At 66.9% G+C, this 55,821-nt stretch carries 50 protein-coding genes, 2 rRNA genes and 1 pseudogene (2 of these 53 running past the window's edge); 29 read left to right on the top strand and 24 right to left on the bottom strand.

The features are described from left to right. A 23S ribosomal RNA gene (locus J2X06_RS01545) occupies positions 1-567 on the top strand (it extends 2,313 nt beyond the left edge of the window). Positions 568-728: 161 nt separating this feature from the next. Continuing rightward, positions 729-843, top strand: a 5S ribosomal RNA gene (gene rrf, locus J2X06_RS01550). 251 nt (positions 844-1,094) lie between these two features. On the opposite strand, the gene J2X06_RS01555 is transcribed toward rrf, so the two are convergent. The 4 genes from J2X06_RS01555 to J2X06_RS01570 form a co-directional block, all read right to left on the bottom strand. After that, positions 1,095-1,754, bottom strand: coding sequence for a 2OG-Fe dioxygenase family protein (locus J2X06_RS01555; RefSeq protein ID WP_310057352.1), 660 nt, complete (start codon positions 1,752-1,754; stop codon positions 1,095-1,097). Positions 1,755-1,865: 111 nt separating this feature from the next. Further along, positions 1,866-2,270 carry an MAPEG family protein gene (locus tag J2X06_RS01560; RefSeq protein WP_310057355.1) on the bottom strand — a complete coding sequence of 135 codons (405 nt, stop codon included), beginning with the start codon at positions 2,268-2,270 and terminating at the stop codon, positions 1,866-1,868. Positions 2,271-2,359: 89 nt separating this feature from the next. After that, entirely contained in the window at positions 2,360-4,102 is a 1,743-nt protein-coding gene (locus J2X06_RS01565) for a M28 family metallopeptidase (protein WP_310057358.1), read from the bottom strand. A 96-nt stretch (positions 4,103-4,198) separates the two neighbouring features. Continuing rightward, positions 4,199-4,864 (bottom strand): hypothetical protein, encoded by a 666-nt coding sequence (locus J2X06_RS01570; protein ID WP_310057361.1) that lies wholly within the window; start codon positions 4,862-4,864, stop codon positions 4,199-4,201. A gap of 235 nt (positions 4,865-5,099) precedes the next feature. Here J2X06_RS01570 and gpmI point away from each other — a divergent pair, with 235 nt between their 5' ends. The 4 genes and pseudogenes from gpmI (at position 5,100) to J2X06_RS01590 (ending at position 9,748) form a co-directional block, all read left to right on the top strand. After that, the gene (gene gpmI / locus J2X06_RS01575) at positions 5,100-6,668 is read left to right on the top strand and encodes a 2,3-bisphosphoglycerate-independent phosphoglycerate mutase (protein ID WP_310057364.1); all 1,569 of its coding nucleotides are present in this window, start codon (positions 5,100-5,102) and stop codon (positions 6,666-6,668) included. Then, positions 6,668-7,900, top strand: coding sequence for a murein hydrolase activator EnvC family protein (locus J2X06_RS01580; protein WP_310057367.1), 1,233 nt, complete (start codon positions 6,668-6,670; stop codon positions 7,898-7,900). Before gpmI ends, J2X06_RS01580 begins: the two co-directional genes overlap by 1 nt. A 154-nt stretch (positions 7,901-8,054) precedes the next feature. After that, positions 8,055-9,377 (top strand): annotated as a pseudogene (locus tag J2X06_RS01585) (S41 family peptidase); the annotation flags it as partial. Between the two features lie 29 nt (positions 9,378-9,406). Further along, positions 9,407-9,748 (top strand): hypothetical protein, encoded by a 342-nt coding sequence (locus J2X06_RS01590; RefSeq protein ID WP_310057370.1) that lies wholly within the window; start codon positions 9,407-9,409, stop codon positions 9,746-9,748. Positions 9,749-9,808: 60 nt separating this feature from the next. On the opposite strand, the gene J2X06_RS01595 is transcribed toward J2X06_RS01590, so the two are convergent. Together J2X06_RS01595 and J2X06_RS01600 are read right to left on the bottom strand one after the other, a co-directional pair. Next, the gene (locus tag J2X06_RS01595) at positions 9,809-10,129 is read right to left on the bottom strand and encodes a DUF1820 family protein (RefSeq protein WP_310057371.1); all 321 of its coding nucleotides are present in this window, start codon (positions 10,127-10,129) and stop codon (positions 9,809-9,811) included. A 70-nt stretch (positions 10,130-10,199) separates the two neighbouring features. Next, a complete protein-coding gene (locus J2X06_RS01600; RefSeq protein WP_310057373.1) occupies positions 10,200-10,892 on the bottom strand; it encodes a rhomboid family intramembrane serine protease in 693 nt (230 codons plus the stop codon). 247 nt (positions 10,893-11,139) lie between these two features. On the opposite strand from J2X06_RS01600, the gene J2X06_RS01605 reads away from it, so the two are divergent. Further along, positions 11,140-12,483: an OmpP1/FadL family transporter gene (locus J2X06_RS01605; protein WP_310057376.1), complete on the top strand. Its 1,344-nt coding sequence runs from the start codon at positions 11,140-11,142 to the stop codon at positions 12,481-12,483. 287 nt (positions 12,484-12,770) lie between these two features. Here the strand turns inward: J2X06_RS01605 and putA are convergent, their stop codons facing one another. Beyond that, complete coding sequence (gene putA, locus J2X06_RS01610; RefSeq protein ID WP_310057378.1) at positions 12,771-15,986, bottom strand: bifunctional proline dehydrogenase/L-glutamate gamma-semialdehyde dehydrogenase PutA; 3,216 nt, start codon at positions 15,984-15,986, stop codon at positions 12,771-12,773. Between the two features lie 461 nt (positions 15,987-16,447). On the opposite strand from putA, the gene coxB reads away from it, so the two are divergent. Genes coxB through J2X06_RS01635 form a run of 5 tightly spaced genes read left to right on the top strand, consistent with a single transcriptional unit; the run spans position 16,448 to position 20,657 of the window. Continuing rightward, on the top strand, positions 16,448-17,338 hold the full coding sequence (gene coxB / locus J2X06_RS01615; protein ID WP_310061149.1) for a cytochrome c oxidase subunit II: 891 nt from the start codon (positions 16,448-16,450) through the stop codon (positions 17,336-17,338). A gap of 25 nt (positions 17,339-17,363) precedes the next feature. Further along, complete coding sequence (gene ctaD, locus J2X06_RS01620; RefSeq protein WP_310057383.1) at positions 17,364-18,989, top strand: cytochrome c oxidase subunit I; 1,626 nt, start codon at positions 17,364-17,366, stop codon at positions 18,987-18,989. Between the two features lie 19 nt (positions 18,990-19,008). Next, positions 19,009-19,143 carry a hypothetical protein gene (locus J2X06_RS01625; RefSeq protein ID WP_310057385.1) on the top strand — a complete coding sequence of 45 codons (135 nt, stop codon included), beginning with the start codon at positions 19,009-19,011 and terminating at the stop codon, positions 19,141-19,143. Beyond that, on the top strand, positions 19,140-19,733 hold the full coding sequence (locus J2X06_RS01630) for a cytochrome c oxidase assembly protein (RefSeq protein WP_310057388.1): 594 nt from the start codon (positions 19,140-19,142) through the stop codon (positions 19,731-19,733). Before J2X06_RS01625 ends, J2X06_RS01630 begins: the two co-directional genes overlap by 4 nt. 45 nt (positions 19,734-19,778) lie before the next feature. Continuing rightward, positions 19,779-20,657 (top strand): cytochrome c oxidase subunit 3, encoded by an 879-nt coding sequence (locus tag J2X06_RS01635; protein WP_310057390.1) that lies wholly within the window; start codon positions 19,779-19,781, stop codon positions 20,655-20,657. 105 nt (positions 20,658-20,762) lie between these two features. Here the strand turns inward: J2X06_RS01635 and J2X06_RS01640 are convergent, their stop codons facing one another. Next, positions 20,763-20,990 (bottom strand): twin transmembrane helix small protein, encoded by a 228-nt coding sequence (locus tag J2X06_RS01640; RefSeq protein ID WP_310057393.1) that lies wholly within the window; start codon positions 20,988-20,990, stop codon positions 20,763-20,765. A gap of 30 nt (positions 20,991-21,020) precedes the next feature. On the opposite strand from J2X06_RS01640, the gene J2X06_RS01645 reads away from it, so the two are divergent. From J2X06_RS01645 to J2X06_RS01665, 5 genes are all read left to right on the top strand, one after another. Beyond that, positions 21,021-21,794, top strand: a complete 774-nt coding sequence (locus tag J2X06_RS01645; RefSeq protein ID WP_310057396.1) for an SURF1 family protein — start codon at positions 21,021-21,023, stop codon at positions 21,792-21,794. Further along, positions 21,791-22,387 (top strand): hypothetical protein, encoded by a 597-nt coding sequence (locus J2X06_RS01650; protein WP_310057399.1) that lies wholly within the window; start codon positions 21,791-21,793, stop codon positions 22,385-22,387. The genes J2X06_RS01645 and J2X06_RS01650 overlap by 4 nt, the downstream gene beginning before the upstream one ends. A gap of 52 nt (positions 22,388-22,439) precedes the next feature. After that, positions 22,440-23,594 carry a COX15/CtaA family protein gene (locus J2X06_RS01655; protein ID WP_310061151.1) on the top strand — a complete coding sequence of 385 codons (1,155 nt, stop codon included), beginning with the start codon at positions 22,440-22,442 and terminating at the stop codon, positions 23,592-23,594. Continuing rightward, positions 23,594-24,538 carry a heme o synthase gene (gene cyoE, locus J2X06_RS01660; protein WP_310057402.1) on the top strand — a complete coding sequence of 315 codons (945 nt, stop codon included), beginning with the start codon at positions 23,594-23,596 and terminating at the stop codon, positions 24,536-24,538. The genes J2X06_RS01655 and cyoE overlap by 1 nt, the downstream gene beginning before the upstream one ends. Positions 24,539-24,797: 259 nt before the next feature. Beyond that, positions 24,798-26,102: a metal-dependent hydrolase family protein gene (locus J2X06_RS01665; protein ID WP_310057406.1), complete on the top strand. Its 1,305-nt coding sequence runs from the start codon at positions 24,798-24,800 to the stop codon at positions 26,100-26,102. Between the two features lie 27 nt (positions 26,103-26,129). Here J2X06_RS01665 and J2X06_RS01670 read toward each other — a convergent pair whose 3' ends face one another. The 5 genes from J2X06_RS01670 to rpsU all read right to left on the bottom strand — a co-directional run bounded on the left by J2X06_RS01670 (position 26,130) and on the right by rpsU (position 31,753). Further along, positions 26,130-26,813, bottom strand: a complete 684-nt coding sequence (locus J2X06_RS01670) for a GNAT family N-acetyltransferase (protein WP_310057411.1) — start codon at positions 26,811-26,813, stop codon at positions 26,130-26,132. Positions 26,814-26,838: 25 nt separating this feature from the next. Continuing rightward, positions 26,839-28,836, bottom strand: coding sequence for a S9 family peptidase (locus tag J2X06_RS01675; RefSeq protein WP_310057413.1), 1,998 nt, complete (start codon positions 28,834-28,836; stop codon positions 26,839-26,841). A gap of 244 nt (positions 28,837-29,080) precedes the next feature. Continuing rightward, positions 29,081-30,853, bottom strand: a complete 1,773-nt coding sequence (dnaG, locus tag J2X06_RS01680; protein WP_310057416.1) for a DNA primase — start codon at positions 30,851-30,853, stop codon at positions 29,081-29,083. A 72-nt stretch (positions 30,854-30,925) separates the two neighbouring features. Next, the gene (locus tag J2X06_RS01685) at positions 30,926-31,372 is read right to left on the bottom strand and encodes a GatB/YqeY domain-containing protein (RefSeq protein WP_310057418.1); all 447 of its coding nucleotides are present in this window, start codon (positions 31,370-31,372) and stop codon (positions 30,926-30,928) included. A 165-nt stretch (positions 31,373-31,537) separates the two neighbouring features. Beyond that, positions 31,538-31,753, bottom strand: a complete 216-nt coding sequence (rpsU, locus tag J2X06_RS01690; protein ID WP_031371286.1) for a 30S ribosomal protein S21 — start codon at positions 31,751-31,753, stop codon at positions 31,538-31,540. A 175-nt stretch (positions 31,754-31,928) separates the two neighbouring features. Here rpsU and tsaD point away from each other — a divergent pair, with 175 nt between their 5' ends. From tsaD to J2X06_RS01710, 4 genes are all read left to right on the top strand, one after another. Further along, the gene (tsaD, locus tag J2X06_RS01695; RefSeq protein ID WP_310057448.1) at positions 31,929-32,954 is read left to right on the top strand and encodes a tRNA (adenosine(37)-N6)-threonylcarbamoyltransferase complex transferase subunit TsaD; all 1,026 of its coding nucleotides are present in this window, start codon (positions 31,929-31,931) and stop codon (positions 32,952-32,954) included. 205 nt (positions 32,955-33,159) lie between these two features. Continuing rightward, positions 33,160-33,528: a dihydroneopterin aldolase gene (folB, locus tag J2X06_RS01700; RefSeq protein WP_310057451.1), complete on the top strand. Its 369-nt coding sequence runs from the start codon at positions 33,160-33,162 to the stop codon at positions 33,526-33,528. A gap of 22 nt (positions 33,529-33,550) precedes the next feature. Beyond that, complete coding sequence (gene folK / locus J2X06_RS01705) at positions 33,551-34,033, top strand: 2-amino-4-hydroxy-6-hydroxymethyldihydropteridine diphosphokinase (protein WP_310057454.1); 483 nt, start codon at positions 33,551-33,553, stop codon at positions 34,031-34,033. Between the two features lie 142 nt (positions 34,034-34,175). Continuing rightward, on the top strand, positions 34,176-35,003 hold the full coding sequence (locus J2X06_RS01710) for a DUF6159 family protein (protein WP_310057457.1): 828 nt from the start codon (positions 34,176-34,178) through the stop codon (positions 35,001-35,003). A gap of 110 nt (positions 35,004-35,113) precedes the next feature. Here the strand turns inward: J2X06_RS01710 and J2X06_RS01715 are convergent, their stop codons facing one another. Beyond that, entirely contained in the window at positions 35,114-35,860 is a 747-nt protein-coding gene (locus J2X06_RS01715; protein WP_310057460.1) for a pteridine reductase, read from the bottom strand. 127 nt (positions 35,861-35,987) lie between these two features. Between J2X06_RS01715 and J2X06_RS01720 the strand changes: the two genes are divergently transcribed. From J2X06_RS01720 to J2X06_RS01730, 3 genes are all read left to right on the top strand, one after another. Further along, positions 35,988-37,151, top strand: a complete 1,164-nt coding sequence (locus J2X06_RS01720) for a class I SAM-dependent methyltransferase (RefSeq protein WP_310061152.1) — start codon at positions 35,988-35,990, stop codon at positions 37,149-37,151. Next, entirely contained in the window at positions 37,148-37,594 is a 447-nt protein-coding gene (locus tag J2X06_RS01725) for a VanZ family protein (protein ID WP_310057463.1), read from the top strand. Before J2X06_RS01720 ends, J2X06_RS01725 begins: the two co-directional genes overlap by 4 nt. Positions 37,595-37,707: 113 nt before the next feature. Next, entirely contained in the window at positions 37,708-40,365 is a 2,658-nt protein-coding gene (locus tag J2X06_RS01730) for a TonB-dependent receptor plug domain-containing protein (RefSeq protein WP_310057465.1), read from the top strand. A 306-nt stretch (positions 40,366-40,671) separates the two neighbouring features. Here the strand turns inward: J2X06_RS01730 and J2X06_RS01735 are convergent, their stop codons facing one another. From J2X06_RS01735 to J2X06_RS01750, 4 genes are all read right to left on the bottom strand, one after another. Continuing rightward, complete coding sequence (locus J2X06_RS01735; RefSeq protein ID WP_310057468.1) at positions 40,672-41,913, bottom strand: multifunctional CCA addition/repair protein; 1,242 nt, start codon at positions 41,911-41,913, stop codon at positions 40,672-40,674. A 343-nt stretch (positions 41,914-42,256) separates the two neighbouring features. Beyond that, a complete protein-coding gene (locus tag J2X06_RS01740) occupies positions 42,257-42,583 on the bottom strand; it encodes a hypothetical protein (protein ID WP_310057470.1) in 327 nt (108 codons plus the stop codon). A gap of 115 nt (positions 42,584-42,698) precedes the next feature. Further along, entirely contained in the window at positions 42,699-43,616 is a 918-nt protein-coding gene (locus tag J2X06_RS01745; protein ID WP_310057473.1) for a complex I NDUFA9 subunit family protein, read from the bottom strand. 27 nt (positions 43,617-43,643) lie between these two features. Further along, positions 43,644-45,734, bottom strand: a complete 2,091-nt coding sequence (locus J2X06_RS01750; protein WP_310057475.1) for a lytic transglycosylase domain-containing protein — start codon at positions 45,732-45,734, stop codon at positions 43,644-43,646. A gap of 158 nt (positions 45,735-45,892) precedes the next feature. Between J2X06_RS01750 and J2X06_RS01755 the strand changes: the two genes are divergently transcribed. From J2X06_RS01755 to J2X06_RS01765, 3 genes are all read left to right on the top strand, one after another. Further along, positions 45,893-46,696, top strand: a complete 804-nt coding sequence (locus J2X06_RS01755) for a sulfite exporter TauE/SafE family protein (protein ID WP_310057477.1) — start codon at positions 45,893-45,895, stop codon at positions 46,694-46,696. Positions 46,697-46,918: 222 nt separating this feature from the next. Then, positions 46,919-49,843, top strand: coding sequence for a TonB-dependent receptor plug domain-containing protein (locus J2X06_RS01760; RefSeq protein ID WP_310057479.1), 2,925 nt, complete (start codon positions 46,919-46,921; stop codon positions 49,841-49,843). 208 nt (positions 49,844-50,051) lie between these two features. Beyond that, on the top strand, positions 50,052-50,495 hold the full coding sequence (locus J2X06_RS01765) for a hypothetical protein (RefSeq protein ID WP_310057481.1): 444 nt from the start codon (positions 50,052-50,054) through the stop codon (positions 50,493-50,495). Positions 50,496-50,502: 7 nt separating this feature from the next. Here the strand turns inward: J2X06_RS01765 and J2X06_RS01770 are convergent, their stop codons facing one another. The 3 genes from J2X06_RS01770 to kduI form a co-directional block, all read right to left on the bottom strand. Then, positions 50,503-51,003 carry a cupin domain-containing protein gene (locus J2X06_RS01770; RefSeq protein ID WP_310057484.1) on the bottom strand — a complete coding sequence of 167 codons (501 nt, stop codon included), beginning with the start codon at positions 51,001-51,003 and terminating at the stop codon, positions 50,503-50,505. 26 nt (positions 51,004-51,029) lie between these two features. Continuing rightward, the gene (kduD, locus tag J2X06_RS01775) at positions 51,030-51,785 is read right to left on the bottom strand and encodes a 2-dehydro-3-deoxy-D-gluconate 5-dehydrogenase KduD (protein ID WP_310057486.1); all 756 of its coding nucleotides are present in this window, start codon (positions 51,783-51,785) and stop codon (positions 51,030-51,032) included. Between the two features lie 145 nt (positions 51,786-51,930). Continuing rightward, on the bottom strand, positions 51,931-52,776 hold the full coding sequence (gene kduI / locus J2X06_RS01780; RefSeq protein WP_310057488.1) for a 5-dehydro-4-deoxy-D-glucuronate isomerase: 846 nt from the start codon (positions 52,774-52,776) through the stop codon (positions 51,931-51,933). A 219-nt stretch (positions 52,777-52,995) separates the two neighbouring features. Between kduI and J2X06_RS01785 the strand changes: the two genes are divergently transcribed. Both J2X06_RS01785 and sigJ read left to right on the top strand, forming a co-directional pair. After that, a complete protein-coding gene (locus tag J2X06_RS01785; protein WP_310057490.1) occupies positions 52,996-53,463 on the top strand; it encodes a carboxymuconolactone decarboxylase family protein in 468 nt (155 codons plus the stop codon). Between the two features lie 17 nt (positions 53,464-53,480). Further along, positions 53,481-54,371 (top strand): RNA polymerase sigma factor SigJ, encoded by an 891-nt coding sequence (gene sigJ / locus J2X06_RS01790; protein ID WP_310057493.1) that lies wholly within the window; start codon positions 53,481-53,483, stop codon positions 54,369-54,371. A gap of 9 nt (positions 54,372-54,380) precedes the next feature. Here the strand turns inward: sigJ and J2X06_RS01795 are convergent, their stop codons facing one another. From J2X06_RS01795 to J2X06_RS01805, 3 genes are all read right to left on the bottom strand, one after another. Next, positions 54,381-55,475, bottom strand: coding sequence for a LacI family DNA-binding transcriptional regulator (locus J2X06_RS01795; RefSeq protein WP_310057496.1), 1,095 nt, complete (start codon positions 55,473-55,475; stop codon positions 54,381-54,383). Positions 55,476-55,514: 39 nt separating this feature from the next. Continuing rightward, positions 55,515-55,658, bottom strand: coding sequence for a hypothetical protein (locus J2X06_RS01800; RefSeq protein WP_310057499.1), 144 nt, complete (start codon positions 55,656-55,658; stop codon positions 55,515-55,517). 108 nt (positions 55,659-55,766) lie between these two features. Continuing rightward, positions 55,767-55,821 carry the end of a TRAP transporter large permease gene (locus tag J2X06_RS01805; protein ID WP_310057500.1) on the bottom strand. 1,229 nt of this gene lie beyond the right edge of the window, so 55 of the gene's 1,284 nt are visible here — the last part of the coding sequence; its start codon lies beyond the right edge, outside the window; it ends in the stop codon at positions 55,767-55,769.

Below are 55,821 nucleotides of genomic sequence, written 5' to 3' on the forward strand. Positions count from 1 at the left end.
GCGTGCTTGACTGCAAGATCGACGGATCAAGCAGGTAGGAAACTAGGACTTAGTGATCCGGTGGTTCTGTATGGAAGGGCCATCGCTCAACGGATAAAAGGTACTCCGGGGATAACAGGCTGATACCGCCCAAGAGTTCATATCGACGGCGGTGTTTGGCACCTCGATGTCGGCTCATCACATCCTGGGGCTGTAGTCGGTCCCAAGGGTATGGCTGTTCGCCATTTAAAGTGGTACGCGAGCTGGGTTCAGAACGTCGTGAGACAGTTCGGTCCCTATCTGTCGTGGGCGTTGGAGATTTGAGAGGGGCTGCTCCTAGTACGAGAGGACCGGAGTGGACGAACCTCTGGTGTTCCGGTTATCACGCCAGTGGTATTGCCGGGTAGCTATGTTCGGAAGCGATAACCGCTGAAAGCATCTAAGCGGGAAGCGCGCCTCAAGATGAGATCTCCCGGGAGCTTGACTCCCCTAAAGGAACCATCAAGACCAGGTGGTTGATAGGCAGGGTGTGTAAGTGCAGCAATGCATTGAGCTAACCTGTACTAATGATCCGTGTGGCTTGACCATATAACCTCAAGTGGCCTTGGACTCGACGACGCGTCGACGTTCAGACCAAAAGTTTCGCTACAGTCCCAACCCATTCGCCGACGACGGGCATCCGTCCGAAGCACCCAACGAGAGCGTGTGCGCGACTCAGTCCACCGAGATCCGCGACCCTCCACCCTCTCCCTGGTGATAATAGCTGTGTGGAACCACCCGATCCCATCCCGAACTCGGAAGTGAAACGCACACGCGCCGATGGTAGTGTGGCTTAAGCCATGCAAGAGTAGGTCATCGCCAGGGGCTTTATCCCCAAAACCCCAGCTCTCGCGAGCTGGGGTTTTGTCTTTGTGCGGGCGGATAATCTCCGCCGGCGAGCTGGGCTAATCTCGGAATATCTCCGGGACAACCCGCGACCAACTTCGTTAATCAGACCGGAAAACCGGCGTGCCCTGGCAAGGCATGGTCGGACAGGATGCGGCGCGGCTAGCCGCCCTCGGAGGGATTAACGCCGCTCACCTGCAAACCACAGGCGATTTCGAACAACGCCTCCGTCAGGACGTTCTCGCCTTTGAGCGCAGCGTCACCACGAGCACATCACGATGCGCGGACAACGACGGATCTTCCGGCGTCACGGCGGTGACGCCGTGGAACACGCGCGCATCGTCGACGAGCGCCGCGTCCAGTGGCGCGGTCAGCGTGAAGCTGCCGAGTTGTCGTCCCTCGGCATCATGGATGGTGGTCGTGCCGCTGACGATATTGGTGCGATCGACCAGCAGCACCAGTACGTAATCGACGCCGTCGCGGTGAACGCCTTCGGGAGTCGGCTGTCCTGGCTCCCCGGGTAAAGCCTCGATGCGGAACTGGTGGACTTCGATATGCCACGCGCCGGTATCCGGCGACAGGTTTCCAAAGAAGTCTCGGGTGAACGCGAGTATCGACGACAGCGTTGCACCGTCACTGACGGACTCGGCCATGGGCTCGAACCAGCGCTCGATATCTCCCTGCAGCGGGTTGTACTTGAGGCTCTGGTAGTGCGGCTGGTGCGCCTCGCGCCGTACCAGGCCGGTTCGCTCCGCCGAAAACACCGCGTGGCGCCGGCGCCGGTATCGGCCAACGCTGGCCAGATACGCGTCCGGTTCGAGGCGATCCCAACTGGCGACAAACGCCTGCCAATCATCCAGCGCGCGTACTTGCTCGAGCAAAGGACGCATGCAGCTGCCTTCGACAAAAGCGAAGCCAACACGCTGCAGCGCGTGCGTCAGTGTGAGCCGGGTATCGGCCAGATCGCGGGGCGTAGAAGCGGTCAACGTCAACCCTTTCTATCAGGACGCAGGCATGCCTGCCCGCAGCATGGCCATGATCATCAACGCGACCACGCAGGCGAGGCCGCCCACCCAGACCAAGCTTCGCAGCGCATGGCGGTTGCCGACATACATAAGGCCGTGCAGGACACGGAACACGATGAACGCGACCGACAGGGCCGCGATCCGATCGGCCGGAACCTGCGCGAGCTGGGCCAGGATTACGCCCGCGGCGAAAGGAGCGAAGGCCTCGAAGGCATTGAGATGCGCGGCATTGGCCAGGTTCGAGCGCGGTACTTCCTGGCGCGCCTGCCACGCCCGCGGATTGCGGTTGTTATAGCGCTCGCCGCTCGACTTGGCGATGGCGACCCAGAGATAGGGGAGCACCGCGGCGATCAGCACACATCCATAGGCAATGGCGAGCATCGTGGAGTCCGTTCTGGTATGGCGCACAGCCTAGCCGAAAACGACAACGGCGCCCTCAGGCGCCGTTGTCATGGCCGCATGGCGCCAGCTCACTGGTCCGTCGGACGCAGACGTTGCTGGGCCGAGCGGAACGCGTTGCCTTCGTACCAGGTCGGCCATTTCTCACTACCGGCGAGGTCGCGACCCACGGAATACAACGCCTCCAGGTCCTGCACCACGCCATCCATCTTCCAGCCGGCGTCGTACTCGTCGGCAGGCTTGTGATAGCGGTTGTCGCGATAGTCGACCTGCGCGAGCCGACCCGCGGCCGTGCCCCCTTCGATCAGGTCGTCGCCGCCCTTGGCATAGAGCGCGGGAACACCGGCCTTGGCGAAGTTGAAGTGGTCGGAGCGGAAGTAGAACCCGTCCTGCGGCGTCGCTTCCGGATGCAGCACGCGGCCCTGGCCGTCGGCGACGCGCTTGAGGATGTCCTCCAGTTGCGAGCTGCCGTAGCCGACCACGGTCATGTCACGCGCCTTGCCGATCACCGGCATGGCGTCGAGATTGATCACCGCCACGGTCTTGTCCAAAGGCACGGCCGGATGCGCGACGTAGTACTTGGAACCCAGCAGGCCCGATTCTTCCAGCGTCACCGCCAGGAACAGCAGCGAGCGGTCCGGCGGCGGCGTCTGCTTGCTGAAAGCTTCGGCGATCTCGAGGATGCCGGCGACGCCGGTCGCGTTGTCGATGGCGCCGTTGTAGATGACGTCGTCGGCGGCCGAGGCGCTGCTCGCGCCGTGCTCGTCGGCTTCATGCGCGTGGTTGCCCAGGTGGTCCCAATGCGCCATGTAGACGATCGCTTCGTCCGGCCGTTTGGCGCCCGGCAGCAGCGCGACCACGTTGCGTGACGACTTCTCGCTGATCTGGCTCTTCAGGTCGACGGACAGCTTCGCCTGCAGGGGAATGGCCTTGAAGCCGGGCTTGTTGGCGGCCTGATAGAGCTTGTCCAGGTCCTGGCCCAGGTCGCTCATCAGGCGGCGCGCGGTGTCGCCGCTGATCCAGCCCTGCACCGGCAGGCGCGGATCCGGATCGTCCTTGGCAGGCAGGTCGAACTGCGCGCCCGACCAGGAATTCTTGACCACGTCCCAGCCATAGGACGCGCCTTCGTTGTCGTGGATGATCAGCGCGGCGGCGGCGCCCTGGCGCGCGGCCTCTTCGAACTTGTAGGTCCAGCGGCCGTAATAGGTCATCCGCTTGCCTTCGAAGAGCTTCTCGTCCTGGCTGTGGAAGCCCGGATCGTTGACGAACATCATCACCGTCTTGCCCTTCACGTCGACGCCGGCGTAGTCGTTCCACTTCTGTTCCGGCGCGTTGACGCCGTAGCCGACGAATACCAGATCGCTGGCGTCGATCTTCACCTCCGGCTTGCCGGTGCGTGTGCCGATGACCATGTCGCTGCCGAACTTCAGCTCGCGCGGCTGGCCCTTGACGTCCAGCTTGAGCACCGTGGTCTCGTCGGCCGTGGTCTGCACCATCGGCACCGTCTGGAAGTAGCTGCCGTTGTTGCCGGGCTTCAGGCCAAGGCGCTCGAACTGCGCCTTGATGTATTCGACGCTCTTCTCTTCGCCCGGGCTGCCCGGGCCGCGGCCTTCGAATTCGTCGGATGCGAGCTGCTTGACCATCTCGCCGAAGTCGGCGGCGTTGATCGCGGCATTGAAGGTGTGGGCGGTGGCGCCGGCGGTGGCCGCGGTCGCGGCCGCTTGTTCGGGCGTCGGTGTGGACGACCGGTCGCAAGCGGTGAGTACGATCAGGCCAGCCAGCGAGGCGGCGGTGAGACGGGTGGAACGAGTCATGGGCCCTCCGTTCGGATGCTTGCCGGATCCGGCGAAGGGCCATTCTATGTCCGTCCCGCACGCCGGATCGTGCCGGGGTACGTCTTGCGCTGTGCCTTATTCGGCCGGAGGCAGGGCGCCGGAATAGGGCACGGCGGTGGCGCCGGTGATCGGGCCGGTCTTGGCGCTGCTGTGCACGTAGAGCGTGACCTTGCGCTCGAACACCAGCGGACCTTCGACCACGGCGTTGGGTCCGATCACCACGCGCGGGTCCCGGTTGTTCATCGAGAACAACTGCCTGTTGGGCTTGGCGTAGCGGAGGCCGCCCTTCACGTGTGAGTCGGCGCCGACGGTGACGTCGCCATTGACCGTCTCGAGGCCGCCGGTGACCTGCGTGCCAACCAGGCCGATGGCGCCGTTCACGGTCTCGACGTCGCCGCCAATGACGCCGCCGCGATCGACATAGATGCCGCCGTTGACGGTCTCCACGCCCTTGCTGAAGCGGCCGTTGGTGCCGACCTTGATGCTGCCGTTGACCGTGGACAGGCCGCCGGCCTGGACGTCCTCGGCGACGGTGATGCTGCCATTGACGGTCTCGGCATCGCCGGCGCGCGCGCCCGATCCGATGCGGATGCTGCCATTGACGGTGTCGAGTTCGCCGACCGTCTGGCCGGCCTCGACGGTGATGCTGCCATTGACCTTGTCGATGTCCTGCGCGGCGAAGGCGGTCGGTGCGGCCAGGGCCAGGGCGAGCGAGAGGGCGAGTACGGAGCGGATGCGCATCGTTTGGGGTTCCGGTTGGGACGGGCCAGTTTTTTGGCGGGCGTGTAAAGCGGATGTGTTGTTGGGGCTTTGAACCTATGGATGCAACGAAGGCGGCATCGGTTTAGGCCGCTTCGCTACAATCGCAGCCATTGCCGGTCCGGGCCCCTGCCCGAAGTCACGATTCAGCAAGCGCGATTTAGCAAATTCGATCCGGCAAAGCCGCCCCGACCCACCGCCACTGGAAGCCCCCGACGTGCCAGCCCCCTCCGTGCGCCCCAAGCCCGTTGTCCTGCTGATCCTCGACGGCTGGGGCCACCGCGACGACCCGACCGACAACGCCCTGGCCCAGGCTCGCCTGCCGAACTGGCACGCCTTGCTGGGGAGCGCTCCGCATACGCTGATCCATACCGAAGGCCGCCACGTCGGCCTGCCGGATGGGCAGATGGGCAATTCCGAGGTCGGTCACATGAACCTCGGTGCCGGCCGGATCGTCTACCAGGACCTGACCCGCATCGACGCGGCGATCGAGGACGCCAGCTTCTTCGCCAATCCCGAGTTGCGCGCCGCCTGTGCCGCGGCGAAGGCCGGCAACGCGACGCTGCATCTGATGGGCCTGATGTCGCCTGGCGGTGTGCACAGCCACGAGAACCACATCTTCGCGATGATCGACTTGGCCCGCCGCGAAGGCGTGGCCAGTGTCGCGGTGCATGCCTTCCTCGATGGCCGCGACATGCCGCCGAAGTCGGCCGAACCGAGCCTGGTGCGCCTGCAGCAGGCCTGCGACCAGGCCGGCAACGCGCACATCGCCAGCGTCAGCGGCCGCTACTACGCAATGGACCGCGACCAACGCTGGGATCGCGTGCGCCGCGCCTGGGATGCCATCGTCGAAGCCAAGAGCCCGCACATCGCCGCCGATGCCCTGAGCGCGTTGCACGAGGCCTATGCGCGTGGCGAGACCGACGAATTCGTCGCGCCGACCGTCATCGCCGGCAGCACGCCGATGCGCGACGGCGACGCCATGGTGTTCATGAACTTCCGCGCCGACCGCGCCCGCCAGTTGACGGGCGCGTTCGTTTCGCCGGAATTCACCGGCTTCGGACACCCCGACGAGGGCGGAGTGCGACGTCCGGCGCTGTCGCGCTTCGTCTGCCTGACCGAGTACGACGCCAGGCTGCCGGCGCCGGTGGCGTTCGCGCCTGACGACCTGCGCAATACGCTTGGCGAGATCCTGGCTGAAAGCGGCCTCAAGCAACTGCGCATTGCCGAGACCGAGAAGTACGCGCACGTCACCTTCTTCTTCAGTGGCGGTCGCGAAGATCCGTATGCGGGCGAAACCCGCATCCTGGTGCCGAGTCCCAGGGTCGCCACCTACGACCTGCAGCCGGAGATGAGCTGCCCCGAGGTGACGCAGAAGCTCACCGCGGCGATCCGCTCCGGCGAGATCGATGTCGCCATCTGCAACATCGCCAATCCCGACATGGTCGGCCACACCGGCAACATCGCTGCGGCTGTGCAGGCCGCCGAGGCGGTCGACATCGCAATCGGCGCGGTGGCGCAGGCCGTGCGCGACACCGGCGGCGCGCTGCTGATCACCGCCGATCATGGCAATCTGGAGATGATGCGCGACCCCGACACCGGCCAGCCACATACCGCGCACACCGTCGGTCCGGTGCCGTTCGTCTATCTCGGTCCGCGTGCGGCGACGCTGCGCAGCGGCGGCGCGCTGCGCGACGTCGCTCCGACCATCCTCGACCTGCTCGGCCTGCCGCAACCGGCCGAGATGAGCGGGTCGAGCCTGCTCGAAGCGTCCCGCGTCGGCTGATGCCGGGCCTTCGCGCACCGTTCGCCGCAGCACTCGCGCTGGCGCTGGCGCTGGCGTGGGCGGCCATTCCGGCTGCCGCGCAGAACAGTCGCGAGGCCGAGCGTCGGCTCGAGAAGGTGCAGAGCGAGCTCAAGGAAGTCGCCGCCGAGCGTCGTCGGATCGAAGGGGAGCGTGGCCAGGCTACGCGCCAGCTGCGTGAAGCCGACGAGCAGGTCGGCCGTTCCAGCCGCAACCTGCGCTCCATCGAGCAGCGCATCGCCAGCGAGCAGGCCACGCTCGCGCAGTTGCAGCAGCGGCGCAACGACATGCAGGCGCGATTGGGCACACAGCGCGACGAACTGGCGCGCCTGCTGCGCGCGGCCTACCAGCAGGGCGAGGATGCTCCGCTCAAGACGTTCCTGGCGCAGGACCAGGTCGCGCAGGGCGGCCGATTGCTCACCTACCATCGCTATCTGCAGACAGACCGGGTGCAGCGAATAGCCGCGCTGACGGCCGAGCTGGAACAGCTCGATGCCATCGAGCGCGAGATCGCCTCCCGCCACGAGCAACTGGAAAGCACGCGGGCGCAGCAGCGCCAGCAGCTTGCCAAGCTCGAAAGCGATCGCAAGGCGCGTGCAGGCCTGGTGTCCAAGCTCGACCAGCGCTATCAGGATCGCAGCAGCCGTGAGCGCGAACTCGGCCGCGACGCGCAGGGATTGCAGCAGGTGCTCAAGCGCCTGCGCGATACCGCGGCACGCGCCGAGGCGCAGCGAAAGGCCGCGGCGGCCCGCGCCGCGCGTGAGCAGGCCAATGCCGGCAAGCCGGCGTCGGTCAGGCGGACCCCGCCCCCTGTCGCGGTAGCGTCCGCGCCGCAGGTCGGCGGCCTGGGTTGGCCGCTGTCAGGAGCACTGGTCGCGGGCTATGGTGGAACGCTGCCCGATGGTCGCAGCAGCGAAGGCCTGCTGATCACCGCCCCCGCGGGCGCGCCGGTCAAGGCCGTGGCCGACGGCCAGGTGGTGTACGCCGAATGGATGACCGGCTATGGCCTGCTGCTGATCGTGGATCACGGCAACGGCTACATGAGCCTGTATGCGCACAACGACGCGCTGCTGAAGGACGTGGGCGACACGGTCAAGCGCGGCGACCCGGTGGCGACGGTTGGCAGTTCCGGCGGTCACGGCCGTCCTGCGCTGTATTTCGAGCTGCGCCGCAATGGCCAGCCGGTCAATCCCGGGACATGGCTGCGCCGCTAGCGGCGCTGAATGCGGCCTGCGTCTTAACGAAACTTGTGCCGGCTGCGCTTGCGTTGTGTCCATAATCGGAACTGCGATGGCGTCACGTGGTCCATGGCGCATCGCGGATGGCCGTGCGCCATCGATTCAACCCCGTGGTAGCCGGAGTGCCTGCATGTCCAAGCGTTGTCTGGTCCCCCTAGTGTTCGGCGTCGCTTCGCTCGCGGCGGTGCCGGGGCTTGCGCAGGAACTGCCTCCACCTTCGCTCGCACCGGCAGAGGCAGGCGTCGCCAAGGAGGACGATGATGCCTCCAAGGTGCCGCTGGACGAGATCCGTCGCTACGTTTCGGTCTACAACGCGGTCAAGCAGGCCTATGTCGAGCCGGTCAATGACCAGAAGCTGATGCATTCGGCGATCCGTGGCCTGCTGTTCGACCTCGATCCGCACAGCGTCTACCTCGACAAGAGCGATGCCGAGAATTTCGAGGAGCAGTCGCGCGGCGCCTACGACGGCATCGGCGTCGAGTTGCTGCGCCAGCCCGACGGCAGCTTGCGGGTCATCGCTCCGATCGACGACACGCCGGCGGCGCGCGCGGGCATCAAGGCCGGCGACGTGATCACCGCGATCGATGGCAAGCCCTTCAAAGCCGACGAAGGCGACAGCTCTGGTCCGCTGCGCGGCGTGGCGGGCACCAAGGTCAAGCTGACCATCGTGCGCGAAGGCCGCAACAAGCCTTTCGACGTGACCGTGCAGCGCGAGACCATCCGCATTGCCAGCGTGCGCAGCAGGATGCTCGAACCGGGTTACGGGTATATGCGCATCAGCGCGTTCCAGGCCGACACGGCTTCCGACTTCGAGAGCCAGATCGACAAGCTCAAGGCACAGGCCGGCGGCAAGCTGCGCGGCCTGGTCATCGATCTGCGCAGCAACCCCGGTGGTCTGCTGACCGCCGCCGTGCAGATCGCCGACGACCTGCTGGAGTCCGGCAAGATCGTCAGCACCCGCGGCCGCATCGCCATCAGCGACGCCGAGTTCGGCGCCACGCCGGGCGACCGGATCGAAGGCGCACCACTCGTGGTGCTGGTCGATGCAGGCTCGGCGAGCGCATCGGAAGTGCTCGCCGGCGCGCTGCGCGACAACGGCCGCGCACGCATCGTTGGCAGCCGCACCTTCGGCAAGGGCTCGGTGCAGACCGTGCTTCCGTTGGACAATGGCGACTCGGTCAAGCTCACCACGGCGCGTTATTACACGCCCAGCGGCAAGTCGATCCAGGCGCTGGGCATCGTGCCGGATGTCGTGCTGCAACCGGGCAAGGAAGAGGGCGAGCGCATTCGCAGCCTGTCGGAGGCCAGCCTTCCCGGGCACCTGCACGGCGACGGCGAGGATCAGCCGGGCGACAACGCCGGCGACGTTCTGGAAGGTGACGGTCCGATCACCGCCGCGCTGGCCGAGCTGAAGAAGCCGCCGGTGGCCAGCACGGCGCAGCCCGAAACCAAGCGCTGAAGGGCGCACGGCGGCCACAGACGATGGGAACGATCCTGGAGTGCAAGAACCGGTTCTTGCGGGGCTCCGCATTGCCGCCGGTCAAGGTCACGGCGTTCGGTTTCTGCGTCGGGCAGGACCATGTGGCCTGGCCGAGCGTCGCAGAGATACGTGCCTACAAGGTGGATCGGCTCACCACCGGCGAAGCCTTCCTGGAGTTCATCTTCGGTGCCGGCCAAGGCATCCGGGTCAGTGAAGAACAACCCGGCTTTGACGAGCTTGAGGCGGCCATGATCGCCGTCTTTCCCACGAACGCGGATTGGCGCCAGGCGGTGTTGATGCCGCCATTCGAGCATGACTTCACGTTGCTGTTCCGTCGCGGCTGACGATTCGCGGAAGGCGGGCCGCACAAGCTGTGCTGGTCCAGTCGCTGGACCAACCGAAGGTCAGCGCGGTTTCGTAGGCAACGGGAACGGCGTCACCACTTTTTCGCCCGTGGCGGCGTCGCGGATCGCCGACTGGCCTTTGCGCTCGACTTCCTCGATGCGCACGATGCTCTGCATCGGCAGGTGCAGCACCCGGGTGTTGCCGAACTCGTCGCGCAGGCGCTCTTCGGTGGGGTCGATCACCACGCCGTCGTGCACGTCGAACACGAGTTCACCGACTTCGGTGAAGCCCCACAGCGCGCCGGATGCGACATGGCGGGCATACAGCTCGTAGACCTTGCCGGCGTTGAAGAAGGTGACCTTGTAGAGCGTCTTGGCCATTGCGTGGTTGGTGGCGGTGGTGTGCGGATCTCCCCGCAATGGGGGCGATGGCGCCGCGCCGCAAGTGTGGTCAGAACCCGCGTCGCCGCCGCATCCGCCGCGCAATGCCGGCGCGCGCGACCAACGCGAACACGACACCAAACGCGAAGCCCGCCAGGTGCGCCGACCACGCCACCGCGCCGAAGGCCGGGCCGATGTAGGTGAACACCAGTTGCAGTGCTGCCCAGATGCCGATCAGCAGGGCCGCCGGTACCTTCACAAACTGCAGGAACAACCCCAGCGGCACCACCACGCCCAGCTTTGCGCCCGGAAACAGCGCCAGGTAGGCGCCGATCAACGCCGACACCGCGCCGCTGGCGCCGATGATCAGCCGGTCCGGAGTGCCGATCATGATCGCCGCGGCCAGGTTGGCAGCGGCCCCGCCGAGCAGGAACAATGCCAGGAAGCGCCACGGCCCCATCGCCCGTTCGGCGGGCAGGCCGAAGATCAGCAGGAACACCAGGTTGCCTAGCAGGTGGGCCCAGTCGGCGTGCAGGAACAGGGCGGTGACCAGGCGCAGGGCGGTGCCGCCGCGGATCGAGCGCCACCAGTCGGCCGGCTCGCCCAGTCCTCCCGACAACGTGCCCCAGTCCATCATCAGCCGGCGCTGCTCCGGATCGGGCAGCAGCGCCGAACCTATGAAGCAGACCCACAGCGCCGTGAACAGCAGCGGCGTGGCCCAGCGCAGGGGCGCCTTATCCCGGGACGGGATCGCGATGAACAAATTCAGCCCCTCCTCGCGGTGCCGGGGACGTCGGAACGGGACCGATGGCAGGGGCTGGGCGGCATGAGGGAAGGTAGCTTTGACCGGCCGCCTATTGTTAGCTTTGGGTTAACCCCCGCGCTATAGTGCATACGGTGTCGTACGTCGGGAGGGGCTTTCCGGCGGGCGCTGGCAAGCCGGACACACCGGCAGCCGGGCACACGGCCGCGCAAGACCAATAACTATTAGTTCAACGGAGAGTACACGCATGCAGCAGCACCGCTATACGCGCCTGACGGCGCTAGCGTTCGGTATCGCCGGCGCGCTGACGCTGGGCCAGGTTCAGGCCTCGGGCTTCCAGCTCAAGGAAAACAGCGTCAAGTCCATGGGCAGCGCATTCGCCGGTGCCGGCGTCCGCGACGATGACAGCTCGGTGGTCGTCAACAATCCGGCCACGATGGCACGCTTCACCGGCACGACGGTCCAGGCCGACGTGACCGCGATCGACCTCAGCTACGAATTCCAGGGCACGGGCACCGACGCCCTCGGCCGTCCGCTGACCGGTGGCAATGGCGGCGACGCCGGCGACCTCTCTGCGGTCCCGGCGCTGTCGGTAATCCACAAGCTCGACAACGGCTTGGCGTTCGGCGCCATGATCAGCGCCCCGTTCGGCCTGAAGACCGAGTACGACCTCGGCTGGCAGGGTCGCTACTTCGCCCAGAAGTCCGAGGTCGAGATCGTCGACCTGACCCTGGCCGCGGCTCTCGACATCGTGCCGGACCGCTTCTCGGTCGGCGCCGGCCTGATCTACTCGCGCGCCGATGTGACCCTGTCCAAGGCGGTCGACTTCGGCACCGCGCTGTTCTCCAACCCGGCCACCCGTCCGCTGCCGTTCGCCCGTCCGCAGGCCGCCGATGGCTTCGCCGAAGTGCAGGGTGACGACACCGGCTTCGGCTTTATCGTCGGTGCGAACTTCAACCCGACCGACAAGCTGGCCATCGGCCTGAGCTACCGTTCGGAGATCGACTACGAGCTGTCCGGTGACGTCGACTGGACCGTGCCGGGCAACGTTGCCGCCGTGTTCGCGGCCAGCCCGACCACCCGTCCGCTATTCCAGGACGGCGCCGTCACCGCCAACCTGACCACCCCGTCGGTCACCAGCCTCGACGTGCGGTACGACTTCACCGATCGCTTCGCGATGATGGCGACGTGGGCCGAGACCGGTTGGGAGTCGCTGCGCGAGGTGCGCATCAACTTCGCCAACCCGGATGCGGATTCGGTCGAGCCGTTCGACTGGCGCGACACCGAGTTCATGTCGCTGGGCGGCGAGTTCAAACTCAACGACAGCTTCACCCTGCGTGCCGGCGTGGCGTACGACGAAACCCCGACCCACATCGAAACGCGCACCCCGCGCCTGCCTGACGATGACCGCACCTGGTACTCGATCGGCGGCACGTGGAACGCCTCCGAGGCGCTGGAAGTCAACTTCGGCTACACCCGCATCGAGCCGGATGGCCCGAAGGTGGACATCACTGCCAACGGTTCGCACCTGGTGGGTCCGTTCGACGGTCATGCCGATCTGTACGGCGTTTCGGCGCAGTACAAGTTCTGATCCAACGCGTCATCGCAGCAACGAAAAGCCCCGCTTCGGCGGGGCTTTTTTGTGGCGCAGCGCCGTCGTTTTTGCTCGTCATTCCAGCGAAAGCTGGAATCCATTTTGCTGTTGCTGTGCTTTGATGATTGGCGAAGACGGCAGCAGGGCAAGGTCAACATGGATCCCCGCTTTCGCCGGGATGACGATGGGATGATGAACGATGCGATTTCACCGCGCGATGTCTTCCAGCAAAAAGCCCCGCCGAAGCGGGGCTTTTTGCGGGCCGGCCGGCGTCGCTGCCGGACTCAATCGCCGAGCGTCAGCAGTGAAGCGTTACCGCCGGCTGCCGTGGTGTTGACGGTGACGGTCTTCTCGGTGGTGAAGCGCGGCAGGTAGTGCGGGCCGCCGGCCTTGGGGCCGGTGCCGGACAGGTTCTGGCCGCCGAACGGCTGCACCCCGACCACCGCACCGATCTGGTTGCGGTTGACGTAGCAGTTGCCGACCTTGATGCGCGTGGCGATCTTGTCCACGGTCTCATCGATGCGCGAGTGGATGCCCAGCGTCAGGCCGTAACCGGTGGCGTTGATCGCGTCGATCACCGCGTCGAGCTGGTCGGCCTTCCAGCGGATCACGTGCAGCACCGGTCCGAAGATCTCCTTGTGCAGCTGGTCCAGCGACTTGAGGGCGTAAGCGCGCGGTGCGAAGAAGCTGCCGTGGGCGGCGTCGCCGTCCATGGTGACCTCGGCGATCCTGGTGGCTTCCTTGTCCATGCGCGCGGCGTGTTCCTTGAGCATCGACAGCGCGTCTTCGTCGATCACCGGGCCGACGTCGGTCGACAGCAGGCCCGGATCGCCGACCTTCAGCTCGGCCATCGCGCCGGCCAGCATCGAGGTCACCTTGTCGGCGATGTCGTCCTGCACGAACAGCACGCGCGCGGCCGAGCAGCGCTGGCCGGCGGAGGTGAACGCCGAGGCGATCGCGTCCTTCACCACCTGCTCCGGCAGCGACGAGGAGTCGGCGATCAGCGCGTTCTGGCCGCCAGTTTCGGCGATCAGCACGCCGATGGCGGCGTCGCGTGCGGCCAGTGCGCGGTTGATGGCGCGCGCGGTGTCGGTCGAGCCGGTGAAGGCGACGCCGGCGATCCGCGCATCGCGCGTCAGTGCGGCACCGACCGTGGCGCCGTCGCCCGGCAGGAACTGCAGCACCGCTTCCGGGATGCCCGCTTCGTGCAGCAACTTCACGGCGTAGTAGCCGATCAGGTTGGTCTGCTCGGCGGGCTTGGCGATCACGGCATTGCCGGCGGCGAGCGCCGCGGCGATCTGGCCGGCGAAGATCGCCAGCGGGAAGTTCCACGGGCTGATGCAGACAAATACGCCGCGGCCGGACATCTGCAGCGTGTTGGACTCGCCGGTTGGGCCCGGCAGCGCTTCCGGCGCGAACAGCTTGCGCGCCTGGGCGCCGTAGTAGCGCAGGAAGTCGACCGCCTCGCGCACCTCGGCCACGCCGTCGGCGAGGGTCTTGCCCGCCTCCTTGGTGCACAGCGCCAGGTACTGCGGCATGCGCTCCTCGAGCAGCGTGGCGGCGTGCTCCAGGATCGTGGCGCGGCTGGCAGCCGGGGTCGCGTTCCAGGCGTCCTGCGCGGCGACCGCGTTCTTCAGCGCGAGTTCGACCGTGGCGCTATCGGCGGGGTGCCACTGGCCGACGACTTCGCGCCGATCGGCGGGATTGGTGACGGCGAGGCCCGAACCGCTCACGTTCGCGCCCGGCACTAGCGGCGCGGCGCGCCAGTCGGTGCGGGCGGCGGCGTTGACCTGCTCGGCGAGCGCGCGCAGTTGATCGTCGTTTGCGAGGTTGATGCCCATGGAGTTGGTCCTGTCAATGCCGAAGCTGCGGTACAGATCGACCGGCAGCGGAATGCGCGGATGCGGAATGGATTCGAAGGCCGACACGGTCGCGACCGGGTCGTGGATGAGGTCATCGATGGCGACGTCCTCGTCGGTGATGCGGTTGACGAAGCTGGAGTTGGCGCCGTTCTCGAGCAGGCGGCGCACCAGGTACGGCAGCAGGTCTTCGTGGCTGCCGACGGGCGCGTACACGCGGCACGGCACGTCCAGGCGGTTGGCCGGGATGACTTCGGCGTAGAGGTCGTCGCCCATGCCATGCAGCTTCTGGAACTCGAAGTGCTTCGTTCGCCCCATCGCCTTGGCGCGCTGGTGGATCGTGGCGATCGTCTGCGCGTTGTGGGTGGCGAACATCGGGTAGATCGCGTCCGATGCCTCGAGCATGCGGCGCGCGTTGGCGAGGTAGCTGACGTCGGTGTTGGGCTTGCGCGTGAACACCGGATAGCCGACCTGGCCGTCGACCTGCCCGCGCTTGACCTCGCTGTCCCAGTACGCGCCCTTCACCAGGCGCACCGGGATGCGGCGGCCGTGGCGGCGGGCGAGGTCGGCGATGAAGTCGATCACTTCCGGTGCGCGCTTCTGGTAGGCCTGGATGGCCAGTCCGTAGCCTTCCCAGCCGTCGAGCGACTTGTCGGCGTAGGCGGCGGCGATCACGTCGAGCGACAGTTCCAAGCGGTCGGCTTCCTCGGCGTCGATGGTGAAGCCGATGCCGTAGGACCTGGCCAGTTGCGCCAGTTCCAGCACGCGCGGGGTGAGTTCGGCGAACACACGCTCGCGCTTGGCATGCTCGTAGCGCGGATGCAGCGCCGAGAGCTTCACCGAGATCGACGGCACGCCGAAGACCTCCTTGCCCTTGTAGTCGCCGCTCTTGCCGATCGCGTGGATGGCATCGCGGTACGCCTGCAGGTAGCGCAGCGCGTCCTTGGTGGTCAGCGCGCCCTCGCCGAGCATGTCGAACGAGTAGCGGTAGTTGGCGTTGTCGCCCTTCTGAGAACGCGCCAGCGCCTCGCCGATGGTGCGGCCCATGACGAACTGGTGGCCCATGATCTTCATCGCCTGGCGCACGGCCAGGCGGATGACCGGCTCGCCGACCCGACCGAGCAGGCGCTTGAAGGCGCCGTGCACGTCGCGCTTGGTCTCGTCGTTCAGGTCGACCAGGTGGCCGGTCAGCATCAGGCCCCAGGTCGATGCATTGACCAGGAGTGAGTCCGACTGGCCCATGTGCTTCTTCCAGTCGGCGTCGCCCAGCTTGTCGCGGATCAGCTTGTCGGCGGTCTCCTCGTCGGGGATGCGCAGCAGGGCCTCGGCCACGCACATCAGCAGCACGCCTTCCTCGCTGCCCAGATCGTACTGGCGCATGAAGGCCTCGATCGCGCCCTGGTCCTTGGCGCGGGCACGGACCCGCAGCACCAGGTCGGCGGCCGTGGCCTGGGCGGCGACGCGGTCGGCGTCGGGCAGGCGGGCCTGCTCGAGCAGGTGGCGGACGTGGGCGGCCTCGTCGCGGACCCAGCCGGCGGTGATTGCAGCGCGGGGGCCGCCGGGAGGCGGGGGAAGCTCGGGGCTGAGCATCGTTCGCGCCGAGAGTTCGGCGGCGACGGCAGGGGAAACGGTGGTGGTCATCGGGCCCGTAGGACAGCCGTGGGGAGCCCGATAGTTTAGAGCCTTCGGTGGTCCGCGGTCCGCGCGGGACCGGGCACATCCTGTTTCGCCGGATTCAGTGCGGGTGCCGTCGTCCGGGCGCCCCTCATGGACCCTCAAGCGGGTTTTTGACCGTTTTTGCAAGGTTCGTCCGCATGCTCGCGGCATCGCGCGGGTTGCCGCAGGACGGCCCCGCCGCTACCATTTCTCGGTTATCCGTAGCGTCCCACGGCAAGGTTGCCCGGACGTGTTGGGTCCCTGCCGTTGCCGGGGCTCGCCAGCCACCTCCATCCGGACGGTCCCCGCGTATCGGCGCGGCCGGTGCCGGGAGAGGCAGCCCGCGGAGCGCGACAAAGCAATCCAATCGTTTATCCAGTGATTTTTTGGGGCTCGAACTGATGAAAGTCGGTCGTTTCAAGCAGTGGGCAGCAGGCATCGCCGCAATGGCGTTGCCGGTTCTTGCGTTCGCGCAGGCGGCCGATCCGAAGCCGTGGCAGTTGAACATGGGCCGGGGCGTCACCGCCCAGTCCGTCAATGCCTATGAGGCGCACATGCTCGCGCTGTGGATCTGCGTGGTCATCGGCATCCTGGTGTTCGGCGCCATGGCCGTGGCCATGTTCAAGTTCCGCCACTCCAAGGGCGCGGTGCCGGACAAGGATTTCACCCACAGCACCAAGCTGGAGGTGATCTGGACCGTGGTGCCGGTGGTGTTGCTGGTGCTGATGGCGTTCCCGGCCACCAGCAAGCTGATCAAGATGTACGACACCCGCGAGTCCAAGATGACCGTCAAGGTCACCGGCTTCCAATGGATGTGGAAGTACGAGTACCTGGGCGAGAACGTCTCGTTCACCAGCCGCCTGGACCGCAAGAGCGACGAGATCCGCCAGAGCGGCGTGGACGCGCGCACGGCCAACCGTCCGCACTACCTGCTTGAAGTCGACAACGTCCTGGTCCTGCCGACCGACACCAAGATCCGCTTCGTGATCACCGCCGACGACGTGATCCACGCATGGTGGGTGCCGGCGCTGGGCTGGAAGCAGGATGCGATCCCGGGCATCGTCAACGAGGCCTGGACCGAAATTAAACAGCCGGGCATCTACCGCGGCCAGTGCGCCGAGCTGTGCGGCAAGGACCACGGCTTCATGCCGATCGTGGTCAAGGCCGTGCCGAAGGCCGAGTTCCAGCAATGGCTGGCCGCCGAGAAGGCGAAGAACGCCCCGGCCGCTGCTCCGGCGACGCCCGCTGCGGCGCCTGCTGAGCCTGCGCCGGCCGAGGCCGCTCCGACCGAAGCCACCAACACCGACGCTGCGGCCGCTGTCGCGACCGCCGGCTGATCCGAACGACTTCACGAGACACGCCATGTCCACGCATTACGAAGCCGCGCACCCCGACGTGCATCACGATGACCACGCCCACAAGCAGGGCTTCATCGAGCGTTGGTTCTTCTCGACCAACCACAAGGACATCGGCACGCTGTACCTGATCTTCAGCTTCATGATGTTCATCATCGGCGCAGCGATGTCGGTGGTGATCCGTGCGGAGCTGATGAAGCCGGGCCTGCAGTTCGTCGAACCGATGTTCTTCAACCAGATGACCACCGTGCATGCGCTGGTGATGATCTTCGGCGGCGTGATGCCGGCCTTCGTCGGCCTGGCCAACTGGATGATCCCGCTGCAGATCGGTGCGCCGGACATGGCGCTGCCGCGCATGAACAACTGGTCCTTCTGGATCCTGCCGTTCGCCTTCACGATGCTGCTGGTGACGCTGTTCCTGCCGGGCGGCGCGCCGGCCGGCGGCTGGACGCTGTATCCGCCGCTGTCGCTGCAGGGCGGTTCCAACGTCGCCTTCGCGATCTTCGCCATCCACATGATGGGCATCAGCTCGATCATGGGCGCGATCAACGTCATCGCCACCATCCTCAACATGCGCGCCCCGGGCGTGGACCTGCTGAAGATGCCGATCTTCTGCTGGACCTGGCTGATCACCGCGTTCCTGCTGATCGCCGTGATGCCGGTGCTGGCTGGCGCGGTGACGATGCTGCTGACCGACAAGTTCTTCGCCACCTCGTTCTTCAACGCGGCCGGCGGCGGCGACCCGGTGATGTTCCAGCACATCTTCTGGTTCTTCGGTCACCCCGAGGTCTACATCATGATCCTGCCGGCTTTCGGCGTGGTCTCGGAGATCATTCCGACCTTCAGCCGCAAGCCGCTGTTCGGCTACCAGGCGATGGTGTACGCGACCGCCTCGATCGCCTTCCTCTCGTTCATCGTGTGGGCGCACCACATGTTCACCGTCGGCATGCCGCTCGGTGGCGAGATCTACTTCATGTTCGCGACGATGCTGATCGCGGTGCCGACCGGCGTGAAGGTGTTCAACTGGGTCACCACGATGTGGCGCGGCTCGATCTCGTTCGAGGCGCCGATGCTGTGGGCGCTGTCGTTCGTCATCCTGTTCACCATCGGCGGTTTCTCGGGCCTGATGCTCGCCATCGTCCCGGCCGACTTCCAGTACCACGACACCTACTTCGTGGTAGCGCACTTCCACTACGTGCTGGTGACCGGCGCGCTGTTCTCGATCATCGCCGCCGTGTACTACTGGTGGCCGAAGTGGACCGGCCGCATGTACAGCCAGGGCATGGCCAAGTTCCATTTCTGGTGGACGATGATCTTCGTCAACCTGCTGTTCTTCCCGCAGCACTTCCTGGGCCTGGCCGGCATGCCGCGCCGCATCCCGGACTACAACGTCGTGTTCGCGGACTGGAACCTGGTCAGCTCGATCGGCGCGTTCGGCATGTTCGCCACGCCGTTCATGATGGCTTTCATCCTGTGGCGCTCGAAGGCCGTCGGCGAGAAGGCAGAAGCCCGCGCCTGGCCGACCGCCAAGGGCCTGGAGTGGACCGTGCCGAGCCCGGCGCCGCACCACACCTTCAGCACGCCGCCGGTCATCCGCGACGGCGACCTGGCCCACGGCGATATCACGCACTGATCGCGTCGACGAGACTGGCATGACTCCGACCATCGATCCCCGCACCGACGATGCAGCGCGCCGCAAGTCGGCGCGTCGCACCGCGCTGTGGGTGGCGGTGGCCGCGGTCGCCATCTACGTGATCTTCATCGTCAGCGGGATCGTCGCCAAATGAGCGACGCTCCCGACTCGCGCAGGAACAGTGCCGGCCTCACCAAGATGATCGTGGTGGCGATCGGCGCCTTCGCGCTGACCTTTGCGCTGGTGCCGCTGTACCGCATCGCCTGCGAGAAGGTGTTCGGCATCCGCCTGGAGCGCACCGCCGCGCAAGGCGTCAGCGACGCGAAGGCCGCGGCGGCCAAGCGCGTGGTCACCGTGCAGTTCGACGGCGGCGTCAATTCCAAGCTGCCGTGGGAGTTCAGCCCCAACCGCGTCACGATGCAGGTCGTGCCGGGCGAGCAGTACGAGGCGACCTACCACGCCCGCAACACCTCCGACCGCACCATCGTCGGCAGCGCCGTGCCCTCGGTCGCGCCTGCGCGCGCGTCGGGGTTCTTCAACAAGACCGAATGCTTCTGCTTCACCGCCCAGACCCTCAAGGCGGGTGAAGTGCGCGACATGCCGGTGCGCTTCATCGTCGATCCGAACCTGCCGGAAGACGTGAAGACCATCACCTTGTCGTACACCTTCTTCAAGAACGACGCGCTGACCGCGCAGCAGCAGGGCACGGCCAAACCGGCCGCCTCGCCGCTGTCGTCGCCGTGACGTAGAATTTTCCTTGTAAACGCAGCACTTATACGGAACGCCGCCATGGCCCAAGCGCACTCGTCCGACGCCAACATCTATTACGTGCCGCACCACAGCCGCTGGCCATTCCTGGGCTCGATTGCGCTGTTCACCCTGATGGCCGGCCTGGCCAGCTGGTTCAACGAAGTCAGCTGGGGCATGCCGGTGTTCTTCTTCGGCATCGCGCTGCTGATCGGCGTGTTGTTCGGCTGGTTCGGCGACGTGGTGCGCGAGTCGATCCGCGGCAACTACAACAAGCAGGTCGACACCTCGTTCCGCATGGGGATGATCTGGTTCATCTTCTCCGAGGTGATGTTCTTCGCCGCGTTCTTCGGCGCGCTGTTCTACGCACGCCAGTACGCGTTGCCGTGGCTGGGCGGCGAGGGCGATGGCGTGATGACCAACAGCCTGCTGTGGCCGGGCTACAGCACCACGTGGCCGACCAACGGTCCGGGTGCCATCGGCGGCAACTACCTCCCCATGCCGGCCTGGGGCCTGCCGCTGCTCAACACGCTGATCCTGCTGTCATCGGGCGTCACCGTCACGATCGCGCACCACGCGTTGAAGGCCGGTAACCGCAAGGCACTGCTGACCTTCCTCGGACTGACCGTCGCGCTCGGCTCGCTGTTCCTGTACTTCCAGGCGCACGAGTACATCGAGGCCTACCGTGAGATGAACCTCACGCTCGGCTCGGGCATCTACGGTTCGACGTTCTTCATGCTCACCGGCTTCCACGGCGCGCACGTCACCCTCGGCACGATCATGCTGACGGTGATCTGGTTCCGCTGCCTGAAGGGCCATTTCAGCAAGGATCACCACTTCGCCTTCGAGGCGGTGGCCTGGTACTGGCACTTCGTCGACGTGGTCTGGCTGGGCCTGTTCCTGTTCGTCTACGTGCTGTAAAGCGCGGGCGACACCGATGCGCTGCGGGCCGGCAATGCCGGCCCGTCGCGTCTTTGGGAGCAGGATGTTTCGCGGGAGCCGAGCCGTGGCCCGGCCGTTCCGAAGTCAGTGCGGATTGGAGCCGATGCCGTGCGGCACGATCCAGCCCATCTTGATCGCCACGATGACCAGCAGGATCAGCGCGATGGATAGCGCGATGCGGCGGGTCAGCGCATTGACCGTCCGCTTGCTCTCGCCCTTGTCCACCAGCATGTAGTAAAGGCCCGCGCCGAGATTCCAGACAATGACGATCAGGAACGCAATGATCAGCAGGGTCTTCAGCGAGTCGTTCATGGCGGCCTCCGTGGGGCTCCATGGCCAAGCATGGGGACGATTATCGCAGCCGTGGGCGAGGAAGTCGTGAGCCGACGGCGCAACCTGATTGTCGGCTGGACGCTGGCAGCGCTGGCGATGACGCTGTTCGCCAACCTCGGCCTGTGGCAATCGCGTCGGGCAGTGGAAAAACAGGCCATGCTCGACGCCGCCGCGCAGGTTCTGTCCTCGCGCACGCCGCACCCGCTGGCGCTGGCGGCCGATCCCGCCCGTGCGCGCGCCTATGACTGGGCGATCGGCAGTGGCGAGTTCGAAGACAAAGGCGCGTTGCTGCTCGACAACCAGCAGCGCAACGGTCGTGCCGGCGTGCGCGCCTATCGCATCTTCCGACCCGAGCAGGGTACGCCCCTGCTGGTCGACCTGGGCTGGCTGCCGCTGGCCGGTGATCGTCGCCTGCCGGACGTGCCGAAGCCGCGGGGACGCATTGAACTGCGCGGGCTGCTGGTGCCGCCGCCGTCGGCCGGCCTGGTGATGGGGCCGGCGATGGGCCGCGATGGCGAGGCGTGGCTGATGACGCGGGTCGATACCGCCGCAATCGTGCGCGAAACCGGCCTGTCCACGGCGCTCGCGCCCAGGGTGCTGCGCCTGGATCCGAAGCTGTCGATCGGCTATGAGCGCGACCTGGAACTGCTGCCCAACACACTGCCTCCCGAACAGCATCGCGGCTACGCGCTGCAATGGTTCGCGCTGGCGCTGGCGGTGCTGGTCACCGCGCTGGTCCTGACTTTCCGCAAGCCTCGTCGCGGCCAAGGAGTCCATCCATGAACGCCCCCCACATCGAGCACCATCCCGACCGCGTCCGCAACCGCACGCTGCTGCTGGTGCTGCTCGTGCTCTTCTTCGGCAGCATGCTGGCGGCGGGCCTGTTGCGTTTTTCCGGCTGGCGTCCGGCATCCATGAAGAACCATGGCGAGCTGCTGCAGCCGCCGGGCGACCTTCGACAGGTGACGATTCGCCAGGTCGATGGCGGCCAGTACACCTGGAATCCCGCCAAGCGCACCTGGCGCATCGCGCTGGCTCCGCCGGCCGGCTGCGGCAGCGAGTGCGACCACCTTGCACGCGAGATCAACACGGTCTGGCAACTGTTCGGCAAGGACGCCAACGATGTCGACGTGCTGTGGATCTGCCCGCAGGCGCAGGCCAGCTGCGATCTGCCCGCCGGTGCCGCGCGCCCGACGACGTTGCATCTGCTTCAGTCGAGCCACGAGTTGCGGGCATCGCTGCCGCGCGTGGAAGACCCGCGCGGCGTCCCGGTCTATGTGATCGACCCCTATGGCTTCGTCATACTGCGCTACCCTCCCGGCTTCGATCCGTCCGGGCTGCGCACCGACCTGGCCCGGCTGCTCAAGCTGAAGTGACGAAGGCGCGAGATTCCTCTGCATGTCCAACCCCGCTGTGTCCAAGCCCACCATGAGCAGGCCCGCCGTCCATCGGCCCGCCGTATACAGGCACTTCCACCGCATCGCCTGGCTGGCCGTCGCGCTCGCGCTGGGCGTGATCGTGTTCGGCGCGTTCGTGCGCCTGTCCAACGCGGGCCTGAGCTGCCCGGACTGGCCTACTTGCTACGGCCGCGCCGCATGGCCCACCGCTGCCAGCCAGGTCGTCGACCACGCCGCCACGGAGATCCGCCCGGTCGAGGTGCACAAGGCCTGGCGCGAGCAGTTCCATCGCATGATCGCCGGCACGCTGGGCGTGCTGGTGCTGACCCTGGCGCTGGTGGCCGCGCGCAGGCGCCGCTACGGCGTGGCGCAGGTGATCGTCGCGTCCGCGCTGGTCGCGCTTGCGATACCGCTCTACATGCAAGGCCTCCATGCTTCGGCTTCGGGGCTGGCCATTCTCGGCGAGGCGATCCTGCTGTTTGCCGCGTTGCGCTGGAGCAACCTCGATCTTTCGCGCATCGCGGTGCTGACGCTGGCGGTGATCATCTTCCAGGCGCTGCTGGGCATGTGGACGGTGACCTGGTTGCTCAAGCCCATCGTCGTGATGGGGCACCTGCTGGGCGGTTTGCTGACGTTCTCGCTGCTGCTGTGGACCGCGTGGCGTGCAACCGACCTGCCGATCCGACTGGCCGAGGCGCAGGCGCTGCGCAAGTTCGTGATCGTCGGGCTGGTACTGCTGGGCGTGCAGATCGCGCTGGGCGGCTGGACCAGTTCCAACTATGCCGCGCTGGCCTGCGGCAACGACTTCCCTACCTGCGTCGGCCGCTGGTGGCCGCCGCACGATTTCCGCGAGGCCTTCGTGCTCTGGCGCGGCATCGGCGTCGACTACGAGGGCGGCATCCTCGACGGCGAGGCGCGCATCGCCATCCAGTTGGCCCACCGGTTGATGGCGGTCGTGGTGTTCTTCTACCTGTTGTGGTTCGCGTTGCGACTGTTGCGCACACCGGGCATCCGCAGCTGGGCGGTGTTGCTCGGCCTGCTGACGCTGGCGCAAGTCGCGCTGGGCATCGCCAACGTCAAGCTGGGCTTGCCGTTGTCGGTGGCGGTGATGCACAACGCGGGCGCGGTTCTGCTTTTGTTCGTCCTGGTCTCGTTGCTGGCGCGCCTGCGCACGCCTGAACATTGATGGAGACCGCTGTGAGCCATCCCACCTTCCGCCAGTACTTCGACCTCACCAAGCCGCGCGTGGTCGCGCTGATCGTGTTCACCGCGCTGGTCGGCATGTTCCTGGCGGTGGACGGTTTGCCGACGGCCGAGGAAACGCGGCGGGGCGTGCTCGGATTCCTCGGCATCTGGCTGGCCGCGTCCAGTGCGGCGGCCATCAACCAGCTGCTGGACTCGCGCATCGACGCGAAGATGGCGCGAACCTCGTGGCGCCCGATCGTCGCCGGCCAGATCACGCCGGTGCAGGCGTTGGTGTTCGCGCTGATCCTGGCGGCGTTGTCGATGCTGGTCCTGGTGCTGTGGGTCAACACGATCACCGCCGTGCTGACCTTCGCCTCGCTGATCGGTTATGCGGTGATCTACACCGTGTTCCTCAAGCGCGCCACGCCGCAGAACATCGTCATCGGCGGCATCGCCGGCGCGGCGCCGCCGCTGCTGGGCTGGGCCTCGATCACCGGCATGCAGGGCGAGTGGGATTGGCCGCATGCGCTGCTGCTGGTGCTGATCATCTTCGTGTGGACGCCGCCGCATTTCTGGGCGCTGGCGATCTTCCGCCGCGCCGACTACGCCCGCGCAATGGTGCCAATGCTGCCGGTCACGCACGGCGTCGAGTACACGCGCTGGCAGATCCTGTTCTACACCGTGCTGCTGGTGGCGGTGACCGTGCTGCCGTGGGCGGCGGGCATGAGCGGCCTGTTCTACCTCGGCGGTGCGCTGGTGCTGGGCGCGGTGTTCCTCGGCTACGCCTGGAAGCTGATGAACCCGCCGGACGAGCTGTACGCGATGAAGGTGTTCAACTACTCCATCGTCTACCTGATGGCCCTGTTCGCCTTCCTGCTGCTGGACCACTGGATGCTGCCGTGGTTCCAGCCAAGCCCTGCTTTCATGCTGCAACCGGCGGGTTGAAGCCTGGCGCTTAGGCGCTGCTCGAACGGCAACGGGCGATCGCCGCGCCGCCCTGGAAACCTTCCGCTTCATGCAGACGGCTGCCCCGTCGGGTGGGCAGCAGACGAAAGCTTTGCGCAGTCGGTCGGCGCGACCAGAGGCAGCGTTTCACACTGGCAGTCTGCCGACGCGCCGTGCCTATACTCGCGACCTCTTCACCAGGCGCGTCCCGATCATGGCCCAACGTTCTGCCGTCCACTCCCGGCCTGCTTCCCACCCTTTGAGTCGGGCCCTGAAGGGGGCGCTGTGCGCACTGTCGTTGTGCCTGGTGGCAGGCACAGCGCTGGCTGTACAGGCCGACGATGCCGTCGTTTCGGCCGCGCGCATGCTCGACGTGCGCACGGGACGGATGCTGCAGAACGTCAGCGTGGTCGTGCGCGACGGACACATCGAGAAGGTGGTGCAGGGCGGCGATGCCGGCAGCGTCGGTGAGGGCCTGCCGCACTACGACCTGGGCGACATGACGCTGCTGCCCGGCCTGATCGACATGCACGTGCACCTGGATTCGGACCCGACCTACGGCGGCTACACCGGGCTGCAATTCAACGACCGCTTCTGGTCGGTGCTGGCGGTGGCGCACGCGCAGCGCACGCTACAGGCCGGCTTCACGACCGTGCGCAATGTCGGCTCCGATGCCTGGAACGACATCGGCCTGAACCAGGCGATCGAAGCAGGCAAGCTCACCGGCCCGCGCATCGTCGGCGCGGGTTACGCCATTGGCGCCACGGGTGGCCATTGCGATTCAACGTTCTTCCCGCCGTCGATGAACCAGAAGGGTCCGTACAACGTCGACAGCCCCGAGGAAGGGCGCAAGAGCGTGCGGACCATGCACAAGTACGGTGCGCAGGTGATCAAGATCTGCGCCACCGGCGGTGTGTTCTCGCATGGCGACGAGCCGGGTGCGCAGCAGCTCACGCTGGCGGAAATGACCGCGATCGCCGACGAGGCGCACATGGCCAGCATCAAGGTCGCCGCGCATGCGCACGGCGCCTCCGGCATCAAGGACGCCATCCGCGCCGGCATCGATACGATCGAGCATGCCAGCCTGATCGACGACGAGGGCATCCGCATGGCCAGGCAGCACGGCACCTGGTTGTCGATGGACATCTACAACACCGATTACACCCAGGCCGAAGGCAAGAAGAACGGCGTGCTCGAGGACAACCTGCGCAAGGACCGTGAAATCGCCGACATCCAGCGCGAGAACTTCCGCAAAGCGCATGCCGCCGGCGCGAAGATGATCTTCGGCACCGATGCCGGCGTTTATCCGCACGGCGACAACGCCAGGCAGTTCGCGGTGATGGTGCGTTACGGAATGAAACCGGTGGAGGCCATCCAGGCAGCTACCGCCAACGCGGCCGACGCGCTGGGCCGCAAGGACGTGGGCGTGATCGAGCAGGGCCGCTGGGCCGACATGATCGCCGTACCCGGCGATCCGACGCAGGACGTGACGCTGCTGCAATCGGTGCCCTTCGTGATGAAGGGCGGCGAAGTGGTGAAGGACGCGCGCGCCACGGCGCGCTGATCGTCGCGGGTGCGCCGATCGCGGCCGTCAGCCGCGATCGAGCGTGACCACCCGGACCACGGACTCGCGGTAATTGCGGAATCCCATCCGCTCGTACATGCCGCGAGCCGTGCTGTTGCGGCTCATGACATGCAGGAAGGGCGTCTCGCCCCGCTGCATCTCGCGGCGGATCAACCGGGTCATCAGCCGCCGCGCCAGCCCGCGGCCCTGGTAGTCCGGATGGGTGCACACGCCGCTGATCTCGCGCAACCCCGGTGCGCATGAGCGCTCGCCGGCCATGGCCATCAGGCGCGGGCCGTCGAAATAACCGAAATACTCGCCCAGCTCGATTGTTCGTGGCCCGAACGGGCCGGGATTGGTGAGGATCGCCAGCTCGACCGCCTGCGCCACGTGCGCCGGTCCGAGCGGCACAGCGTCCGACGCCTCGTCGACCTCGGGCATCGGCGCGTCCCAGATCATCTTGAACATCGTCGACTCGAGCGCGATGCGCCAACCGTCCGGCACGGGGCCGGACCAGCCGTCGCAATAGAAGCGCTCGCCAGGCTCGCAATACGGAGCGAGGGCATCGAAATCAGGCTGCCCGGGATTGGCGAAACCGACGATCGGCGAGAACCCCGGCGCATAGCGACGCGCCATGCCGGTGCCGACGGCGAAGTGCGCCTGCGGCCCGGAGAGGGCATGCCAGAAAATGTTGTCGAGTAGGTGCGTCATTTGGGAGGGGCTGGATACGGCCCGATCAGCGCGAATCGCCCAACAGATTCTGCTGCCAGAACAACATCGTCGCCGCCGAGAAATAATCGACGTTGGACTTCTTGCGGAAGCCGTGGCCCTCGTCGTTGTACAGCAGGTACCACACCGGCTGGCCGTTGCCGCGCACGGCTTTCACGATCTGCTCGGCTTCGGTGTACGGCACGCGCGGGTCGTTCTTGCCCTGGGCCACAAACAGCCTGGAGCGGATGCGGTCTGCATGGTTTAGCGGGGAGATCGCGTCGAACACCTGGGCCATCTCCGGCACGCGCTCGTCGCCGTACTCGGCGCGACGCAGGTCCTGGCGATAGACCTCGGTGTTCTTCAGGAAGGTGCCGAAGTGCGAGATGCCGACGATGTCGACACCGGCCTTGATGCGGTTGCTGTAGTGCATCAGCGACGCCAGCACCATGTAGCCGCCATAGCTGCCGCCATACACGCCGACGCGATGCGCATCCAGCTCTGGCTGCCGGCCGACCCAGTCGAGCAGGGCGCCGATGTCCTTGACCGAGTCCTCGCGCTTGTCGGCGTTGTCCAGGCCTAGGTAGGTCTTGCCGTAGCCGGAGGAGCCGCGCACGTTGGGCACCAGCATCGCCACGCCCAGTTCGTTGGCGAGGAACTGGGCGGTCGGGTTGAACGTCGGCAGCGACTGTCCTTCCGGACCGCCGTGGATGTTGATCACCACCGGCAGCTTCTTCCCGGTCGGCACGTTGGCCGGACGGTAGTAGAACGCCGGGATCATGCGCCTGCTTTTGCCGGTACCGTCGCCGTCGACCTGGTCGAAGGTCGGATAGTGCACCAGCGTCGGCGCGACGAACTTCGACGGGTCCAGCCCGCCGACTTCGCTCTGCGTCCAGCGCGTTAGCTTGGCGCTGCCCAGATCGATCACGTAGATGTCGCTGGGCGAGGTGGCCGAATTCATCGTCACCGCCAGGCGCTTGCCGTCCGGTGAGAAGCCGATGTTGACCACCAGGCCGACCGGCAGCGCCGGCAGCTTCACCGGCTTGTGCGAAGGCAGCGACAGCACGTGCAGTTGGTAGATGCCGTCCTCGTTGGTCGTGTAGGCCAGGTGCTTGCCGTCGTCGGCGATGTCGAGGTCTTCGACGTCCCACGGCGTGGATGCGGTCAATACCTCGAACTTGCCCGTGGCCGGGTTGTGGTAGCGCAGGGTGTGGAACTCCTGCGCTTTCCCGTCGATGGGCTCATCGGAGATGAAGTACACCGACTGGCCGTCCGGCGCGAAACGGAAGCCGTTGAACGAGGCCTTGCCGCCATCGATCGGGAACATCTCGAGCTTGCCGGTGGCGACATCGACAGAGCCCGGATAGGACTCGGCGGCCGAGACGTACTTCATCACCAGCATGCGCTCGCCGTCGGGCGAGAAGTCCATCGCGGTCCACTGGCCGCCTTCGGTGACCAGCGTGCGCGGCTTCTTGTCGGCGAAGTCCATCATCCAGATGTCGGTGTCCTTGCCGTTGCGAGCGGTGCTGCTCCAGGCGAAGCGCTTGCCGTCGTGCGAGAACAGCGGCGACTGATTGCGCGCCTTGCCGTCGGTGAGCAGCGTCGTACCGCGCGACTTCATGTCGAACCAGTGCAATTGCCAGAACTCGTTGCCGCCGACGTCCTTGCCGAACACGAATCCGTCCAGCTTCGACTCGACCGGCGGGGCCTCGATGGCAGCGAGCGGTTCCGGGTAGAACGTCAGTTGCTCGCGCATGCCCATCGGCTGGCAGACGCGGTGCGCCTGCGCGGTCTCGGCGAAGCGCGTGCTGATCAGCATGCAGTCGCCCTCGGTCCAACCGGCGAACGTGGCGCCGCGGGTGTTCTGGTAGCGGTTGAGCTGCTCGACCAGCGCCGGCGGAATGGCCGGGATGTTCTCGCTGACGCGGTTGCCGACTTCCTCGCGGACCACAGGTGGGGCGGCGACCGCGGCGGAAACGCCGGCCAGGGCAAGAGCGGAACACAGGGTGGCGTGACGCAAAGGCATGGAGGTCTCCCCACAATGATGGGGCGAGCTTAGCGTGTGCGTCGCGACGATGCCTTGGGCCGATTGGCATGGGATCGGGCCCCACTGTGTCCAGCAATCGGGAGCTGGATTGGGCTGAAGACGCCTGCCGGAAGAGCCCCATATCCGCCCCCGGATCAAAGCCGGGGCAGACTCTCTTCGGGCACCCTTTGGCAAGCTCAGGGCTGGCGTTCTCCCGCTTGCGGGAGAACGGAAAACAGCAAGGCTACTGCCGCCGACTCGTGCGCAGGCTCAGCAGTTCGCGCAGCTCATGCTTCTCCGCATCCTCCAGTTCGGACATGCGCCGCGACTGCAGCGCCTCGATCCGCTGCTGGATCGCCTGGGCTTCCAGCCGTGAGATCGCGTCGAGGAAGGTCTGCTGGCGCTTGCCTGCATCGTCCAGCACGCGCGAATCCAGCGGCGTGGCGGAGGTGGCTTCGACCGCGCGCGCCGTGGCCAGCTTGGTCAGCGCCGGCGCTTCGCTGCGATCGGCGAAGTGTTCGAGGATCAAACCGGTCGAGATCTCCGGGCGCTGGTGCACCAGCTCGATCAGTTCCACCAGCAGGCCGACGCCAGGCTGGTCGAGCGACGCGAAGTGCAGCGATGAGGGCAGCGCGGTGGCGACACCGGGCTGCTGCAGCAACACCGTGATCGCACTGCGCACCAGTGACGGCTTCGCTGCGGCCGTTGGCGCCGCCGTGCCCGCACGCGCGCGCTGGGCGGGCGTTTCCGGCGTGTTCGCGCGTGCGCCGACGCCGGTCAGTTCGGTCAGGCGCTGCTTCATCAGGTCGCCGAAGGCGCCGTCGGGAATCTGCGCCAGCAGCGGTTTGGCGCGTTCAGCCAGGCGGCCCTTGCCTTCGAGCGTGCCAAGGTTCACATCGACGGCCAGCGAGTCGAAGAAGAACTGCGACAGCGGCGTGGCCTGCTGCAGGCGCGCGTCGAAACCGGCGCGCCCCTCCGCGCGCACTAGCGAATCCGGATCCTCGCCTTCTGGCAGGAACAGGAAGAACGCCTGGCGCCCGTCCTTCATGCGCGGCAGCACCGATTCGACGGCCTTCCATGCCGCGCCGCGCCCGGCCCGGTCGCCGTCGAAGCAGAAAAACACGTCGGGCGCGTTGCGGAACAGCAGTTCGGCGTGGTCGGGTGTGGTCGCGGTGCCGAGCGTGGCGACGGCCGTGTCCACGCCGTGCTGGAACAGCGCGATCACGTCCATGTACCCCTCGACCACGATCAGCCGCGGGATCTTGTTGTGGGTCTGGCGCACCTGCCACAGGCCGTACAGCTCGCGGCCCTTGTGGAACAGTTCGGTCTCGGGCGAGTTGAGGTATTTCGGCCCGGCCTCCTTGTCGAGGACGCGGCCGCCGAACGCGATCGTGCGGCCGCGCCGGTCGAGGATCGGGAACATCACCCGGTCGCGGAACTTGTCGTAGACGTGGCCGCGCTCGTTCTTGGAAAACATGCCGCCGCGTTCGAGCAGTTTCATGCGGCGTGGGTCGGTGCCGAGCGCATCGCGCAGCGCATTGAAGCTGTCGGGCGCATAGCCAAGCGCGAAGCGCTCGCGCGTGTCGGCGTCGACACCGCGGCTGTCGAAGTAGCCCAGGGCGCGCCCATCCTGCGCCAGTTGTTTGCGGAAGAACTTCGAGGCCTCTTCCATTGCGGCGTACAGGTCGACGCTGTCGGGATTGGCGTTGCGCTGCAGCGTGTCGCGCGGGACTTCCATGCCCACGCGCTTGGCCAACTCCTCGACCGCATCGAGGAATTCGAGGCGGTCGTAGTTCATCAGGAAGCTGATCGCGGTGCCGTGCGCGCCACAACCGAAGCAGTGATAGAACTGCTTGGTCGGCGACACCGTGAAGCTGGGCGAGCGCTCGTCGTGGAACGGGCAGCGCGCCGAATACTCCTTGCCCTGGCGCTTGAGCGGCACGCGCGTGCCGATCACCTCGACCAGGTCGGAGCGTGCGAGCAGATCGTCGATGAAGGCGTCAGGGATGCGGGCCATCAGATAGCTAGGATGCCATGCGCGTAAATAAAAACGCCGCCCGCAGGCGGCGTTTTGTCGAGTGCCGGGCGGTCAGCCGGCCAAGCGCTGCTTGACCAGCGTCGACACCAGGCCCATGTCGGCCTGTCCGGCCAGCTTGGGCTTGAGCGAGCCCATCAGCTTGCCCATGTCGGCCGGGCCGGCGGCGCCCGTCTCGGCGATGGCGGCGTCGATCGCGGCGAGGATCTCGGCCTCGCCCATCTTGGCCGGCAGGTATCGCTCGATCACCACGATCTCATCCAGTTCGACCTGCGCCAGGTCGTCGCGACCGGCGGCCTGGTACTGGGTGACCGAGTCCTTGCGCTGCTTGACCATCTTGTCGAGCACGGCGATCACGGCGGTGTCGTCCAGCTCGATGCGCTCGTCGACTTCCCTTTGCTTGATCGCGGCATTCACCAGGCGGATGACGCCGAGGCTGTGCTTGTCGCCGCCCTTCATTGCGGCCTTCATGTCATCGGTGAGTCGCTGCTTGAGGCTCATCGGGCTGCTCCCTGGCTTGGCGGTCGCGCGGCGGTTAACGGCCCGTCGACGCGAGTGATTGCGGATGTCGAAAAACACAAAAAGCCGGCAGCGCATGGGCGCGGCCGGCTTGATGATGGCGTTCAGTAGCGAGTCCGCGCGATGCGCGGGACCCGCCGGACGCGATCAGTACAGGCGCTGACGCTTGGTCACGTCGCGCGAGGCGCGACGCGCCTGGCGCTTCACCGCTGCGGCGGCCTTGCGCTTGCGTTCCTGGGTCGGCTTCTCATAGAACTCGCGCTTGCGGGTCTCGGCCAGGACACCGGCCTTTTCGCAGGTGCGCTTGAAGCGACGCAGAGCAAACTCAAATGGCTCGTTTTCGCGGACTTTGACGCTGGGCATACGTAATCTCGTTTCGGTAACCGGCCCGGTCAGGCCGGGGAAGAGCCGCGCATTATAGCGATGGCCTGCTTGAAGGTGCAACATAGGGCCACATGAAAGGCGCAGGCCCCGCAAATAAAGCGTCGGGACCCTTTCAGGCACGCTTATTGTCCCCCATTGTGCGAACACACATCCCTTGAAAGTCCTTGGTATCGAAACCAGCTGCGATGAGACCGGCGTGGCCGTCTACGACACCGACGCCGGCCTGCTTGCGCATGCGCTCTACAGCCAGATCGCGCTGCACGCCGAATACGGCGGGGTGGTCCCGGAGCTGGCCAGCCGCGACCACGTACGCAAGCTGTTGCCGCTGGTCCGCCAGACCCTGGCCGAAGCCGGCCTGGACACGTCCGATCTCGACGGCGTGGCCTATACGGCCGGCCCCGGGCTGGTCGGGGCGTTGCTGGTGGGGGCGGGCGTGGCGCGGTCGATGGCCTGGGCCCTGGACGTCCCGGCGGTCGCCGTTCATCACATGGAAGGCCACCTGCTGGCGCCGCTGCTCGAGGATGACCCCGTTCGAGGCCGGCCCGAGCCGCCGTTCGTGGCGCTGCTGGTCTCCGGCGGTCACACCCAGCTGGTTCATGTGGAGGCCATCGGCCACTACCGCCTGCTCGGCGAAACCCTGGACGACGCTGCCGGCGAGGCCTTCGACAAGACCGCCAAGCTGATGGGACTGCCGTATCCGGGCGGCCCACAGTTGGCCGCGCTGGCTGAACAGGGGCGTCCGGGCATCTACAAGTTCTCCCGGCCGATGACGGACAGGCCGGGCCTGGATTTCAGCTTCAGCGGTCTCAAGACCCAGGTCCTGCTGGCCTGGCAGAACAGCGACCAGGCTGACCAGACCCGGGCCGATATCGCCCGTGGCTTCGAGGACGCCGTGGTGGAGACGCTGGCGATCAAGTGCCAGCGCGCGCTGGATGCGGCGGACTGCGACACGCTGGTGGTGGCCGGCGGTGTCGGTGCCAACAAGCGTCTGCGCGCCAGGCTCGACGAGTTGACGCACAAGCGCGGCGGCCGGGTCAGCTTCCCGCGACCGGCGTTCTGCACCGACAACGGCGCGATGATCGCCTTCGCTGGCGCGCTGCGGTTGCAGGCCGGCCAGCGCGAGGATGCAGCGGTGAAGGTCACGCCGCGGTGGGACATGGCGAGCCTGTTGCCGGTGTGAGCGATAAGAGGCCCTCTCCCGAGTGCGGGAGAGGGCTGGGGTAAGGGCAGGCTGCTGCGAGGCCAAAGTCCTCATCCGCCCTTGGACCCGCTCAGGGCAGGCCTTCTCCCGCAAGCCGGAGAGGGAAAGGCGAAGTCCGGAACAAAGGGGGGCGTAAAGTCTTTACGATTCCCCGCTCCTATTCCTGCGTCGATTCCCGCCTCCCATGGACCACGTCTTCATCGAAGGCCTCGAGATCGAGGCGCTGATCGGCATCTACGACTGGGAGCGGCGCATCCGGCAAACGCTGGTGTTCGACATCGAGATGGCCTTCGACAACCGCATCCCCGCTGCCAGCGACGCGATCGAGGACACGCTCAACTACAAGGCGGTCAGCCGCCGGATCGTCGACTACGTGTCGCAATCGGACTTCGGCCTGGTTGAGACGCTCGCCGAGCGTGTCGCCGCGATCATCCTCGATGAGTTCGCCGTGCGCAGCGTCCGGCTCAAGCTCAGCAAGCCGGGTGCGGTGCGCGGCGCGCGCGCGGTGGGCGTAACGATCGTGCGCACCGCGGCATCACCGCCGGCGCCCTGATCCACTGAGGTCCTCCGACGCCATGAGTCGCGCCTACCTCAGCCTGGGCAGCAACATCGACGCCATAAACCACCTGCGCATCGCCGCGTCGGCCTTGCGCGAGCGCTTCGGCGACGTCGTGATGTCGAAGGTCTACCGCACCCGCGCGGTCGGTTTTGACGGTCCGGATTTCCACAATGCCGCGGCGGTCATCGACACCGATCTCGATCCGCATGCGCTCAACGCCTGGCTGCACGCGCTCGAGGACGCCCATGGGCGCGACCGCAGCGGACCGCGCTACGGTGACCGCACGCTCGACATCGACATCGTGCTGTTCGACGACCGCGTGCTGGAAGGTCCGGGCAACCTGCGCATTCCGCGTGCCGAGCTCAAGCATGCGTTCGTGCTGCGGCCGTTGGCGGAGATCGCGCCGGACGTTGTCGTGCCGGGCACGGACCGCATGCTGGCGCAACTGTGGGAGGCGCATCCCGACCACGACGCCGAGCTCGAATCGGTCGAACTCTGATCGCGTTCGTCGGACGACGGGCGCATCGCAAGCCAATACTGGGACGGCGGTCGCGTCGGCGGCCGGTCTGACCGCTTGCTAGCGCACCGGCGTGACCCGACGATGCGCGTTGGCTACCGGGGATCGGCAAGGGGATAGCACGATGATCGAGAAGTTCTCGCGCAGTTGGGAGCTGGTCAAGGCGAGCGCCGCGGTATTGCGCTCGGACAAGGAGTTGATGCTGTTCCCGTTGATCTCCGGCGCCGCCACGCTGCTGGTGCTGGCCACTTTCCTGTCGACGGTCATCGGGTGGCGCGTGTTCGAGCACGGCTTTGGCGCGTCCGGCGTGGTGTGGATGTTCCTGTTCTACTTCTGCCAGTACGCCGTGATCATCTTCTTCAACAGCGCCCTGGTCGGCGCGGCGATGATCCGACTGCAAGGCGGCGATCCGACTTTGGCCGATGGTTTCGGCGCAGCCAAGGCGCGCCTGCCCGCGATCCTGGGTTACGCCGCGATCGCCGCGACGGTGGGCGTGGTGCTCAAGCGGTTGAAGGACGACGACCACTTCCTCGTGCGCCTGCTCGGCGGCGGCCTGGGAACCGCCTGGACGCTGGCGACGTTTCTGGTCGTGCCGGTGCTGGTCAGCCAGGAGGTGACGCCGGTCGAGGCGCTCAAGCGCAGCATGCGCCTGCTCAAGCGCACCTGGGGCGAGAATGCGATCGGCAATGTCGGCATGGGCATGGCGTTCGGCCTGATCTCGTTCGTGGTGATCGCGGTCGGCCTGCTGTTCGCCTACGTGGCCGCGCATTTCTCCATCGCGGCGGCGGTGGTGGTGGGGGCGTTGTTCGTCGGCGTGCTTCTGCTGCTGGGCGTGTATCAGGCCGCGTTGAGCGGCATCTATTCGGCGGCGTTGTATCGCTATGCCACCGAGCATGAGACGCCGCCGGGGTTCGAGGCGCTGCGGCTGGAGAGTGCGTTTGAGGCCAGATGATCGCCGTGCGAGCGGCACGCTTTCGTCATCCCAGCTCGCGCTGGGATGACGGGCCGGCAGCTTGCGCGTTTAATTGGCTGGCGAGTTGCTACATCCTGTTGCGCGCTGCATCACGCGTTGAGCAACCTCCCGCCATCCAGATGCAACACCTGCCCTGTGCTGTAGCGGGCATCGAGCAGCAGCCAGCGCACCGCTTCGGCCACTTCCTCCGGTGTGCCGGTGCGGCCGAGCGGCGTTCGCGCCAGCATCGCTTCCTGCGCCGCCGTATCGCCGCTGTCCTGCGGCCACAGGATCGCCCCGGGCGAGACCGCGTTGACGCGTACCTCCGGCCCCAGCTCCAGCGCCAGCGAGCGGGTCATCATCAGCAGTGCCGCCTTGGCCATGCAGTAGACAGCGTGCTGGCGCAGCGGGCGTTCGCCGTAGATGTCGGTGATGTTGACGATCGCACCGTGGCTCGCCTTCAAGTGCGGCATGGCGGCTTGCGCCAGGAAGAACGGGGCGCGTGCGTTGCTGGCGAGCACCTCCTCCCACAACGCCGGCGTGGTGCTGCCCAGCGGTGAGGTCGTGAACGTGGAGGCGTTGTTGACCAGCGCATCGAGCCGGCCGAAACGGCCGATGGTGTGCGCGATCAGTTCCGGCAGGCGATCAAATTCGGCCAGGTCGGCCTGCAGGCACAGCGTGCTGCCAGGACGCACTTTCTCAAGTTCCACCGCCAGCGCCTGGACGTCGTCGTGCGAGCGCCGATGGTGCAGCACCACGTCGTAGCCCGCACCGTGCAGGCCGCGCGCGATGGCCGCGCCGATGCGGCGTGCGGCGCCGGTGACCAGCACGACCGGGTGGGAGGAGGGGGCGGGCATAACGGGTCTCTCCGGGGCGTGCCGTATCCTGAGCGCCAGTGTCCCACGCACGTGCCGCATGTCCACCGACTCCCCTTCCCCCGATCCCCGTGCCCGAGACCGCCAGCGCGAGGCGCAGACGCTGCCCTTGCCCGACGCCGATGCGCTGGCCCACAGCGGGCAACTGCAGGCGCTGATACGCGCCCAGATCGCCGAGCACAACGGGGCGATCCCGTTCTCGCGCTTCATGGAACTGGCGCTGTATGCACCGGGGCTGGGCTACTACAGCGCCGGCGCGAGCAAATTCGGCGAGAGCGGCGATTTCATCACCGCTCCCGAACTCGGCCCGGTCTTCGCCGCGTGTGTCGCCGAGAGCATTGCGCCGGTGTTGCAGCAGGTCGGGCCGGGTGCACGCTTGCTGGAGATCGGCGGAGGCACCGGTGCGTTCGCCGAAGTCGCGCTCAAGCGACTGCTGGAACTCGATGCCCTGCCGGATCGCTACGCCATCCTCGAACCCAGCGCGCAGCTGCGCCAGCGCCAGCGCGAACGCCTGGAGCAGCGCCTGACACCGCCGCTGTTCGAACTGGTGGAATGGCTGGATGGTCCGTTCGACGACGACTGGGACGGCGTGCTGTTCGCCAACGAGGTCATCGACGCGCTGCCGACACCGCGCTTCGCCATCGACGCGGGCGAGGTGTACGAGGAGCATGTCGCCATCGAAGCCGATGCGCTGGTGCGCGCGCTGCGGCCGGCCGATGGTTTCCTGTCCAACGCCGTGCGCCATCTCGAACGCCAGCTCGGACGAAGCTTCGAGCACGGCTATCGCTCCGAGGTGCTGCCGCAACTCCCGTACTGGCTGCAAGCCGTGTCCGGCGGCATGCGCCGGGGCGCGATGCTGTTCGTCGATTACGGATATGCGCGTGGCGAGTACTACCTGCCCGAACGCAGCGACGGCACCCTGCGCGCGTACTACCGCCATCGCATGCATGGCGATCCATTGCTGTGGCCGGGCCTGCAGGACCTGACTTCGTCCGTGGACTTCACCGCGTTGGCCGAAGCCGGCGTCGGCGCGGGCTTCGATTTCGCTGGCTACTGTTCGCAGGCCAGCTTCCTGCTGGGCAACGGCCTGGCCGGCGTGCTCGAACGCATCGAGCGCATCGCCGACGAAGGCGAGCGCCTGCGCCGTACCCAGGAGGTCAAACGCCTGACGCTGCCCAGCGAGATGGGCGAGCGTTTCCAGGCGATGGGCTTCCAGAAGGACGTGGAGTTCGGCGCCGCGTTCCTGGCCGGCGACCTGAGTTTCCGGCTTTGACGCCGCGCGCGCTGGGGCTGCTTCGCGAATTCCGCTGGCCTTACCGGTGGCTGGCGCTGTGGGCGCTGATGCTGGCGACGGTGATCGCCACCTCGCTGCTGCCGGCGCGGGACCTCCCGCCGACGCCGTTCTCCGGCTTCGACAAGGTCGAGCACTTCCTCGCCTATGCGGTGCTGTCGGCCTACGCGGTGATGTTGTTCCCGCGCGTGCGCACGCAGGCGCTGGTGGCCGCAGGTCTGATCGCCCTGGGCGTCGGGCTGGAATTCGCCCAGGCCGCCCTGACCGATTCGCGCCAGGCCGATTCCGCCGACGCGCTGGCCAACGCGTTGGGCGCGCTGGCGGGTCTGCTGATCGGACCGACCCCGCTGGCGGACGGACTGCTCCGGCTGGAAGCCCGGCGCAGCGCCCGTGACAGCCATCACAAGGCCAAAAAACTGCCATGAGGCCGAATTAGGCAAAGGTTCCAACCGTATTGCGCAAAGGTTAATAGTTGGTTAAAGCTTGGGGCCGGGCTCGTCAGGGGGAGTCCGCCCACCCTGAGTTGAAAGGAACCAACATGCCTTTGATTACCCGGAGCCGCCTGGCGCTGGCCGTCGTCGCCGCGCTCAGTGCCAGTCTCGCAGCGCCCGCCTTCGCGCAGGACGCTACTCAAGCACCACCGCAACCCGCCGCCCCGGCCACGCCGGCAGCCGCCAAGACGCCGGTCGAACTCGACAGGCTGGTCGTCACGGGTACCCGCGTCCAGGGCCGTTCGCCGACTGAGACGATGTCGCCGGTCGATGTGTTCCGCCCGGCCGACCTGGAGAAGCAGGCCTCGGCCGACTTCACCGACCAGCTGGCCACGATCGCGCCGTCGTTCAACACCCAGCGCTTCCCGATCGCCGACGGTACCGCGTTCGTGCGCCCGGCCAACCTGCGCAACCTGCCGCCCGACCAGACGCTGGTGCTGATCAACGGCAAGCGCCGCCACCGCTCGGCGCTGGTCAACCTGCAGGTCGAACCGTTCGGCACCGTCAACCAGGGCTCGCAGGCGGTCGACTACAGCCTGATCCCGTCGGCCGCGATCCAGCGCGTGGAAGTGCTGCGTGACGGCTCCTCGGCGCAGTACGGCTCCGACGCCATCGCCGGCGTGATCAACGTCATGCTCAACGACTACTCCGAAGGCGTGCGCATCGACGGCCAGTACGGCTCGACCTACGAGGGCGACGGCGACAAGTGGCGCACGTCGATCAACTTCGGCGTGCCGCTGGCGGGCGACGGCTTCTTCAACATGACGGCCGAGTATTTCGAAAGCGACTTCACCTCGCGCGGCATCCCGCGCGCGGACGCCGCCGAGGTGGGCGCGTTCGTAGGCACCGACCTGGTGCCGTTCGAGGGCCTGGGCCAGCGCTGGGGCGATCCCAACGGCAAGGGCCTGCGCTCGTTCTTCAACGGCGAGATCCCGATCAACGAAAACATCAGCCTGTACGGCTTCGGCAGCTACGCCGACACCGAATACGACTCGAGCTTCTTCTACCGCACGCCGGTGGGCGTGCCGGGTGTCACGGCTCGCACCACGCTGCTCGTCGACAACGTCAACAACGCCACCGGTGCTTCCGGACCCGACGGGCTGCCCGATCCGGTCGCGCAGTCGATCATCGACGACATCCGCGCTCGCGGATTGAACCCGAACGACTTCGTGACCGCGAATGCGACCAGCCCGTCCGGCTTCGTCGCGCTCAATCCGATCTACCCGCAGTTCCCGGGCGGCTACACGCCCACCTTCGGTGCGGACGTGGAGGACTACGAGGCCGTGTTCGGCGCCAAGGGCGAGACCGGAGCCGGCCTGCGCTGGGACTTCAGCCTGCGCCAGGGCGAGAACAACATGGTCTACAACCTGATCAACTCGATCAATCCGAGCCTGGGCATCACCAGTCCGACCACCTTCAAGCCGGGCGATCTGACCCAGTTCGAGCGCGGCGCCAACGCCGACTTCACCTATCCGTGGGAGAACAGCTTCTTCGCCTCGCCGATCAACGTCGCCTTCGGCGCCGAATGGCGTGAGGAGGAGTACAAGATCAAGCCGGGCGATCCCGCCTCGTTCGAGAACGGCCCGACCGGCGTCCTGTTCGGCGTCGGATCGGACGGCTTCCAGGGCGACCCCCCGGAAGCGGCGGGCAATTTCAACCAGTACGCCACTGCGGCCTACGTGGACCTGGAAGCCGATGTCGTCGAGCGGTTGACCATGGGCCTGGCCGGACGCTATGAGGATTCGTCGGAGTTCGACAGCACCGCCGACTGGAAGCTGTCGTCGCGCTTCGAGGCGACCGAGACCCTCGCGCTCCGCGCCACGGTCAACACCGGTTTCCGCACGCCCACGCCGGGCCAGCTCAATACGCTCGACGTGACCACGACGGCCGATGCGTCCGGTGCGCTGGTGCCGCTGGGCACGTTCCCGGTCAACCACCCCGCCGCGATCGCGCTGGGCTCGCAGCCGCTGGATGCTGAGGAATCGTTCGCCTACTCCGCCGGCCTGGTCTGGCAGCCGACCGACAACTTCAGCCTCACCCTCGACTACTACAACATCGAGGTTGAGGACCGCATAGCCCTGCAGACCATCAACATCGAGCCGGGCTCGCCCGAGCAGCAGGCGCTGATCGATGCGGGCGTGCCGGGCGCGGCGTTGCTGGGTCAGGTGTCGTACTTCGTCAACGGCTTCGACAGCACGGTGCAGGGCGTCGACCTGGTGGCGGTGTACAACACCGATTTCGGCGCGTGGGGCACCGGCGTGTTCGACTTCCGCCACAGCTACAACGAGCAGGAAATCGACAGCGTCGCCGTGATCCCGGGAACGAACACGCCGGTGATCGATGCCGAACGCGTCGCCGACCTGGAGAACCAGTTGCCGGCCAACCGCAGCGTGATCACCTTCGACTGGCTCACGCCGTGGAACTTCAACGTGACCACGCGCGCGAACTACTACGACAGCTGGGAGGACTTCACCTTCGGCGAGAAGGGCACCTTCGGCTCGGAGTGGCTGTTCGACCTGGCGGTGACGGTCGACCTGTTCGAAGGCAAGGGCCACGTGACCGTCGGCGGCAACAACATCTTCGACAACTACCCGGACAAGGAAACCAACAGCACGCTCAACTTCCTGGGCGCGCAGTACCCGCTGTCCTCGCCGTTCGGCTTCAACGGCGGCGAGTGGTACGTGAAGCTGAGCTACGAGTTCTGATCGCGCGTTTCCCGCGCTTGTCATCAACGGGCGGCTTCGGCCGCCCGTTGTTTTTGCGCAACGATGTCGTTGGTATTCACAGGAACCGGGGCCATCGCGACACCGTTCGTCCTGAGCGTAAGCGCGTCAGCGCCGAAGTCGAAGGATGGACGGCCCGAGGAGTTGTATGGCCCCGCTCACCCTTCGACTTCGCTGCGCTACGCTCAGGGCGAGCGGGAAACAGGTGAGCGACAGACATGCCATCGCCGTTCGTCCTGAGCGTAGGGCCGCAGGCCCGAAGTCGAAGGAAGCGTAAGCGCGCGAGCGCTAAGGCTTCTTGCCCGTGGCATGCGCGATCGCGGCGATGCGCGCGCGCCGCATCGCTTCGCCAACGGCGGCGCCTTGCGGTTCGTTGCCCTGCGCATCGCGCGGCAGGTCGGCGGCGCGCACCGCCATCGCTGCGGCATGTGCGGCGATCAGCGCGCGGCCGGGCGGATAGTCGTCTTCGGCATGGCCGGTGCGTCCGCGCTTGTCGGCCTCGCAGGCCAGCGCGATCTGGGCGATGCGCTCGGGGCGGCGGAAGCCGTCGCATCGGGCGATCAGTTCGTGCACGGTCTGGGCACGCAGTTCGTCGAAGCGGTGCACGTTGAGGTGCTCGCGACAGACGGCTTCGGCCAGCTGACGATGCTCGCCGGGCACTCTGAGCCGCTCGCAAAGTGCGCGCAATGGGGCCAGGCCCGCCTGTTCGTGGCCGAGGTGGCGCGGCAACACGTCCTGCGGGGTCAGGGCCTTGCCCAGGTCGTGGGTCAGCGCGGCGAAGCCGATCAGGTCGTCGCCGGGTGCTATCCGGGCCGCCATGTCGCAGACCAGTTCGATGTGCACGCCGGTGTCGATCTCCGGGTGGAACTCCGCGCGCTGCGGCACGCCGTACAGCGCTTCGACCTCGGGCAGCACCACCGCCAACGCACCGGCGTCGTGCAGCGTGCGCAGGAACGCGGCGGGCGCTGCGCTGGCCAGGGCACGGCGCAGCTCCTGCCAGACGCGTTCGGGGGTCAGCTCGGCCAGTTCGCCGGATTGCGTCATTTCACGCATCAGCGCCATCGTTTCCGGCGCCAAGCTGAAACCCAGCGGCGCAAAGCGGGCCATGAAACGCGCCGCGCGCAGCACACGCAGCGGGTCCTCCGAAAAAGCCGGTCCGACGTGACGCAGTACACGCGCCTTCAGGTCGTCGGCACCGCGATACGGGTCTACCAGGGCGCCGTGCTCATCCTGCGCGATCGCGTTGATGGTGAAGTCGCGCCGGCCCAGGTCCTGCTCCAGCGTCACCGACGGATCGGCATCGACGACGAAGCCGCGGTAGCCGCGCCCCGACTTGCGTTCGGTGCGCGCCAATGCGTACTCCTCGCCGGTCTGCGGGTGCAGAAACACCGGGAAGTCGCGGCCGACGGCCCTGAAGCCGGCGGCCTCCATCGACGCCTGCGTCTCACCGACCACGACGAAGTCGCGGTCGCCCGGCGGCAACCCGAGCAGGCGGTCGCGCACCGCACCGCCGACCAGGTAGGTTTTCATGGACTGCACCTCGATGCGCGCGCGGCCGTGCCGATGGCGTGATCTTAGTGGGTCATTCGTCTCGACGGCGCGGAGTACCGCCATCGCCGACGAGCAATCTGTGAAAGGACGCAGCGCGCCTATCTCCCGTTCGCCCTGAGCGTAGCGCAGCGAAGTCGAAGGGTAAGCGGGCCCGTATCGCTCGCCGGTCCGTCCGTCCTTCGACTTCAGGAGCTGGCGCGCTTACGTTTCCTTCGAATTCGGGCCTGCGGCCCGACGCTCAGGACGAACGGCGCTGTGGTCGCGTGCGTGTACTTCCGTTCGCCCTGAGCGGGGCGCTGGTGAAGTGATCAGCTGCCGGCGATCAGTCCTCCAGGCTATTGATGCCCCGACCTGACTGCATCGCATCACGGGCCTGCTGGGCGTCGGCCTTGCGCTGCGCCCCGGACTTGCACACTCGCGTGATCATGTTGCTGCCCACCTTGCGCTCATTGCGGCAGGTGACCTTCTCGTCGGCGTCGCTGGTACGCACGGTTTCCGAGGCGTGCTTGCTGCCGACGATGGTGGTGGCCTCAGGCGCTGCAGCTGGCGCCGACTGGGGCGCCGCTGCGGGCGCTGCCTGGGGGGCGGTGCCGGATTGGCCGCTCATCAGGCCGGACAGGGCGAGGGCGATCAGGAATGTGTTGGTCATTGGCTGCTTCCTTTCAAGGCGTCGGCGACCATCGCCGCACGCGGTCGTCACACGCTATCGAACCCGCGCGTTTCAGACTTTGCCGGAAGCCGACGTTGGAGGGCCGGAATCCCGCTCAACAGCCGGCGAGGATCTCGTCCAGTTTCGATTCGACCGATGTCGGCGCAATGCCGAGCTTGCGCAGGTCGTCGTTGAAGCTCACCGAGTCCAGTTGCAGCGTGCGCCAGTTGTCGCGGCTGATCGGCTTGCCGGGCAGGAATTCGCCGACATCGGCCTGCAGCTTGCCCAGCGCATTGGGCAAGGAGAGCACCACGCGATGGCGGCCGCGCGCGCGGGCGGTCAGGCGCACGATCTGCGCCAGGGTCATGACGTCCGGACCGACCAGGTCGTAGCTCTCGTGGATGCTGGCGGGCTGGTCTAGCGCACGGGCATAGGCTTCGGCAACGTCGCCCACCCACACCGGCTGGAACTTCGCGTCGGCGCGTCCGATCGGCAAGGCCGGCGACAATTGCAGCAGCCGGTCGAACCGGCAGAACAGCCCATCGCCCGGCCCGGCGATCACCGAGGGGCGCAGCAGCGTCCAATCCAACCCGCTGCAGCGCACGTGCTGCTCGGCGCGACCGCGCGACTGCAGGTAATGGCTGTCGCCGCGACCGGCGTTGAGCGCGCTCATCTGCAGCAGGCGGCGCACTTGCATGCGTTTCATGGCCGCGATCAATGCGTCGGTGATGCCGACGAACACGGCTTCGAAACCTTCGCCGCGATCGCCCTTCTCGTTGAGGATGCCGACCAGGTTGACCACCGCGTCGGCGTCGTCCAGCACCGCGGCCAGGAAATCGGTATCGCTGACGTCGCCTTCGATCAGGCTGGCCTCGCGCGGAAGCAGCGCACGCTTGGCGTTGTACGCGCGCTCGTCGGCGCCACGCCCGCGGCCGAGCACGGTGACGCGATCGCCGCCCTGCAACAGGCGTGCAACCAGATGCCGGCCGACGAAGCCGGTTCCGCCCAGGACCACCACATGACGACGTGCCATGGGCCAAGTGTAGGCCCCGCGCGCCTTTCAAGGCTGTGACGAAGCCCGCTGTGGCGACGTTTGCTGCGACGGCTTGCGTCGCGCCGCCTCGCTCGGTGGCGGCGCCTGCACAGGACACGCGAACCGCTTGCGCGGTCCGTCGAGACGGCCGCGCATGCGGTCGTCCAATGCCAGCGCGTCGCCGTTGAGGCGCCAGTCGTAGATCACGCTGAAGGCGAGCACGCGGGCCACGTAGTCGCGCGTCTCCTTGTAGCTGATCGTCTCGATCCAGAAGTCCGGGTCCATCCCCGGCCGCTGCGACTGCCAGCGCGCCAGCGCCGTCGGGCCGGCGTTGTAGCCGGCGATGGCCTGGTAAGGCTGTCCGCCGTACTTGTCGAGCAGTTGCCGCAGGTAGGCACTGCCCAGGACGATGTTGGTGTCGGAGTCGTACAGGCTGTCGGCACCGCCCCAGGGCAGGCCCAGGTCGCGGGACACGTCGGCGCCCGTTTCCGGCAGCACCTGCATCAGGCCCATCGCGTTCGCTCCGGAACGCGCACGTGGGTAGAACACGCTCTCGGCGCGTATTTCGGCGGCGATCCAGGCCGGGTCGAGCCGGTTCTTCGCCGCTTCGCGCTTGATCGTCTCGTCGTGGTGCAGCGGGAAGCGCAGCTCGTACAGGCGCAGTTCGTCCGGACTCTTGCCCAGCGAGAACACCGCACGGTCGAACCAGCCGTAGCTCTGCGCAACCTCGACGGCGACCCGGCGCTGGTCGTCGTTGAAGCGCGACAACGCTTCATCCCACTCGCGCGTCGCCCAGCCGACGCGGTCGATGCGGAACAGTCCCAGCGCGCGGACGATGGCCGCATCGCTCGCCACGGCCGTCTTTGCCGCCGCGTTGTCGTCGACCACGCGCGGACACAAGGCATAGGGTGCGCCGATCCGGTCCGCGGCGAGGAAGCCGTGAAATTCCGGCTTGCGCGCGGCTTCACGGTAGAGCGGCTCGGCGCTCGCGCGACTGCCGGAGCGTTCATGCAGACGGGCCAGGAAGTATTGCCAGCGTGAATCGCCGCGCTGCTTGTCGCCCATCTTCTGGATCGCCGCCTGCGCCGCGCGCCAGTCCGAGCGCGCCAGCGCCTCGCGCACGCGCCATTCGTGCAGGCGCTCGTCGTAGGCAGAGGCGGGCACGGCGTTGAGGCGACGCGCCGATGCGGGCCCGTAGGAAGCCACGGTCCACAGCGCGATCTGGTACAGCACGCGCCCACGGTCCTGCTCGGTGAAGCCGAGCGCATCGGCGTACTTGGGCAGTTGCGCTTCGGCATCGTCCGGCGATTGTTTGCCCAGCATCGCCAGCGCCTGCGACGCCATGCGCCGGCTGCGCTCGGTTTTCGGCCAGGCCAGTGCGCGCTCGTGCGGGGTATCGAAGAACGCGGCGTAGTCGTTGGCCAGCGCCTGCTCCTCCGCCGGCAGCCCGGCGGCGGCGATGCGGATCACCGAGGGTTGCCACGCGTCAGCAGCCAGGTCGATGCGTTCCCAGCGCATTTCGGGAGTGAGGCCGCCATCGCGTTCGGCCAGTGCCTGCATCGGCTTCTCGCAATCGCTGGGCAGCTGCTTGCCGGTGCTGCGCCAGATCGCCTGCGCATCGGCGACCCATTGCGCGTCGGCGCGGCCCTGTTGCAGGCGCGCATTCAACTCGCCGCAACGCAATGCGGTGTTCTTGTCCAGCTTGTTGGAGGGCTGCGGATTCCACGCCGCCAGATAGGCCGTCCAGTCCTCGCGTCGGGCGGTCGCCGGCAGCCAGACCTCGCGGAACGCCTCGGCCACGGGCTGGCCGCTGTAACGCGACAGGAACCCCTGCGCCTGCGAGTTCGACAGCGTGTCGATGTTGCGTCGCAGGTAGGCGTACTCGATCCATCCGTACAACGGATGACGGACCAGGTCGGCGTACTGGCTGGCGTCGTACTGCCCGGCTTCGGCAGCCTCGATCGCGGCGCGTACGCGCGGCAATTGCGGATCGTTGACGGCCACGACCGCCGCCATCGTCGTCGATGCGGAGGACGCGCTCGATTTGGCACAGGCCACGGGGATGAAAGCGCTCGCCAGTGCGGCGAGTACGATGGTCAGGCGTCGGGGGAGGCGCATGGCGGGGACTATAGCCCAGCGATGTGAAGCGTCGTTTGACGTTTGCGGCCGCATGAAATGCGACGGTTCATGTTGGACGATATGGATGTTGCGTGAGTCACATGCGTGCACGCGATGGAATTGATCGTCGATTGTCATGACGAAAGGAGAAGTGCGGAGTGTTCACAGCGGTCATTGCGTTTCTCGCACTGGGTGCGATCGCCGGCGTGCTTGCCGGCTTGCTGGGTGTCGGCGGCGGACTGGTGCTGGTCGCCGCGCTGGTCTGGCTGTTGCCTACGCTGGGCATTCCGCAGGAAGCGGCGATGCATGCCGCGCTGGCCAGTTCGCTGGCCAGCATCGTGCTGACCGCGACGGCTTCGGCGCGCGCGCATGCGCGACGCGGCAGCGTGATGTGGCCGACGGTGGCGTGGATGGTGCCGGGTCTGCTGCTCGGTGGCTGTCTGGGCAGCGGCATCGCCGTGCGCGTGGACGATGACGTGCTGCGCTACATCGTCGCCGGCTATTGCTTCCTCGCCGCGCTGCAACTGCTGCTGGGCGGCACCCGCAAAGGTGTCGACGGCAACACCGCGTCACCGCCGCGTGGCGCCCCGATGAGCCTGGCGGGCGTGGTGATCGGGGCGGTGTCGGCGGTGGTCGGCATCGGCGGCGGCAGCATGACCGTGCCGCTGCTGGTCTGGCGGGGTATCGCCCCGGTACGGGCGGTGGGCACTTCCTCGGCCTGCGGCGTCGCCATCGGCCTGGCCAGCGCGGTCGGGTATGCCCTGCACGCCCCGGCCGGCGCACTGCCCGAGCACGCCATTGGCTACGTCTACTTGCCGGCGGCGGCCGGGGTCGCGGTGGCCTCGGTGCTGGCCGCGCCCTATGGCACCAGGCTGGCCCACCGGCTCCACGGCGACACCCTCAAGCGGGTATTCGCCGGTTTCCTGGTGGTGGTGGGGGTGAGCCTGCTGCTGGGGGGCTGAGCTCGCTGCAATGCCCGACTGGCCGGTCTGGACTGCTTCCGACGTTTCTGCTGCCTCGTCTGCACAGCGCAGGAGAAAGCGCCGGCTGCCGCTGTGCCGAAAGTGACCGTGTCCTTTGCCGACTTGTGGCTTAGTAACGAATTGTTTACAACTTATGCCACGTCGTGCGGACAGGGGTGCGCGGCCGCCTTGCTTTATTGCCATTTTTCGAGGGAGAGAGAGATGAAAGCGTTCCGTCGTCAGTCCCTGGCGAAAGCCATCCAGTTGTCGTTGCTGATCAGTCTGCCGGGCCTCGCGGCCGCGCAGGAGACCACGCCGCCGCCGACGCAGCCGTCGGCTACCACGCTCGACACGGTGACCGTCACCGGTACCCGCATCAAGCAGACCAATGCCGTCACGGCACAGCCGGTGTTCGTGCTGGACCGCACCAAGATCGAGCAGACCGGCCTGCAGACCGTGGGCGAACTGCTGCAGCAGCTCACCTCCTCCGGCAAGGCGCTCAACGCCAAGTTCAACTCGTCGGGCAACTTCGGCTATCCGCCGGACGGCGGCGGCATCGGCGCCGGTTCGGCCCAGGTCGACCTGCGCAACCTCGGTTCGCAGCGCACCCTGGTCCTGGTCGACGGCGTGCGTTGGGTCAACGAATCCTCCGCCTCCGGCGTCAGCGGCAGTGCCGACCTCAACACCATCCCGATGGCGATCGTGGAGCGCGTCGAAGTGCTGGAAGACGGCGCCTCGGCGATCTACGGCTCCGATGCCATCGCCGGCGTGATCAACATCATCACCCGCCGCACCTTCGACGGCGCCGAAGCCAATGCCTACTACGGCCAATACGATGACGGTGGCGAAACCACCGACATCAGCCTGACCCTGGGCGGCAGCGGTGAGCGCTGGTCGGGTGTCTTCACCGCCAGTTACTTCGAGCAGGAAGACATCAGCTCCGCTTCGTGGGACCAGTCGGCCGTGCCGGAACCGGGCGCAGGTCCGGGCGCTGGCAGCTCCGGTGTCCCGCAGGGCCGCTTCGTGTTCTGCGATCCGCGCCAGCCGGTCGGCTCCCCGGGTTTCTGCGGCGACGCCACCAACGATGCCTCGTTCTACAGCGTGACGCTCAACGACGGCACCGCAACACCGGTGTGGGATCCCAACAACCCCAATGGCGGCACCTATCACCGCTTCGCCGCAGCGGACCGCTTCAACTTCGCACCGTTCAACCTGCTGCTGACGCCGCAGAAGCGCAAGTCGATCTTCACCAATCTGTATTACGACATCACCGACAACACGCGCCTGCACGTCAAGGGCCTGTACAACAACCGCACCTCGACCAACCAGGCCGCGCCTGAGCCGATCTTCGTCGGTCCCGATGCAGGCACCGGCGGCATCGCCGACACCATCTCGGTGGCGGCCAACAATCCGTACAACCCGTTCGGCATCGCGCTAACCGCTGGCGACAACTTCAGCTTCATCGGTCGCCGTCCGCTGGAAGTCGGCCCGCGCATCTTCACCCAGGACGTGGATACGTCCTACTTCAACATCGGCCTGGACGGCGTGTTCGACATCGGCAGCCGTAACTTCGGCTGGGATGCCAACTACGCGCACGGCGAGAACAAGGCCGAGCAGACCTTCCTCAACGGCTACAACGTCGCCAAGATCAAGACCGCGTTGGGCGACCCGGCCGTGTGTGCGCAGGTGCAGGGTTGCGTCCCGCTCGACCTGTTCGGCGGCCAGACCCGTCCGATGACGCAGGATCAGATCAACTGGATCCGTACGCGCCAGATCGACTCCAGCGAACAGGTGCTGGACCTGTACCAGGCCAACGTCACCGGCGACATGTTCAACATCGGCGATCGCACCGCCGGCTTCGCGGCGGGCGTGGAACATCGTCGCTATCGCGGCGAGTTCAACCCCGATCCGCTGCGCCAGACCGGCGAGTCGCAGGACTCGCAGGCGTTCCCGGTCAAGGCCAGCTATGACGTGGACGAGGTCTATTCCGAGTTCAACTTCCCGATCCTGTCGAGCCTGGAACTGTCGGCGGCGATCCGTTACTCGGATTACTCGACCTTCGGCAGCGCCACCACCGGCAAGGTCGGCTTCCGCTGGCAGCCGATCGAAGACCTGGTGCTGCGCGGCACCTGGTCGGAAGGCTTCCGCGCGCCGAACCTCGGCGAGTTGTACGGTCTGACCCAGTTCGGCGCGACCCTGACCGACCCCTGCGGCCCGACCGGTGCACCGGTGGTCGATACGTCCAACGGCGTCTCGGCAGGTCTGGAAGCGGCGTGCGTCGGGGCCGGCGTCCCGAACGGCTTCGAGCAGGCCAACACACAGATCATCACCTTCACCGGTGGTAACCCGGATCTGGATGCCGAAGAGTCGGAGAACTACACCGTCGGTGCGGTGTACGCCCCGAGCTGGGCGGAAGGCCAGAGCTGGTCTAACAAGCTCGATTTCGAGGTCAGCTACTACAACTACAAGGTGGACGGCGCGATCCAGGCGGCCGACATCCAGTCGCTGCTCGACAAGTGCTACGAGGAGCAGGGCGGCACCGGCCCGGCTTGCGCGCCCTTCGCCCGCAACTTCACCGGCAACCTGTTCCCGCCGCAGAACCGCCTGGCCAACCTCGGCACGATCGAAACCGATGGCGCCGACTTCAAGGTCAACTGGCTGAGTCCGGAATGGGGCTTCGGCCACCTGACCGGGTCGCTGCAGTCGACCTGGGTCAACGACTACGAGGCGGTCGACCAGGATGGCAACGTCGCCCAGCGTGCGGTCGGCATCGAGGTCAACGACAGCGCCATCCCGGAATGGCAGACCAACGTGCAGCTGGGTTGGGGCAAGGGCAACTGGGACGCGAACTGGAACATCCGCTACATCAGCTCGGTCGAGGAGGACTGCACCAACGCCACCATCGCCGAGGTTCCGGGCTGTCTCAATCCGCAGCAGATGAACACCCTGGGTTCGGTCACGTACAACGACTTCCAGGTCAACTGGAAGGAAGCGTTCACCGAAGGCCTGAAGCTGACGCTGGGTGTGAACAACGCGTTCGGCAAGGAACCGCCGATTTGCGTGACCTGCTCGCTCAACGGTTACGACGCGGGTACCTACGACCTGCCGGGTGCGTTCTGGTACGTGAGCGCCAACTACCGCTTCTGATGCGCGGCAACCAGGTGTGACGAAAACGGCCGGTGTCCTCACCGGCCGTTTTTTGTCCGGTGCAGTCCGTACATGCGCGCCACACGGCTGATGCGACGTCACCCGGGTGAAGCGCCGGTCCGCTTTCCGGGGCCTGACTGGCGGTTGACCGTTCGGCGACGATGCCGACGTCTACCGCGATGTGGCCTGCGGGAGATAACGGAAATCGATGAACACCTACGTCGGACCGGAGCGTCGCCACGGCCACGCGGATGGCAATCGCCGGGGTGCACCCGTGGGGCACGATGCCCTGTCGATCTCGATCCGACCCCATCCGGCCGGGCTTCGCGCCGAAGTGGGCGGCGAGGGCACGCTGGAGAACACCATCGCCTCCTGGCAACTCATCGTCGATCACGTGCGCCGTCACGACGCGCGCGGCGTGCTGCTGGTCGATCGCATGACCGGCCCGGCGCTGTCGGCGGAGCAATGGCGCGCGCTGGTGGAGGCGATGGAAGGTCAGGGCCTGGAGCGCGTGCGCATCGCCCATGCCAAGCCCAACGGGTTGCAGGAAGTCGAGTACTGCGAGATCTATGCCCTGGAAGCCGGCATCGACGCCCGGGTGTTCGAGGACGAGCGGCTGGCCGACCTGTGGCTTCGCCACCCGGAGCGCTGATCCGACGTCAGGGTTTATTCGGCGCGACGGCCTGCGCGCGCTTGCGATAGACCACGATGATGACCAGGTCCTGCTCGCCGCGCTGGGCGAGTGCGTGGGTGCTGCCGTCGCGGGTCAGGATTGCGTCTCCCGGCCCGACTTCGCTCCCCTTCCCATCCAGCGTGAGTTCGCCCCGGCCCGACAGCACGTAATAGATCTCGTCCTTGTCGTTGCGGTGTTCGCCGATGGTCGCGCCCGGATGCAGCGCGCGCTGGCGGAACACGATATCGAAGTCCGGCGACGCCTCGAAGAACGGATAGGCAGTGGTGGTGCCCAGTCCCTCATGCGGACCGGGTTGCTGCACGGCGATGTCGCGTGCGTTCTCCACGTAGGAACCGTGCTGCGACGATGCAGGTACTGCCTCCTGTGCGAAGGCGGTTGCGGCGAATGAAAAAGCGGCCGCGATCATCCCGATCGAAATCGGCAGGACCGCAGCCGTGAGGCGATATCGACGTGGGGAGGGGGGCATCGTCGTTTGCCTCGCAAGAGGTGGTGTCAGCGCGCCAGCCAGCCGCCGTCGACCGGGATGATCGCGCCGTTGACGTAGTCCGACGCGCGCGAGGCCAGGAACACCGCGGCGCCGCCGAGATCGGACGGCTCGCCCCAGCGCGCGGCCGGGATGCGGCCGAGGATATCGCTGCTGCGCTGCTCGTCGGCACGCAACTGCGCGGTGTTGTCGGTGGCCATGTAGCCCGGCGCGATGGCGTTGATGTTCAGGCCCTTGCTCGCCCACTCGTTGGCGAGCAGGCGGGTGATGCCGGCGATGCCGCTCTTGCTGGCGGTGTACGAGGGCACGCGGATGCCGCCCTGGAACGACAGCATCGAGGCGATGTTGATGATCTTGCCCGAGCCCTTGGCGATCATGTGGCGGCCGGCGGCCTGGGCCATGAAGAACGCGCCCTTGATGTTGACGTTCATGACGTCGTCCCAGTCCTTCTCGCTGAAATCCACCGCGTCGGCGCGACGGATCAGGCCAGCGTTGTTGACCAGGATGTCGAGGCCGCCGAGGCCGTCGAGCGTTTCGCGCACGACGCGGTCGATAGGCTCCAGGCTCGACAGGTTCGCCTCGATGGCGACGAAGCGGCGGCCGAGCGCACGCACGCGCTCCTGCGTCTCGGTCGGCGGGGCGATGCCGGCGGCGGCGATGTCGGCGCCGGCCTCGGCGAGCGCAATCGCGACGCCCTGGCCCAGGCCGGTGTTGGCGCCGGTGACCAGCGCGACCTTGCCTTCGAGACTGAACGGATTGGCCATCAACAATTCCCCTTTGCTATGCGTGCGTTGCTCGTCATTCCCGCGCAGGCGGGAATCCAAGGACGGTCGCCGGACGTCCGCGCAGCGGCCATCCGACGGACGTGGATTCCGTCATCCCCGCCTTCGCGAGGATGGCGGCGCGGTGTTACTTCAACTGGCAGATATCGAGCTGGTTCATGTCGGTGTAGTCGAGGTTCTCGCCGCCCATGGCCCAGATGAAGCAGTAGTTCTTGGTACCCGAGCCCATGTGGATCGACCACGGCGGCGACACCACGGCCTCGTCGTTGGCGATGACCAGGTGGCGCATGTCGGCCGGATCGCCCATGAAGTGCATGACGCGCTGGTCGGCGAGGTCGAAGTAGAAGTAGACCTCCGAGCGGCGGTCGTGCAGGTGCGGCGGCATCGTGTTCCACACGCTGCCCGGCTTGAGGATGGTCAGGCCCAGCAGCAGTTGGCAGGACTTGCACGTGGCCGGGACGATGTACTGGTAGATCGTGCGCTCGTTGGAGGTTTCCAGCGCGCCGCGCTCCAGCGGAACCGCCTGCGAGATCGAGATGTGCTTGACCTCGAAGCGGGCATGCGCCGGCGTCGAGGCGAGATAGAACTTGGCCGGGTTGGCCGCGTCGCCGGAAGCGAACTCGACCTGCGCGCTGCCCATCGGCACGTACAGGCCGTCCTTGGGCTGCAGCGTGTAGGCGGTGCCGTCGACGGTCACCGTGCCGGTGCCGGCGCCGACGTTGACGATGCCCAGCTCACGGCGCTCCAGGAACGGCTTGCCGGCGGCCGAGGCCGGTTCGGTCTGGGCCGGCAGCGACACCGGCGCCGTGGTCGGGGCGGCGCCGCCGATCACGAAGCGCTCGTTGTGCGAATAGTTCAGCGTGACCTGGCCGGGGGTGAACAGATTCGAGATCAGGTAGCGCTCGCGCAGCTGGTCGTTGCTGGCGCCGGCCATCATGTCGGGATGGGTGGCGTGGTAGGTCTTGCGGAACATCGGGGCCTCCGGAATGCATGGCGCGGCCGGCTGGGAGCGCGGCGGGATGGGACCATGATAGCGAGGTTTAGGTAACCGGTGTCAATAAGCCTGGCTCGCCCCGGAAAGCCTTGCCGGACGGGCTTCCGCGACAGGCGGGCCGGGGACGCGTCACAACCGGGCGTGCCGGATCGTCATACCAGTGAACGACGGATTTCCCGTCCCCCAGGAATGACCCCCATGAGCACCACCGTATCCACGCATCCCGCCGCCGCCCCTGCCGCCGGCCGTCCGGTCCGCCATGAGACCGTCATTGGCGACGTCTACCAGACCCTTGCCGCAGTCCACCCCGTGATCAACGGCCATGGGCTCGAAGCAGGACTGCGCCACCTCGTGCATCTGCGCGCCTCGCAGATCAACGCCTGCGCCTTCTGCATCCGCATGCACGTGCGCGAGGCGCGCGAGCACGGCGAGAGCAACGAGCGGCTGGAACGGCTGGTCGTCTGGCGCCACGTCGAGGACTTCAGCGCCAGCGAGAAGGCGGCACTGGCCTGGACCGAGGCCTTGACGGTGCTCGACCAGCGCACCGATTACGCTGTGCTGCGGGCGTCGCTGCGCGAGCATTTCAGCGAGGAGCAGATCGGCGCGCTGACCGCGGAAGTGGCGATGATCAATCTGTGGAACCGCATCCAGGTTTCCAATCACTGAGGACGCACGACACCGACATGCCGCCCATTGCCGACGCCATTGCCGCCTTCGAAGCCAACCGGTCGCTGCTGATGGGCCTGGCCTACCGCATCCTCGGCTCGCGCGCCGATGCCGAGGATGCGGTGCAGGACACTTTCCTGAAATGGAGCGAGGCCGACCACGCCACGATCGACAACGCGGCGTCCTGGCTGACCACGGCCTGCACGCGTCGCTGCATCGACGTGCTGCGCTCGGCGCACCGCAGCCGCGTCGACTACGTCGGCTCGTGGCTTCCCGAACCCATCCACACCGCGGTGGACGACATGCAGGCCGAACACGCGTTGCTGGCGTCGTCGTTGGGAACGGCGTTCCTGCTGATGCTCGAACGCCTGACTCCGAAGGAGCGCGCGGCCTACCTGCTGCACGAGATCTTCGACCGGCCGTATCCGGAAATCGCCTCGATCCTGGACATGCAGGAAACCGCCTGCCGCAAGCTGGTATCGCGTGCCCGCGAGAACATCGAGAAAACGCACGTTCGTCATGTCACGCCGCGCCCGCAGCAGGAGCAATTGCTGGCGGCGTTCGAGTCTGCGGTGCTCAGCGGCGACACCAGCGGCCTGGCCGGCCTGCTGGCCGAGGACATCGCGCTGCGTGCCGATGGCGGCGGCAAGGTCACCGCCGTGCGCGAAGTCCTGCACGGCAAGCAACGCGTGCTGGATTTCCTGGCGGTGATGCAGCGCTACTGGAGCGATTACCGCTGGGTCTTCATGGAGATCAACGGCAGCCGCGGTCTGTCGCTGGAGGACGACGGCGGCGAATCGGCGGCGTCGGTGACGTTCGACTACGACGATGCCGGCCGCGTCCGCGACATCTTCATCATGCGCAACCCCGACAAGCTCGGCCGGCTGCACGCGCCGCCGATCACGTAGGGCGGCGGGTCAGCCCTTCGGCCGCTGGCTCGAATCGCGCACCACCAGTTGCGGCGTGACCAGGCGCGGCGCGCTCGTGGCGGCCTCGTCCGGCGCTGGTTCGTCGGACAGCAGCATCTGCGCCGCCTGGCGGCCCAGGTCGCGGATAGGCAGGTGGATGGTGGTCAGCGCCGGCCACAACTGCGAAGCCAGCGGACTGTCGTCGTAGCCGACCACGGACAGGTCGCCGGGAATCGACAGGCCGCGCCGCATCGCCGCCTTGTACACGCCGGCGGCCATCTCGTCGTTGCAGGCGAAGATCGCGGTCGGACGCGGCGACTTGGCCAGCAGGTATTCGGCGCCGGCCACGCCCGACTCGAAGGTGTAACCGCCTTCGTAGGTGTAGTCGGCCGGCAGTTCGACGCCGCGCTCGTTCAGTCCCTCCACGAATCCGCCGCCGCGTTCGATGGTGGAGCGGTAGCGGCGTGGACCGGTGATCAGGCCCAGCGTGCGGTGGCCGAGCGATTCGAGGTAGTTGGCGGCCTCGGTGCCGGCCTGGCGGTCCTGGGTGACAACCATCTGCGGGCCCGCGTCGAGCGGAATGGAGGCGATGCGCACGTAGCGAACGCCGATCTCGCGCAGCGCCGCGGCCAGTTGCTCGTCCTCGGATACGCGCGGGATCAGGATCACGCCGTGCAGCTTCTGCTGCAGCGCGAAGCGGCGCACGCTGTCGATGTAATCCTCCTGCGTGCTGTCGCAGGGATGCACGACCAGCTCGTAGCCGGAGTCGCGCAGGGCGTCGAGCGCGCCGTACTGCATGTTGACGATGTACTGCGCGGTCGGGTTGTCGTAGATCATCCCGATCAGGAACGAGCGCCGGAACGCCAGCCCGCGCGCCTGCGGGTCGGGCGTGTAGCCCAGCTGCTTCATCAACGCGAGGATCTTCTCGCGCGTTTCCGGATGCACCAGCGGCGAGTCGTTGATCACGCGCGACACGGTCTTCTTCGACACGCCGGTGAGCCGGGCGATGTCGTTGATCGTGGCCTTGCCGGCCGGCAGCGCGGTGTCCTGCGACGGATCCTGGACCGGGCGGGCGCGGGATCGACGCGGTGCGGTTTTGGTCATGGCGGGATCACGGAGTGGTTACGACATTCTAGCCGGGCTTCACGGCAACGCCCGGTACCGGTAATCGAGCAAACGCACCGTTCCGCTGCCGGCGGTGTAGAGCCCGGCCGCAGCGACAGCCGAGCGAGCGCCCGGCAGCAGCGCGGCGAGCGCCAGCAGGCCCAGGGCCCTTCGCGGCGTCATCGTCTCCTCATCTCGTCACGGCCCGCTTGTGCCACCGCGTCGGTCGCATGGCCTCGCGTCATTCGCGTGATCAGCGGTGGACCGCCTTGCCCGCCCGCGTCCGCAGCGTCACGACTTCAGCATCGCCGGCAGCCACAGCGACAGTTGCGGGACGAAGGTCACC

It is taken from the genome of Lysobacter niastensis (genome assembly GCF_031457115.1).
Taxonomy (GTDB): Bacteria; Pseudomonadota; Gammaproteobacteria; order Xanthomonadales; family Xanthomonadaceae; genus Lysobacter_J; species Lysobacter_J niastensis_A.

Excerpts from the sequence above, each read along its gene's own strand:
- kduD (WP_310057486.1), bottom strand. The coding sequence starts at position 51,785 with ATGGCCAATCCGTTCAGTCTCGAAGGCAAGGTCGCGCTGGTCACCGGC.
- J2X06_RS01730 (WP_310057465.1), top strand. The coding sequence starts at position 37,708 with ATGCCTTTGATTACCCGGAGCCGCCTGGCGCTGGCCGTCGTCGCCGCG.
- J2X06_RS01760 (WP_310057479.1), top strand. The coding sequence starts at position 46,919 with ATGAAAGCGTTCCGTCGTCAGTCCCTGGCGAAAGCCATCCAGTTGTCG.
- J2X06_RS01750 (WP_310057475.1), bottom strand. The coding sequence starts at position 45,734 with ATGCGCCTCCCCCGACGCCTGACCATCGTACTCGCCGCACTGGCGAGC.
- J2X06_RS01555 (WP_310057352.1), bottom strand. The coding sequence starts at position 1,754 with ATGCGTCCTTTGCTCGAGCAAGTACGCGCGCTGGATGATTGGCAGGCG.
- J2X06_RS01590 (WP_310057370.1), top strand. The coding sequence starts at position 9,407 with ATGGGAACGATCCTGGAGTGCAAGAACCGGTTCTTGCGGGGCTCCGCA.
- J2X06_RS01770 (WP_310057484.1), bottom strand. The coding sequence starts at position 51,003 with ATGCCCCCCTCCCCACGTCGATATCGCCTCACGGCTGCGGTCCTGCCG.
- J2X06_RS01625 (WP_310057385.1), top strand. The coding sequence starts at position 19,009 with ATGACTCCGACCATCGATCCCCGCACCGACGATGCAGCGCGCCGCAAG.
- J2X06_RS01560 (WP_310057355.1), bottom strand. The coding sequence starts at position 2,270 with ATGCTCGCCATTGCCTATGGATGTGTGCTGATCGCCGCGGTGCTCCCC.
- putA (WP_310057378.1), bottom strand. The coding sequence starts at position 15,986 with ATGACCACCACCGTTTCCCCTGCCGTCGCCGCCGAACTCTCGGCGCGA.
- J2X06_RS01580 (WP_310057367.1), top strand. The coding sequence starts at position 6,668 with ATGCCGGGCCTTCGCGCACCGTTCGCCGCAGCACTCGCGCTGGCGCTG.
- coxB (WP_310061149.1), top strand. The coding sequence starts at position 16,448 with ATGGCGTTGCCGGTTCTTGCGTTCGCGCAGGCGGCCGATCCGAAGCCG.
- J2X06_RS01670 (WP_310057411.1), bottom strand. The coding sequence starts at position 26,813 with ATGACGCACCTACTCGACAACATTTTCTGGCATGCCCTCTCCGGGCCG.
- J2X06_RS01740 (WP_310057470.1), bottom strand. The coding sequence starts at position 42,583 with ATGACCAACACATTCCTGATCGCCCTCGCCCTGTCCGGCCTGATGAGC.
- J2X06_RS01655 (WP_310061151.1), top strand. The coding sequence starts at position 22,440 with ATGAGCAGGCCCGCCGTCCATCGGCCCGCCGTATACAGGCACTTCCAC.
- J2X06_RS01735 (WP_310057468.1), bottom strand. The coding sequence starts at position 41,913 with ATGAAAACCTACCTGGTCGGCGGTGCGGTGCGCGACCGCCTGCTCGGG.
- J2X06_RS01795 (WP_310057496.1), bottom strand. The coding sequence starts at position 55,475 with ATGACCAAAACCGCACCGCGTCGATCCCGCGCCCGCCCGGTCCAGGAT.
- J2X06_RS01745 (WP_310057473.1), bottom strand. The coding sequence starts at position 43,616 with ATGGCACGTCGTCATGTGGTGGTCCTGGGCGGAACCGGCTTCGTCGGC.
- J2X06_RS01630 (WP_310057388.1), top strand. The coding sequence starts at position 19,140 with ATGAGCGACGCTCCCGACTCGCGCAGGAACAGTGCCGGCCTCACCAAG.
- folK (WP_310057454.1), top strand. The coding sequence starts at position 33,551 with ATGAGTCGCGCCTACCTCAGCCTGGGCAGCAACATCGACGCCATAAAC.
- folB (WP_310057451.1), top strand. The coding sequence starts at position 33,160 with ATGGACCACGTCTTCATCGAAGGCCTCGAGATCGAGGCGCTGATCGGC.
- J2X06_RS01685 (WP_310057418.1), bottom strand. The coding sequence starts at position 31,372 with ATGAGCCTCAAGCAGCGACTCACCGATGACATGAAGGCCGCAATGAAG.
- rpsU (WP_031371286.1), bottom strand. The coding sequence starts at position 31,753 with ATGCCCAGCGTCAAAGTCCGCGAAAACGAGCCATTTGAGTTTGCTCTG.
- dnaG (WP_310057416.1), bottom strand. The coding sequence starts at position 30,853 with ATGGCCCGCATCCCTGACGCCTTCATCGACGATCTGCTCGCACGCTCC.
- J2X06_RS01800 (WP_310057499.1), bottom strand. The coding sequence starts at position 55,658 with ATGACGCCGCGAAGGGCCCTGGGCCTGCTGGCGCTCGCCGCGCTGCTG.
- J2X06_RS01785 (WP_310057490.1), top strand. The coding sequence starts at position 52,996 with ATGAGCACCACCGTATCCACGCATCCCGCCGCCGCCCCTGCCGCCGGC.
- J2X06_RS01605 (WP_310057376.1), top strand. The coding sequence starts at position 11,140 with ATGCAGCAGCACCGCTATACGCGCCTGACGGCGCTAGCGTTCGGTATC.
- J2X06_RS01675 (WP_310057413.1), bottom strand. The coding sequence starts at position 28,836 with ATGCCTTTGCGTCACGCCACCCTGTGTTCCGCTCTTGCCCTGGCCGGC.
- J2X06_RS01645 (WP_310057396.1), top strand. The coding sequence starts at position 21,021 with ATGGGGACGATTATCGCAGCCGTGGGCGAGGAAGTCGTGAGCCGACGG.
- J2X06_RS01765 (WP_310057481.1), top strand. The coding sequence starts at position 50,052 with ATGAACACCTACGTCGGACCGGAGCGTCGCCACGGCCACGCGGATGGC.
- J2X06_RS01565 (WP_310057358.1), bottom strand. The coding sequence starts at position 4,102 with ATGACTCGTTCCACCCGTCTCACCGCCGCCTCGCTGGCTGGCCTGATC.
- sigJ (WP_310057493.1), top strand. The coding sequence starts at position 53,481 with ATGCCGCCCATTGCCGACGCCATTGCCGCCTTCGAAGCCAACCGGTCG.
- J2X06_RS01640 (WP_310057393.1), bottom strand. The coding sequence starts at position 20,990 with ATGAACGACTCGCTGAAGACCCTGCTGATCATTGCGTTCCTGATCGTC.
- J2X06_RS01635 (WP_310057390.1), top strand. The coding sequence starts at position 19,779 with ATGGCCCAAGCGCACTCGTCCGACGCCAACATCTATTACGTGCCGCAC.
- kduI (WP_310057488.1), bottom strand. The coding sequence starts at position 52,776 with ATGTTCCGCAAGACCTACCACGCCACCCATCCCGACATGATGGCCGGC.
- J2X06_RS01570 (WP_310057361.1), bottom strand. The coding sequence starts at position 4,864 with ATGCGCATCCGCTCCGTACTCGCCCTCTCGCTCGCCCTGGCCCTGGCC.
- ctaD (WP_310057383.1), top strand. The coding sequence starts at position 17,364 with ATGTCCACGCATTACGAAGCCGCGCACCCCGACGTGCATCACGATGAC.
- J2X06_RS01595 (WP_310057371.1), bottom strand. The coding sequence starts at position 10,129 with ATGGCCAAGACGCTCTACAAGGTCACCTTCTTCAACGCCGGCAAGGTC.
- J2X06_RS01650 (WP_310057399.1), top strand. The coding sequence starts at position 21,791 with ATGAACGCCCCCCACATCGAGCACCATCCCGACCGCGTCCGCAACCGC.
- cyoE (WP_310057402.1), top strand. The coding sequence starts at position 23,594 with ATGGAGACCGCTGTGAGCCATCCCACCTTCCGCCAGTACTTCGACCTC.
- J2X06_RS01710 (WP_310057457.1), top strand. The coding sequence starts at position 34,176 with ATGATCGAGAAGTTCTCGCGCAGTTGGGAGCTGGTCAAGGCGAGCGCC.
- J2X06_RS01715 (WP_310057460.1), bottom strand. The coding sequence starts at position 35,860 with ATGCCCGCCCCCTCCTCCCACCCGGTCGTGCTGGTCACCGGCGCCGCA.